We start from the raw sequence: 55,373 nt of genomic DNA, 5'->3' as shown, positions 1-55,373 counted from the left end.
ACTTCACCCGCCCTGGGAGATGGCACTGCGTCACCAACTTCAGCCCCGAACCAGTGGCGCTGCCCGAGGGAACCGTCATCCTGGCTAGCGCGGAACCGGTCGACGGCCGACTGAAACCCGACGCCACGGCCTGGATCCTGACTGGCCGAGGAGCGACCGCCTGACCGACCTCCGAACAGCGTGTCCCTGAGGAGGGCCCCACTATTCCGCACCGCTTGCCACGGCACTCCAGACAAGGGGACGACCAAGGGCAGGGTCGGGCCGCCGGAGGGTCTGGGGCGACGAGGCTGCATTTTGGGCCGAATTTGACGTAGTGAGTCGACGATTCAGTACGTCGACACCGCACGATGAACCTGCGGCTATCGACTTCTCTGTTCGACCGGGTTTCTAATGTGCACGGACATCGGCTGAGCGTGCAGTTCATACGGACCGAGTAGCGGTTCAGGCGTAGAACACCTCCCGGACGACGACATCGTTGATGAGCGGGGGGTCGGCCCGCTCATGTGTGGATTCCCCGAGCCGCCCGGGGCGAGTGGGTCTAGGGTGGTTGCTCCACCAGTAGATGGTGGCTCCCCGCTCTCGCACGTGTGACACGCAAGCGGCCAGGTCCGAAATGGACGACGCTCGCCCTCTTTGCCGCTGCCGACCTCAACCTCGTGTCATATCGGTGTCGCAGACCGGGTCGAGGCCGTCTCTCATGCAGGCCAGCCCGCGACGTACGCCGGACTGTAAATCCGTCGGCTTTGCCTTCGAAGGTTCGAATCCTTCACCTGCCACATCAGGGAGAACGAGCCCCTGACCAGCGGACACGTTGGTCAGGGGCTCGTTCGCTCTGGCCGACGATGTCCGGCCAGAACCGGCGCTCTACGGCCATCCTCGTCAACGCCGTCGCGATGTGCGGGGGATCCTGATCACGTCGCAGGCGTGGCCGCTCGGGAAGTGCCCGCCGTCTGGACTCCACGGGCCTGGATGTATACGGTTCCTCGCAGTCACGGGCGACTCGGCGCCGACTACAACCGAAAACCCGCCCCGGGTACGCCGAGTCCTGCCCGCCCGGGACGTCCTTCGAAGATGATTTGGGCAGGAGTGGGGGAACCACAGGTTCCACCGCCGGGGTCGCTCAGGACGGCACTGTTCCGACGACCCGGCTCGGGGTGAAGCCACCGCACGGTGGCGGAGCACTTTCCAGCTCTAACCCGACAGCTCACCTCACAGGCGTGGGAAAGGAACACATCCATGCCTGCGATTTGTCGCACGGCGCGCTCCTGCGCGCTCTCCTCCGACACCCCCGGTGTCCTCCTCACCCCCGCGACCGGCGAGAGGTGGGGCCTGTGACCAGGCGTCTCTCGCTCGTGGTTGCGATGCTCATAGCCCTCGTCGCCGCCTGCGCGACCATGACGCCGATGGTCAGCGCGAGTGTCGGCTTCTGCGAGGCCAAGCCGCGGCACCCCAAGTGCCAGCAGCCGACGCGGGAGCCGACGCCGACCTCTTCGTCGACGCCGACGCCGACGCCGACCCCTTCGTCGACGCCGACCCCGACGCCGACCCCGACGGAGGCGACATCACCCACGGGGGCACCACCGGCAGCACAGCCCGGGTTCGTCCGCGTGTTCACCGACGAGTTCAACGGCAGCGCCGTCGACACCCTCAAGTGGAGCACCTACACCGGCCCCCTCAGCTCGTCATCGGGATGCAACGAGTCCGACAACCTCAAGGTCGGCGGCGGCGTGCTCACGATGCTGTTCGCCCACCAGTCCTCGGGGGTCTGCGGGGCCAATTGGTACCACGGATCGATGATGATCAAGCGGGCGTACGGGGGCAACAACCAGTCCGTCACCGTCCGGTTCCGGGTGGTCAACAACGACCCGCTCAACACGCGCGCCCACCGGATCATCCCCATGCGTTGGCCCTCCAGTGACGGCTCCTCCCCCGAGCCGCCCTGGTACAACGGCGAGTCTGACTACTGCGAGGGCAGCTCGCTCGACGGGTGCACCTCCTTCCTGCACCACTCGTCCTCGTCGCAGCAGGTCGCATCACCGAAGCACCTCGTCGACCTGACGCAGTGGCACACCCTCCGCGCCACGCAGAGCGCGGGCAATGACGTCCAGATCTTCGTCGACGACATGGCCAAGCCCATCTGGTCGTACGACGGCACCACCGTCACCGTTCCGGACGTTTTCAAGCGAACCGTGCTCCAGCAGGAGTGCCGCTCCTCGTGCCCGACCGACGTCACGGACTGGGAACGCATCGAGGTCGACTTCGTGACCGTGGACAACCAGGAGGCCACGCCTACTGGTGCGCGCTGATGCGTAGCCACTCCTGATCCACGACTACTGCCGCAGGGCCCTCCACCAGGGGAAACGCACGGTGGGGGGCCCTTCGCATGCCAGCCCTGGCCCCTAGGGTGCGTCCATGGTCGTCACCGGACTCGTGCTCGCGTGCGCTGCTGCGCTCCTCCACGTCTACATCTGGGTGATGGAGTCGCTCACCTGGACCAGCGCGCGGACGCGGGCCACGTTCGGCACCACGCGCGAGCAGGCGGAGGCGACCAAGGAGCTGGCCTTCAACCAGGGCTTCTACAACCTCTTCCTCGCGATTGCGGTCGCTCTCGGCACGCTCATGTACGCCGCGGGGCGCACCGAGGCGGGCGCGACGCTCGTCTTCACGGGTGCCGGGTCGATGGTCGCCGCGGGCGTCGTGCTGCTGACCTCTTCGCCCTCCAAGGCGCGGGCCGCGCTCGTCCAGCTGGTGCCGCCGTTGCTGGGCGTGCTCGCGCTGGGCGTCGGTCTGGTCCTCTGAGCGTCGTCCCGGACGCCGGGACGTCAGCGCCCGACTCGTGTGACCGTCAGGCTGTGCAGGTTGGCTGTGCCGCCCTCGGCGAAGAGCGCGATCCCGTCACTGGTGGGGGAGGGGAAGACCTGGTCGGTGATCACGACGCGCCCGCCGTCGGCATAGACCTCCACCGACGTCGTGTCGATGTGGATCTCGAGCACCAAGGGTTCTCCCTCGTCGAGGCCGAGCGGAGCCGAGTGCACGGCGCCGAAGTCGGGGTGGAAGCAGGTGTCGCCGGACGAGGTCCGGTCGACGTACAGCGCGCGCTTGGCGGCGTCGTACCCGACGACGGTGCACTCGCCGGTGCCGACCCGGACCAGTAGGCCGCATCGGGATGCGGTGCCGGGATCCAGCTCCGCAGTGAGCACGGCGCTGGTGACCCGCCAGCTGTCCGGCAACGGGTGTACGCCGTCGGGCAGGTCCCGCGCCGTGACCGTGTGGACCGGGGCGGGCAGGCCCTCGACCACCGGCCTCTGCACCAGGACCTGCCGGCCTCGGTGGGTGCGCAGCTCGTAGGTGCGCGGCGCCGACATCGAGCCACGGTACGGGCGGGTGGGCACGTCCTTGGCGTAGTCCCAGTTGCTCATCCAGGCGATGAGCAGCCGCCGCGCGTGCGGGTCGTCGTTGAACGACACCGCGGCGTAGTAGTCGGCGCCGTAGTCGACCCACGTGCCCGAGCCTGGGGCCGGATCGGCGGTGAAGGTGGTGCCGTCGAAGTCGCCGACGAAGTACTGCATGCCCGACCCGCCTGCCGGGGCGCCCTCCTGGACGCTGACCACCAGCAGCCAGCGCGTGCGGTCCGTGTCTCCGTCGACGGCCACCGGGAAGAGGTCCGGGCACTCCCAGATGCCGGCCGTGGAACCGGCCGGCCCGAAGTCGCTGAGGTGGGTCCAGGCGAGCAGGTCGTCGGACCGGTACAGGCGTACGACGTGCTCGGTCGAGAGCGCCACGGCCATGACCCAGTAGCCGCCCCCGGCGTACCAGGACACCTTGGGGTCCCGAAAGTCGGTGGAGCCGATCTCGAGCACCGGGTTCTTCGGATGACGGGTCCAGGTCCGACCGTTGTCGGTGCTCCACGCGACCGACTGTCCCTGGTGTCCGGTGAGGAGGTCGTGGCTGGTGTAGACCGCCACCATGGCGGGGGTTTCGCTGGTGCCGAGCCCGGAGGTGTTGGCACGGTCGACGACGACGCTGCCGGAGAAGACCGCCTCAGTAGGCGTGTGCTCCAGCGCGACCGGGAGCTCCTCCCAGGTGGTCAGGTCGTGGCTGACGGCGTGCCCCCAGGACATGTTGCCCCAGTCATCGCCGAGCGGGTTGTACTGGAAGAACAGGTGGTACTCGCCGTCGTACCAGACGAGCCCGTTGGGGTCGTTGATCCAGTTGCGCGCGGGCGTGAAGTGGAAGGTGGGCCGCATGGGCTCGCCGGACAAGGAGGACTCCTGGCGGGTGAGGGGAGAGGACGGTGGGACAAGCTGGTCAGGGGGTCAGCCCTTCACCCCGGAGGAGGCGATCGAGGACACGAAGGCCCGCTGGAAGCACAGGAACACGACGATCACCGGGATCGTGATCATCGTCGTGTAGGCCATGATCTGACCCCACGGCGTGCCCTCGGCCGTGCCGGTGGCGAAGAAGTAGCGCATGCCCACCTGCACCGGCCGCAGCTCCTCGTCCTGGATGACCAGCAGCGGCCACAGGTAGGAGTTCCACTGCGGCAGGAAGGTCAGGATGGCCGACGTCGCGAACGCTGGTCCCGCGAGCGGCGAGACCACCGAGCGATAGATCCGCCACCACCCCGCCCCGTCGATCAGGGCGGCCTCGTCCAGCGACTTCGGGATCGACTTGTAGTACTGCGCGAACAGGAAGATCGAGAACGCGTTGGCGATGAACGGGATGATCAGCACCTGGTAGGAGTTGTTCCACCCCTGCTCGATCGCGAACCCGTCGCTGTAGAGCGCGACCCGGGGCAGGTTCGAGACCCAGTAGACCATCGGGATCGCGAAGGTCTCGAAGGGCACGATGAGGGTGGCGATGATGCCCGCGAACAGGACGTTCTTGCCGCGGAACTGCAGCCGGGCCAGGGCGAAGCCGGCCATCGAATTCACCAGCAGGCCGAGCAGCACGATCATCGCCGTCACGAACAGCGAGTTCACGAAGAACCGGCCGACCGGCACTCGGTCGAACACGTCGACGTAGTTGGTCATCGACAGGTCGCCGACGGGCACGAACGCCCGCCATGAGGTCAGGTCGCCGAGGATCTGCTCGCGCGGCTTGAAGCTCGAGGCGATCATGAAGAGCAGTGGGAGGGCGAAGCTGAGCGCCAGGATCACCAGGGGCAGGTAGCTCAGCACGCCGCCCCGGCCGCGGGGCCGGACCCTGACGGGCTTGCCGAGAGGCTTGGTGGTCGCCGCCACCGGCGCGGGATTCTGCAGCTGTGTCATCAGTCTTCATCCTTCGTCAGCGCCCGCTGGATGAGCGTCACGGTCAGCACGATCATGAAGAAGATCAGGGAGAGGGCGGAGGCGTAGCCGACATCGCCACGGCCGGAGCCCATCTGGATGATGTGGTAGACGAGTGTCGTCGTCGCGTTGCTCGGTCCGCCGCTGGTCATCACGTCGATCTGGGTGAACAGGGAGAACGCCGAGATCGTGATCGTGATGAAGATGAACACGAACGTCGGCCGCAGCCCGGGCAGGGTGACTTCGCGGAACTGCTGCCAGCGATTCGCGCCGTCGATCGACGCCGCTTCGTAGAGCTCCTGTCCGATGGTCTGCAAGCCCGCCAGCCAGATGATCATGTGGAAGCCGACCCCCTGCCACACGGACATCACGATCACCGACGGCAGGGCGGTTGACGGGTCGTTGAGCCAGTCGACGTCGAAGCCGAACAGGGAGTTGATGAGGCCCTCGCGCTGATACATGAACTTCCAGAGCATCGCGACCACCACCATCGAGGTGACGACGGGCATGAAGAACAGCACCCGGAAGGCCGTGATCCCTCGCAGCTTCTGGTTGATCAGGAGGGCGAGCACGAGGGCGAGCCCGCCCTGCAGCGGCACCACGACGAGCACGAACACCATGATGTTGCGCAGGGCGTCCCAGAACGTCGGGTCGTCGCGCAGCGCCCGCAGGAAGTTCGTGAACCCGACGAACTCGGGCGACGTAGCGGCCCCCAACCGGGCGTTGGTGAAGCCGAGCGTGAAGGACATCAGGACCGGGATCACCAGGAACATCACCATGAGGATCAGCGCCGGCAGGATGAAGAGGTAGGCCCCCCGGGCCTCCGAGCGGGTAGCCGGAGTGCCCCTCCGACGCTTCGTCGTGGTGTTCGTGGTGGTCGTCTTCGACATGAGGGTGGCAGACACGGACTGACCTTTCCGAGGGACGGGGAGTGGGGCGCGGCCGTGGCCGCGCCCCACTCGCGCGTCAGCTGTCGTAGCCGGCGGACGCGAGGTCCGCGTCGATCTCGGACACCATCTGGTCCAGACCCTCCTTCGGGTCCTTGCCGTTCATGATGTCTTGCAGCTGCTTCTCGAAGACCTGGCTGATCACCGGGTAGGCCGGGGTCTCGGGACGCACGTTCGCGTACTTCTCCGCGATCTCGGTGACGACCTCGAGCGGCTCACCGGGCCCGTAGTAGCCCTTGGTGGTCTGCTCAGCCGCGGTGCTGGTCGCGGGGATGAGCGACGTGGCGTCCGAGTACATCGCGATGTACTTGTCGTCCAGGGAGAACTTGAGGTACTCCAACCCGCCGGCCAGCTGCTCCTCCGAGCAGCTCTTCGTGAGGCCGTACTGCCAGGAGCCGGCGCCGCTGACCGAGCCGTGGCCGAAGTCAGGCGCCGGAGCGATGATCAGGTCCTTGCCATACTTCTCGAAGTTCTTGGCGTACTCCCAGTTGCCGTTGAACTGGATGGCGACCTTGCCGTCGAGGAACTCGGTGCGGTCCTGGGAGTTGGACTTGGGGGCGTAGCCCTTGGCGAACTGGTCCTGGAACCACGTCGCGAACTCCAGCGACTCAGGGCCGTTGAGCACACCATCGGCGCTCTCGAACCCGTCGCGGTCGACCTGGTCGCCACCAAAGCTCATCAGGAACGTGCCGAACGCGTAGGACCACCACTCGCCGGTCCAGCCGGGGCCGTAGTCCACGACGTACTTGAAGTCGCCGGAGTCGGCGATCTTCTCCTGCAGGGCGGCGTACTCGTCGGCAGTCCACGGCTCATCGACAGTGGGCACGCGGATCCCGTACTTGTCCAGGATGGACTTGCGGGTGAACATCACCGTGGTCGCGTCCCAGTAGCCGACGGAGTAGATCTCGTCGTTGTAGCGGCCCACCGTCGAGGGCAGGAAGTCCTTGACGTCGGCGTCGGTGAGACCGGTGGGCACCATCCATCCGTTCCACGCCCAGTTCGGCATGATCGGGCCGTCCACGTCCAGGACGCACGGCAGGTCGTTCGCCGCGGCGGCACCCTGGACGGAGTCGTTGTAGGCCTCCTGGGGGAACTCCTGCTGCTGCACCTCGTACGTGTCCTGCGAGGAGTTGAAGTCGTCGATGATCTGGTTCAGCACCGTCATCTCTGCCTCATTGCCAGCCGAGTGGGTCCAGAGCGGGATGGCGACCTTGCCATCCTCGGTGGTCTCGCCTGCGCTGCCCTGGCTGCTGCAGCCGGCGGCCAATGCCATGGGGACGAGTGCGGCGAGCGCGGCGGTCACGGCTGCGCGCCGGCGGGACCGGGACGTTGATCGGTGGGACATGGGGGCGTTCCTCTCATGATGGTGCGGGCGGGTGCGGGCGCAACTGCCCGGCCCGGGGGATGACCGGGCTGCATGCTGGCTGTGTGTCGAGCTGTCGAGCGGCGTACGTCGTCAGCCGCTGGGTCTCGCGCCGGGCGGGGTGACCGAGCCCCGCTCGATGACGGGACATCGAAGCAGCACCTGCTCCGATGGGGTGCCAGGGTCCTCGATGCGGCGGATCAGGGTCTCCACCGCCCAGGCGCCCATCTCGTAGTGCGGCAGGGCAACGGTGGTGAGCCCTGGACGCAGCCCGTCAGCGATCAGCTCCTGGTTGTCGAAGCCGACGACGGACAAGTCCTCCGGGATGCGGAGGCCCCGCTCGGCTGCGGCCTGGTAGAGGCCCATCGCCATGCGGTCGTTGAAGCAGAAGATCGCCGTGGGGCGAGGGTAGTGGTCGAGCATTGCCAGGCCTGCGCGGTATCCGCCCACGGCGTCGCTGCGCTCGCGCATCACGAGGCCGTCGTCCGGTTGGATGCCCGCCTGGCGGAGGGCGCGGTGGTATCCCTCGAGGCGACCCTCGGTCGCGGGGATGTCGTGGAAGTTGTTGATCAGGCCGATCCGGCGGTGGCCCCGGTCGAGGAGCAGCTGGGTGGCCGCCTGCCCACCCTGGACCTCGTCGGGTGCGGCCGACGGGATCCGCGGGTCGTCGCTGCGCGCGTCGAGCAGCGTGACGGGCGAGTCGGCGAGCTCGGCCGGGACCTCGACGACCTGGTGGTACATCGTCGCGTAGAGGAACCCGTCGACCTGCCGCTGCTGGAGTGCCCGGATCTCGGCGCGCTCGGTCTCGCGGTCACCGCCGCTGTTGACGAGCATCAGCAGCCAGCCGCGCTTCGAGGCGGCCTCCTGTGCGCCGAGGATGATCTGCCCGGCGTGGGGGGTGGTGGCGATCTCGTCGCTGACCAGCGCCAGGATCTGGGAGCGCTGGAGGCGCAGGCTGCGGGCCACGCTGTTAGGCCGGTAGCTCAGCTCGTCGGCGACCTGGCGGACCCGGGCCCGGGTCTCGTCGCTGATCCGCTTGCCCGGGGTGTCGTTGAGGACGTGCGACACGGTGGTGACCGAGACGCCGGCGCGGAGCGCCACGTCCCTGATCGAGATCCGCTTCGTCATGTCTGCCCAATCGTTTTGTCAGCCGGACGCTCAGAATCATGTGTGACGGCGGACACCCGTGTCAAGGGTGTGTGCCAAATCGTTTGTTCACGGGGCGGCGCGACGGAAACCGAGTTGCGGGAAGTGGCTGGGCTCGATGAGGTGGGCGCTGGCAGGAACGTGGGGTGGAGGAGGTCAGCGGTGACGAGCGGGCGCGGGACCGTCTTGCTGACAGGCGTCGGACGCCCGTTCGATCGGTGCCGGGCTCGCGTTGGGACTGGCCGAGGACGGGTGGGACCTGGCGCTCAGCCACTGGTCGCCGTACGACGAACGCGTCGGTCTCGAGCGCGGAAGCAACGACCCCGACGAGATCGCGGATGAATGCCGCGCCCTGGGGCGACGCGTCGAGCTGCTGCCCGGAGATCTGGCGTCCCAGGATGAACCTGCGCGCCTGGTGGGGGCAGCCTCGTCGAGGGGCGACCTCAGGGGTCTGGTGATGGCTCATTGCGAGAGCGTCAGCAGTTCGATCCTCGACACCTCGATCGACAGCTGGGAACGACACTTCGCGGTCAACGCTCGCGCCTCCTGGTTGCTCATCAAGGCCTTCGCGGAGCGCATCCCCGACCGGCAGACGACGGAGGTCACCGGAAGAATCGTTGCGCTCACGAGCGACCACACTGTGCACAACCTCCCGTACGGAGCGAGCAAGGGCGCCCTTGACCGTCTCGTGGTCGCGGCGGCAGTTGAGCTGGGCGCGCGTGGCGTCCGCGCCATCGTGGTCAATCCCGGACCGATCGACACCGGGTGGATGTCACCGGAGATCCGGGAGTTGGGGACCAGACAGACTCCGGCCGGGCGTCTGGGCACACCGCGAGACACTGCTGATCTCGTCCGCTTCCTGCTCTCCGACGCCGGCGGTTGGGTCACTGGACAGATCCTGCTCAGCAACGGTGGCTTCAAGACAAGCTGCTAGCCGTGCGCGCGCCGGAGGGTCGTGGCCGGGGCCATGCGCGCTGGGGCGACAGCCCTAGCTGGCGGGTGGGGGGATCTCGCCACTGCCTCGGACGACGAGCTGGGTCGGGACGACGTGGCACTCGGCCGGCGAGTCGTCGCCGGCCAGCCTCGCGAACACGATCTCGCCAGCGAGACGTCCGATGGCGCTGGGATCCTGGGCCATGACCGTCACGCCTGGCCGCACGAGGTCCGCCAGCGGGAAGTCGTCGAAGCCCACGAGTGCCACCTCGTGCTCGAGCCCCAGGCGTTGGAGGCAGCGGACCGTCGCAACGGTGATGTTGTTCTGTGCGGCGAACAGAGCGGTCGGGGCATCGTCTCCCGTGAGTATGCGCTGCACGGCGTTCTCGGTGTCCAGCTCCGTGTGCAGGTCGTGGGCGACGTGGTCGCTGCGCACCGGCAGCCCACGCTCGGTCATCGCCTGCATGAATCCGGTGTGTCGCTCGCGCTCCGTCGTGATGGTCCGGAGATCACCCAGGAAGGCGATCCGCTGGTGGCCATGGGTGACGAGGTGGGCGACCGCCCGCCCGGCACCCGCAGCGTTGTCGGTGACAACGGAGTCGGCGGCGAACCCGACCGGTGTTCGGTCCACGAACACGACGGGTGTTCCGTCGCTGACCTCACGCTCCAGGTAGCCCTGGTTCTCCGTCGCTGAAGCGATTACGAGCGCGTCCACTCGACGCGCGGTGAAGGCGCGCACCAGTGCGCGCTCAGTCTCGGGGCTCTCCTCCACGCTGCCGGCGAGGATCAGCACGCCACGCTGCCGGGCCACATCCTCGAGTGCTCGGTGAATCTCGGCGGAGAACGGGTTGGCGATGTCCTCGAGCAGAGCGGCGATGGTGGCGGTTCGTCCGTCGGCCCGGCGCAGGCTGCTGGCAGCCAGGTTCGGGCGGTAGTCGAGCATGCGCATGGCGCGCTCCACCGCGACCACCTTGTCGGGCATGACTCCTGGCTCGTGGTTGACCACGCGGGACACCGTCTTGATGCTGACTCCGGCCAGGGCGGCCACGTCACGAAGGGTCGCGTGCCCGCTCGGACGGCGGGTGGTCTCGGTCATCGGTTTTCCTCTGTGCTGTGGCACCTCAGGGTCGTCTCGGCTGAGAGTGGGCCCGCTTGACATCGATGTCAAGACCCGGCGCCGGTGGCTTCGTCCGCCGAGCGGGTTTGGCACCGTTTGGCAGTTTGGCAGCGTTTTGGCAGTTGACGTGTGACGTCGCTCACGACTAAGAAGGGGCCTCGACAACGTTGTCGAGCACACCGACCTAGTTCGAAGGAAACGATCATGCAGCTCTCAAACCCCGCCCGGCGGAGGCTCAGCCTTGCGGCGGCCGGCGCCCTCACCGCCGCTGCACTGGCGGGCTGTGGTGGCGACTCCAGCGCCTCGGATTCCGACGAGATCGCGGTCTCGCTGATCACCAAGGACTCCCTCAACCCGTTCTTCGTCTCCATGCAGGAGGGCGCGAAGAAGGCCGGTGAAGCCGAGGGCGTCGACATCACGATCGCCGCCGGCGCCGAGGACGGGGACGAGGAGGGCCAGATCCAGGCGATCGAGAACGCCGTGGCCCAGGGGCAGGACGGCATCCTGATCACGCCCAACGGCCCCGGCGTCAACCCCGCGATCGAGAAGGCCCGCGACAACGGGCTCTACGTCATCGCCCTCGACACACCGCCCGAGCCGGCGGAAACCGTGGACATCACGTTCGCGACCGACAACTTCGCGGCCGGCGAGCTCATCGGTGAGTGGACCGCCGCCCAGCTGGATGGGGAGAAGGCCACCATCGCCCTCCTCGACCTCTTCAACGACAAGATCGTCTCCGTCGACTACAACCGCGACCAGGGCTTCCTGACCGGCATGGGCATCGACACCGCTGACCCGGAGAAGAACGGGGACGAGGCCTCGTCCGGCAGCTACTCCGGCGGCGACTACGAGATCGTCTGCAACGAGCCGACCAACGGCGCCGAGGACGGTGGCCGCACTGCCATGGAGACATGCCTGAGCACCAGCGACGACATCAACGTCGTCTACACCATCAACGAGCCCGCGGCGTACGGCGCCGAGGCGGCGCTGAAGGCGGCCGGGATCGACCCCAAGGACGTCCTCATCGTCTCGGTGGACGGCGGCTGCCAGGGCGTGCAGGCGGTGGCGGACGGCATCATCGACGCGACGTCGCAGCAGTACCCGGTCCGGATGGCCGAGGAGGGCGTCACGGCCATCAAGGAGATCGCAACCGGCGGCGAGGCACCCGAGCCCACCGACGGCAAGGACTTCTTCGACACCGGCGTCGAGCTGGTCACCGACACGCCTGCCGACGGAGTGGAGAGCATCGACACCGCGGCTGCCTCCGAGATCTGCTGGGGTTGATCGTCTCCATGACCGACACACGCACGAGCATCAGCGGGGGGTCCGGTCCTGCCCGGACCGGGCCCCCCGCCCGCCCGGGGCCGTCCGCGGCCGACGAACTGGCACGCCGGCGGAGCTCGCCGGCCCAGCGCGTGCAGCACCTGCTGCACGGGCATCCGGCGATCAGCCCGGCGCTGATCCTGGTCCTCACCGTCGTCGTCTTCGCCTCGCTCAACCCCCGGTTCGGTGAGCCGCAGACGATCTCCCTGATGGTCCAGCAGACCGCCGTCGTGGCGGCGCTTGCCGTGGGCCAGACGCTGATCATCCTGACCGCCGGCATCGACCTGTCGGTCGGGGCCGTCGCCATCCTCTCGATGATGCTGATGGCCAAGACGGCCTCCGAGAACGGCCTGTCCGGGCCCGTGGCGCTGCTGCTCGGCCTGGTTGCGGGGATCGCGGCCGGTGCCCTCAACGGGTTCCTGGTCACGCGCCTGAAGCTGCCGCCGTTCATCGTGACCCTGGGCACGCTGAGCGTGTTCACGGCCATGGCGCTGCTCTACACGGGTGGCCGCTCTGTCCAGCAGGTCGCCATGCCCGACCTGCTCAACTGGACCGGCGAGATCATCCGGGTCGGTGACTTCCGCATCACGACCGGTGTGCTCATCACCGCCGCCATCTACCTCGTGGCCGGGTTCGCCCTGAGCCAGACGGCCTGGGGCCGGCACGTGTACGCCGTCGGTGACGACGCCGAGGCGTCCCGACTCGCCGGCATCCGGGTCAACCGGGTCCTCTTCAGCGTCTACGTCGCGGCGGGGTTGATCTACGCCCTGGCGGCCTGGGTGCTGATCGGTCGTGCCGGGGCGGCGAGTCCCAACGCCATCGCCGGCGCCAACCTCGACTCCATCACCGCCGTGGTCATCGGGGGCACCAGCCTCTTCGGTGGCCGTGGCGCCGTCCTCGGGACCCTGCTGGGCGCCCTCATCGTCCAGGCGTTCACCACCGGCCTCTCGCTGGCCGGTGTCGACGACCAGTACCGGCTGCTCGCGGTCGGAGTCCTCGTCATCCTCGCCGTCAGCGTGGACCAGTGGATCAGGAAGGTGCGCGCATGACCACCCCCGTTCTCTCCGCCAGGGGCCTGGTGAAGACCTTCGGCCGTGTCGTCGGCCTCGACGGCGTCGACCTCGACCTGCACCGCGGCGAGGTGCTGGCCGTCATCGGCGACAACGGCGCCGGCAAGTCGACGCTCATCAAGACGCTGACGGGCGCACTGGCGCCGGACGCCGGCGAGATCCGGCTCGACGGCGAGCTGGTGTCCTTCAAGCGTCCGCAGGACGCCCGGGAGGCCGGCATCGAGACGGTCTACCAGACGCTCGCGGTCGCACCCGCCCTGGACATCGCGAGCAACCTCTACCTCGCGCGCGAGGAGCGGCGCCCCGGCGTGCTCGGTTCGGTCCTGCGGATGCTCGACAAGAAGGGCATGCGTGACCGGGCCCAGCAGTCGGTGCAGGAGCTCGGCATCTCGACGATCCAGAACATGGCGGTCCCGGTGGAGTCGCTGTCCGGAGGGCAGCGCCAGGCGGTCGCCGTCGCTCGCGCGGCGGCGTTCGGCAGCAAGGTGGTCGTCCTCGACGAGCCCACCGCAGCACTCGGCGTGAAGGAGTCCGGCCAGGTGCTGCGGCTCGTCGAGCAGCTGCGCGAGCGCAACCTCGGGGTGATCCTGATCAGCCACAACATGCCGCACGTCTGGGAAGTGGCGGACCGGATCCACGTCCAGCGCCTCGGTCGCTGCGCCGGGGTGATCACGCCGGAGTCGCACTCGATGACCGACGGCGTCGCGATCATGACCGGCGCGATGGCGCTACCCGCATGATCACCGGTCGGCTCATCCGTGGGGGATGAGCCGACCCGACCGCGCGGCGTGGGTCGTCTCGGGGCCGGTCCACGCATGGGGGGTTACACGGAAACCGAGGGAATCCCCTCATCGATTGGAGAAGCAATGAAGCGTCACGTACCCATCACGATCGCCGCTGGTGCCCTGGCCGTCAGCACCGCTCTCACGGGGTCCGCCATCTCGGCGTCTGCCGAGCCCTCGGCCCCGGCGAGCTTCGCGGAGCCGTACCGCCCGCAGTTCCACTACACCCCGGCCAGGAACTGGATGAACGACCCCAACGGGTTGGTCTACTACAAGGGCGAGTACCACCTCTTCTACCAGCACAACCCGGACGGCAACTCCTGGGGGAACATGTCGTGGGGGCACGCGGTGAGCTCCGACCTGGTCCACTGGAAGGAGCTGCCTCTGGCCATCTCGCACGACGAGAACGAGATGATCTTCTCCGGCTCGGTGGTCGTGGACCACCAGAACACGACCGGCTTCGGCACGCGGGCCAACCCGGCGATGGTGGCCGTCTACACCAGCAACCCGAAGGCCGGATCGGACCAGAACCAGGCGCTCGCCTACAGCCTCGACCGCGGCCGGACCTGGACCAAGTACGACGGCAACCCGGTGCTCGACATCGACAACAACGAGTTCCGGGACCCGAAGGTGCAGTGGTACGCGCCGACCCAGAGCTGGCTGATGACGATCGTGAAGGCCACCGAGCGGAAGGTCGCCTTCTACTCCTCCAAGGATCTGAAGTCGTGGACGCACCTGAGCGACTTCGGGCCCCAGGGCGCCGTCGGAGGCGTCTGGGAGTGCCCCGACCTGTTCCCCCTGCCCGTCGACGGGGACAGCAAGAAGCAGAAGTGGGTGCTCCTCGTCAGCCTCAACCCCGGTCACCTCTACGGCGGCTCGGGCACGCAGTACTTCGTGGGTGAGTTCGACGGCACGAGGTTCACGCCCGACGACGACGGGTCCTACGAGCCGCCGGCCGAGCTCTCCGTCTTCGAGGACTTCGAGAGCGAGTCCTTCGACGACTGGACCGCGACGGGCACCGCCTTCGGCCCCGGTCCGGCTCCGGGCGCGGCTGCCGGGACCGATCAGGGTGGGGTCAGCAACTACCTGGGCGAGCGGCTGGCCAACAGCTTCCACGGCTTCGACGGCAGCACCGGCACGCTGACCTCGCCGACGTTCACGGTGCAGGAGGACTTCCTCAACTTCCGCATCGGCGGGGGCAACCACCCGCACAACCCCGACGAGATCCTCGACCCTCCGGCCCCAGTGGCAGCGTCGATGATCGCGGACTTCGAGGGTGGCAGCTACGGAGAAGGCTGGATCAGCGAGGGCAACGCGTTCGGCACCGCACCCTCGACCGGCACCATCGGCGACCAGCAGGAGGTCACCGGATTCGAGGGCAGCGGGCTCGTCAACACCTTCATCGACCACGACCGCGCGGTCGGCACCCTGACCTCACCCGAGTTCGAGATCACCAACGACTACATCAACTTCCTGATCGGAGGCGGACGCCACCCCATGTCGGAAGCCGACCCCACCGCGGTGAACCTCATCGTGGACGGAGAAGTGGTCCGCACGGCGACCGGCAAGGATGCGGAGCGGCTCACCTGGTCCGCCTGGGACGTCTCCGAGCTCCGCGGGCAGACCGCGCGGCTCGAGGTCGTCGACCAGAACACTGGTGGCTGGGGACACATCAACCTCGACTCGGTGATGCTCTCCGACGAGCCGGCGCAACCTGCGTCCATCGAGACGACGGTGAACCTCGTCGTGGACGGGCAGATCGTGGAGAGCGAGACGGGGCCCAACAGCGAGCGACTCGACTCGGCCTCCTTCGACCTGCGGCGCTACCAGGGTCAGCAGGCACAGGTGAAGCTCATCGACGCCAACAGCGGCGGCTGGGGCCACATCCTGGCCGACCACTTCACCTTCTCCGACGAGCCAGCGCTGTCGGTGGTGGAACGCGCCGACTGGGTCGACTTCGGCAAGGACAACTACGCCGGGATCACCTGGGACAACGTGCCGACGGGTGAGCGGTTCACGATCGGATGGATGAGCAACTGGGAGTACGCCGGCAGCACGCCGACGTCGCCATGGCGGAGCTCGATGACCGTGCCGCGCAGGCTGTCGCTGCGCACGATCGACGGCGAGGTGCGACTCACCCAGGAGCCGGTCACCTCGCTCCGGTCCCTCCGCGAGGGTGACGCGATCACTGCGAACAAGCTCACGATCCCTGAGGGCTCCACGCCGCTCGCCGGTGGGAGCGGCGACGGGAAGACGCTCGAGATCGACGCGACCTTCGATGTGGCGGACGCCGACCGGTTCGGGCTCAAGCTGGCCACCGGACCCGGCCAGGAGACCGTGGTGGGTTACGACACCGTGACCGAGGAGCTGTACGTCGACCGGACCCAGTCGGGCAGGGACGACTTCAGCCCCGGCTTCCCGGGCGTCCACCGGGCGCCGCTGGAGCCCCGCAGCGGCAAGGTCCGGATCAAGGTCCTGCTCGACTGGTCCTCGGTGGAGGTCTTCGGCGGTGACGGCGATGCTGTGATCACGGACCTGATCTTCCCCGACCCCGACAGCGACGGAGTGGAGCTCTTCGCCGAGGGCGGGTCGGCCCGACTCGACCAGCTGACGCTGCGGCACCTGGGGTCCTTCCGGGACTGACAGCGTCGCAGAGCTCCGGCCCTCGCGACGTCGCAAGGCGACGCCGCGAGGGCCGGACACCACCTGCCGGCCCGGGGCGGTCCCTCCACCCTGGGCCGCACGGCTGTCCGCCGTCCTAGTGACTCGTCCCGCCTCCCGCATCGACGAGGTCGCGGGCAGTGCGCTCCTCCGCTGTGGCCATCAGGCCGGACGGAGCCACGATCTGTGACGACACGTACGCCGCCTCGGTGGTCGGCAGGTTTCCCACACGGAGCGCCTTGACCCAGATCCGTGCCGCGTCGAGCAGCACCACGACCACCAGCAGCCCGAAGAACGCAGCCAGCACACCGTCGACCGTCGAGTTCGTCACCACGGCGTGCATGTCGTCGAGGTTCTTGGCTGGCGCCAACACCTCGCCGGCGTCCAGGGACGTCGCGTACTTGTCGCGCTGCGCGAAGAACCCGATCCGCGGGTCGCTGCTGAACACCTTCTGCCAGCTGGCGGTCATGGTGACCGCGACGTCCCAGACGAGCGGGATCCCGGTGACCCATGCCCACTTCGCGCGCCCGCTCTTGATCAGGAGCGTGGTCGCCACGGTGAGCGCAATAGCAGCGAGCAGCTGGTTGGCGATGCCGAACAGCGGGAACAGCTGGTTGATGCCGCCGAGCGGGTTGGTCACGCCGGTGTAGAGGAAGTAGCCCCAGGCGAGGACGACCGCAGCGCTGGTCGCCCACAGCCCGGGCTTCCAGGACACCCGGCCGAGCGGCTTCCACAGGTTGCCGAGGGTGTCCTGGAGCATGAACCGGCCGACCCGGGTGCCGGCATCGACCGTCGTCAGGATGAACAGCGCCTCGAACATGAGCGCGAAGTGGTACCAGAAGGCCTTCATCCCTGCGCCGCCGAGCACTCCGGCGAAGATCTCCGACATCCCCACGGCCAGCGTCGGCGCCCCTCCGGTACGGGAGACGAGGGTCTCCTCCTCGACCGCGGCGGCAGCAGCCGTGAGCTGGTCCGGGGTGATCGTGAAGCCCATGGCCGCGACGGCATCTGCCGCGGACTGGGCGGTGGACCCGACCACGCCGGCCGGCGAGTTCATCGCGAAGTACAGACCCGGGTCGAGCGCGCAGGCGGCGATGAGGGCCATCACCGCGACGAACGACTCGCACAGCATCGCGCCGTACCCGATGAGCCGGATCTGGGACTCCTTCTGGATCATCTTGGGCGTGGTGCCCGAGGCGATCAGCGCGTGGAAGCCGGACAGCGCGCCGCAGGCGATCGTGATGAACACGAACGGGAAGAGCGAGCCGGCGAACACCGGGCCGGCGCCGTTGAACGCGAAGTCGGTGAACGCCTCGGTGCGCAGCACCGGCGTCGTCGCGAATACGCCGACGGCGAGCATCGCGATGGTGCCGATCTTCATGAACGTCGAGAGGTAGTCCCGCGGCGCGAGCAGCATCCACACCGGAAGCACCGACGCGAAGAAGCCGTATCCGACCAACCAGAGGACCAGGGTCGTGGGCTCGAGGGTGAACGTGTCTGCCCAGCTGGACTCGGCCACCAAGCCACCGCCGACGATCGACGCGAGCAGAAGGCCCACCCCGATCACGGAGGTCTCCACGACACGACCGGGCCGGAGCACCCGCAGGTAGAAGCCCATCAGCAGCGCGATCGGGATCGTCATCGCAATGGAGAAGGTCCCCCACGGCGACTTCGCCAGGGCGTTCACCACGACGAGCGCGAGCACGGCGAGCAGGATGATCATGATCGAGAACACCGCGACCAGCGCCGCGGCGCCGCCCACCGGACCGATCTCGTCACGAGCCATCTGACCGAGGCTCTTGCCGTCCCGGCGCATGGAGAAGAACAGCGTCACCATGTCCTGCACGGCCCCGGCGAAGATCACGCCGACGATGATCCAGATCGTGCCCGGCAGGTAGCCCATCTGCGCCGCGAGGACCGGGCCGACGAGCGGGCCGGCCCCGGCGATGGCGGCGAAGTGGTGCCCGAAGAGGACCCGCCGGTCGGTGGGCTGGAAGTCGACGCCGTTGTCGAGCCGCTCGGCGGGCGTCGCCCGGCTGTCGTCGACCCGCAGCACCTTGTCGGCGATGAAGCGTGAATAGAAGCGGTAGGCGATGGCGTAGCTGCCGAGGGCGGCGGCGACGATCCAGATCGCTGAGACGGACTCGCCCCTGGAGAGGGCGAGCACCGTCCAGGCGACGGCTCCGATCAGTGAGACTGCACTCCAGACGAGCACAGTGCGCGGACGGAGACGATTCATGTGGGTCCTCCGGTGGGGGTTGGGTTGTTTCCGGGCAGGGCGAAGCGCGCGTGGGGACACGCGTTCATCAGGGGGTTGGTCAGGCGTCGTACGGCCGGGACTGGCTGGTCCCCGGCGTGGCCGCTGGGGTGGTCTCTGGGATGGGGGTCAGCTGTCTGGTGGAGCGGTGGAGTCGGCCAGTCGGCCGAGGCAGGCGCGCAGGCCGGCGTCAGTCGGGAGGTCGGTGACGAAGCGGCGCCAGCGGCCGATCCGGCGGCAGTCCACGGTCACGTCCCGGTTGGTGAGGTGCGCCCAGCCGACCGGATGCGCGAACACACTCCCCGGCGGCGAGTCGTGCACCGGCTGCATGCGCCGCGGCAGCTTCGCCGCCTGCACCGCGCGCACCGAGAACTCGCCGGCATCGGCGCAGCACAGGCCGGTGACGTGCCAGTCCAGGAAGACGACCTCACCGGGGCGCAGCGCCTCCTGGGCCCTGCCGGTCAGCCTGATCACCACCGCGCCTCCTCCCGGCCGGGCCGCTCGCCGTCGCCCGACAGCACGAGCGCGGTGCCGAGGCAGACGGCTGCCAGCAGCACGCATCCCGCCTGGAACCAGTAGAAGAAGTGCACGCCGGCCAGTCGTGGCGTGGCCCTCGAGTAGACCGGTACGGCGAGCGCGGCCACCACCGGGATGAGCAGCAGCACCAGGGTGAGCAGTGCTCGTCGATGTCTGCGCCCCTCACCTGTGGTGCCCTGCTCCAACTGGGGCTCTGGGTCCATGGCACACGTCCTTGTCGACTGGTCGGGCTGTGACCCCCGTCACGGCTAAGTTGCCCGGGGCAGGGCGTGGGTTTACACGCCGGCAGAACTTTTTTGGCGGATTGGCGGTGGCGGCCCTCGAGGCTGGGCAGGGTGTAACCTCGGCGCGCTGTGACGGGCAGCTAGCAACCGGAGGGCATGTGAGCGACCTGGACCCGGCCGCGCTCGCGGCGTTCGTCGCGGTCCTCGCCGGCACCTCGCTGGTGGCGCTAGGCGCCCGGCGGTTCCACCGTGCCCCTCCCACGCCGACACCGGCCGACTGGGCGCTGGGCGGTCGACGGTTCGGGTCGGTGACGACCTGGTTCCTCCTGGGCGGCACCATCTACACGGCGTACACCTTCTCCGCGGTGCCGGCGTTGGTCTACTCGACCGGCGCGCTGGGGTTCTTCGCGCTGCCGTACACGATCATCGTCTGGCCGCTGGCGTTCTGGCTGCTGCCCCGGCTGTGGCGCGAGGCCCGCGAGGTCGGCGCAGTCACGGTGGCCGACCTGGTGCGCGTCCGGTACGACGCACCGGGCCTGGCCCTGGCGGTCGCGCTGACCGGCATCCTGTCCACGATGCCGTACGTCGCTCTCCAGCTTCTCGGCATCCGCACCGTCCTGGTCGCCCTGGACGCCTATCCCGAGGGCCTGGCCGGTGACGCCATCCTGGCCGCGGTGTTCGCCGTCCTCGCCCTGGCGACGTACCGCAACGGAATCCGCGCTCCGGCGGTGATCGCGTTCGTCAAGGGCGTCCTGGTGTTCTGTGCCATCACCCTGGTCACCGCCCTGGTCCTCCATCGTCTCGGTGGGGCCGGCAACCTCTTCCTGGAGCTGGAGCAGCGGCTGTCGAGCCCGGCGGACACCTCGACCGGCGCGGCTCCCTCGCTCGCCCTGCACCCGTCGCTGTACCTGGCCTACGGGAGCCTGGCGCTCGGCTCCGCACTTGCTCTGCTGATGTACCCCCACGTGCTGACGGCGGCGTTCGCCGCGCGAAGTGAACGGGTGCTGCGGGTCAACTCCGTGGCCCTGCTGGCCTGGACCGGCCTGCTCGGACTCGTCGCCCTGCTGGGCCTGGCGGCGCACGCCGCCGACATCGCCGTCGATCCCGGCCGCCCCGACCTGGCGGTCCCGGCGCTGGTGGAGTGGCTCACCCCGGGCTGGGTGACCGGCCTGATCCTCGGGTCGTTGGCAATCGGTGCCCTCGTGCCCGCAGCCGTGATGAGCGTGGCCGCCGCGATGCTGTTCACCCGCAACATCTACGCGGAGTACGTCAACCCGCAGACTACGCCGGAGCAGCAGACGGGGGTGGCCCGCTTCGTCTCGCTGCTGGTGAAGGTCGGTGCGCTCGGCTTCGTGATGTTCATGGCCGAGCAGGACGCCATCAACCTGCAACTGCTCGGCGGCGTCTGGATCCTGCAGATCTTCCCGGCCGTCGTCCTCGGTCTGCTCACCGGGCGCCTGCATCCGGCGGGTCTCTTCGCAGGCTGGGCCGTCGGCATGCTGGCCGGCACCTTCCTCGTCACGACCGGGGGGTTCTCCTCCGTCGTCAGCGTCGCCGGCCTGCCGCTGTACGCCGCGCTGGTCGCCCTCGGCGCGAACCTGCTCGTCGTCGTCCTGCTCAGCGCGTTCCTCCCTCGGGCGACGCCATGGTCGCGGGCGGTACGGCTCCGGCGGCTGCGTTGACCGAGCAGGTCCCCGGACCTGTCGGTCCGACCCAGCCGGCCGACGAGCCCGACACCGTCGCCGCACTTGCGGCACGCGACCGCGAACGAGAGGACGCACTGGCCGAGCTGTTCCACACCCACCACGTGGGTCTCGTGCGGCTGGCGTCCCTCCTGGGCGCCGAGGCCGACGCCGAGGACGTGGTCGCCGAGGGCTTCTACGAGCTGCACCGGCGATGGGGACGGCTTCGGTCCCGCGACGCGGCCCTGCCGTACCTGAGAGCGGTGATCGTGAACCTCGTCCGGATGCGCACCAGACATCTGATGGTCACCCGCCGCCACGTGGAGGTCGGGCCCCTCGACGTCGGCTCGGCCGAGTCCGAGGTCCTGGTGAAGGACGACCAGCGGGCCGTCGTACGGGCGTTGGCGAAGCTGCCGGATCGGCAACGCGAGGCGCTAGTGTTGAGGTACTGGGGCAACCTGCGAGAGGCGGAGATCGCCGAGGCGATGGGCATCAGCACCGGAGCGGTCAAGTCGCACGTCTCCCGTGGCATGGCCTCGCTCACCAAGGAACTCGGAGCGGACACGTGAAGGCCGAGCAGCGACTGTCAGAGGCGCTTCAGCTGCTGGCTGAGCAGGTCGATGCGTCACCGGACGCGTATCCCCGGGTGCAGACCGAGTGGCGGCGCCGGGAACGCCGCCGCCGGCTGGTGGCGGCGGTGCTGGCCGTCACCGTGATCGCGGCGGCCGACGGCGCCGCGCTGTGGGCGCTGAGCAGCGGCTCTCCCGACAGCCACATCGTCGACTACGCCCCCGGCGACGAAGCACACCTTCCGGGGCAGCCCTAGCCTCGGCTGACGCAGATCACCGACCACCTGGGTGACGGACGTCCCCGACGGTTGCGACACCGTCGACGATCTGGGAGGGCGAGGCCGCGGCGTACCCGAGCACGAGACCGGGCGCGCCGTCCGCCGAGCGGTGCCAGCTCAGCGGATGGAGCTTGACTCCGCGCTCCAGGGCTGCCGCCGCGACCTCGACGTCACTGCCTGGATCACCGTCGTAGGTGACGGTGAGATGCAGTCCGGCGGCGGCCCCGTGAATGGTCGCGTCGGGGAGATGTGTCCTGAGCGCGGCGACCATCGCGTCCCGGCGACGCCGGTGGCGCGACCGGACCGAGCGCAGGTGCCGCTCCAGGTCACCGCTGTCCATGAGCCTGGCGAGCACCAGCTGGGGGAGGGTCGGGTTGCCGAGGTCGAGGTCGCGCTTGGCGGCTACCACCGTCGTCCGTAGCCGCGGCGGCACCACCAGCCAGCCCACCCGCAGGGCCGGGGCGAGGGTCTTGGAGAGGCTGCCGGCGTAGCAGATCCGGTCGGTCATGGTGGCGCGCAAGGCGGTGGCCGGCGCGCGGTCATAGCGGTGCTCGGCGTCGTAGTCGTCCTCGAGGATCCACCCGCCGCTGTCGGCCCACCGCGCGAGGTCCCGGCGGCGTGTTCCGTCGAGCAGTACGCCGGTGGGGAACTGGTGCGCGGGGGTGACCAGCACCGCCGGGGCGCCGTCGGCGGCGAGGGCGGCGACGTCGAGGCCGAGGGCGTCGACGGGGACCGGCGAGGTCGGCATCCCCCACGCCTCCAGCTGGCGCCGTGCACCGAACGAGCCGGGATCCTCCACGGCCACCCTGTCGACGCCGATGGCGGGGAGCACCCTGGCCAGGATCGCCAGGGCCTGGGCGACACCTGCGACCACGACGATCTCCTCTGCGGCGACCGTGATCCCGCGGTAGCGCGCGAGCCAGGCCGCGACGGCGGCCCGGAAGACGGGTACGCCGGCGGGGTCGGAGTATCCGAGCCCGCCCGGAGGGAGGTCGTGCAGCACCGCGCGCTCGGACCGGAGCCACGCCGATCGCGGGAACGCCGCCAGGTCGGGGACTCCGGGGGTGAGGTCGATCGGTGCCTCGGCGGCGCGGAGCGCGCCGAACACGCCGAGGTCGGGCTCGGCGAACCGCACGGGCGGCGGCGGGGTGTCGGGGCCGGGCGAGGTGAGCGGCGGAGCGTGTGCGACCACGGTCCCGGCGCGGCCGCGACCCACGACGTGTCCACCTTCGGCGAGCCGGCGGTAGGCCTCGGTCACGACTCCACGCGAGACGCCCAGCTCGGCAGCGAGGTCACGACTGGTGGGGAGCCGCCCGCCCACGGGGAGTGCCCCGCTGGCGATGGCGTCAGTGACTCGAGCGGCCAGCCACGCGGACACGCCGCCTCGAGGTGCCTCCGCGACGTCCAGCTGGAGGAACTCACTGCCAGTTATGGTACGGTCGACCGGCTCTCGATTGGATCTGTCCATCGGGCCATACTGCTGGCAGCGTCGCAGCATGACAAACGGCTCCCACGTCCTACGCGGCGCTGTCGGGATGTGCTTCGTCGGCAGCAGCGTCGGCGTCTCCCACGCACTGGTCGGCGCTCCACTGTTCACCGCGCAGGCGCTGCGGTACGGAGTCGCGACCATGCTCCTGTTCGCCGTGGCCCGGATGGTGGGCGTGCGGGTGGCCCGTCCGTGCGGCGTGGAGTGGCTCTGGCTGGGCGGGCTCGCCGCGACCGGACTGGTGCTCTTCAACGTCGCCGTCGTCCGCGGCGTCGAGCACGCCGAGCCCGCCGTGATCGCGGTCGCGGTCGCTGGCGCCCCGGTCCTGATCGGCCTGGCCGGACCCTTGCTGGAGCGCCGCGTCCCGCATCCCCGGGCGGTCGCCGCCGCGGTCGTCGTGGCCGCCGGCAGCGTGCTCGTGGTGGGGACCGGATCCACCGACGCGACCGGCGTTGCCTGGGCCGCAGTCGCCCTGGGCTGCGAGGCCGCGTTCACCCTGCTGGCGATACCCGTGCTGGGTCGCCACACCGCGTGGGGGGTTTCGCTGCACACCGTCTGGATCGCGACCGTGATGCTCGTCGGACTCGCGCTCGTGAGCGAGGGCTCTGGCGGTGTTCCGGCTCGGCACTGCCGAGCTCGCCGCCGCAGGCTACCTCGCCGTGATCGTCACCACCGTGGCGTTCGTGCTCTGGTATTCCGCCGTCGCCGGCATCGGCTCCGGCCGGGCGGCGCTGCTCTGCGGCGTGGCGCCCGTGGCCGCCGCAGTCGTCGGCATCGCGACCACCGGTCACGTCCCGACGCCCCCCGTGTGGGCCGGCATCGCCGTAGTCATGGCCGGTCTCGTCGTCGGTCTCCGCACACCGGCCCCCAGCACAGACACGCCGACCACACCGACACTCGGCGTCGACGCTCATGCCGCTGCCTCACTTGCTGCGCCACGGCGAGCGCCCGCGTAGCTGCGGCGAGGTGAGCTCACGCACCCGCGAGACGACCACCACGCATGGAGAAGTGGCGTCCACATCCCAGGGGCCGTTGGCTAGGGACGCAGCGTGGCCAACTGGCGTAGGTCGTGCTCGTCCTGGGGTCGCAGCTCGTAGCCGGAGTGGAAGAGTTGTTGCTGGTCTGCTGACAGGCAGGGCACGGTTCGGCCACCGAGTCGACCGGTGGCGAACGCTGTCGGGGGATAGAGGAAGTGTGTCCCCTCGGGGTCGCCCTGAAGCCCATGGCCTCGTGCATCGAACCTGACTGGGTGGACGTCAACCCAACGATCACCGGGTGCGGCGACCTCGACGCGAACTGGAAGCCAGTCCGTCTCAACGGTGTAGCCGAGCTCTGCGAGGGTCGCCATGCAGACGTCGTGGTCGTCGGCGTCCACGGCCAGGTCCAGGTCGCGGTGAGGCCGCGTCTCGATCCCGACAAGCGCGTCGACGCCCCAGCCGCCGCCCACCCAGTGCCTGACTCCGGTTCTGTCCAGCGCGTCGAGAACCTCGACCACCTCGTCCCACAACACATGGGGCAGGCTATCGAGCAGGTCAGTGCGGGGCCTGTTGTTTCCGGGTCCATGAGAGTGCGGTGCGGCGGCCAGGCCGCGTCCAGGTCGTCAGTGCCGGGGGCCATCCGGCATCTCCGGGCAGTGCGGAAGACTCGGCCCCATGAGCCGGGAGCAGGTCCACGACATCGGCCGTCGTCGTGCGTGGATGATCTGGCTGGTCGCCCTGGCCGTCTACGTGCTGGCCGTCTTCCACCGCTCCTCCCTCGGCGTGGCCGGCCTGCTCGCCTCCGAGCGGTTCGGGATCTCGGCGAGCCAGCTCGCCATGTTCACCGTCCTGCAGCTGCTGGTGTACGCCGGGATGCAGGTGCCCGTGGGCCTGCTGCTCGACCGCTTCGGCTCCCGCAGGCTGCTGCTGGTCGGCCTGGTCATCATGACGGCGGGGCAGCTCGGGTTCGCCTTCGCCTCGTCCTTCCCCGTCGCCGTACTCGCCCGTGCCCTGCTGGGCGCCGGGGACGCGATGGTCTTCGTCAGCGTGATCCGGCTCGTGGCCGTCTGGTTCCTGGTCCGGCAGGCGCCGATGGTCACCCAGCTCACCGGGATGCTCGGCCAGCTCGGGGCCGTCGCGGCGGCCGCGCCGCTGTCGCTGGCCCTCGACGCACTGGGCTGGACGGGCGCCTTCGGCCTCGCGTCCAGCATCGGCGTCGTCCTGATGGTGGCCGTCGTCGCGCTGGTCAAGGACTCGCCCTACCGCCACGACGGCGTGGTGCAGGTCAAGCTGCGAGCGCTTGCCCAGTCGCTGCGCCTGGTGTGGGGCAACCCCGGCACCCGGCTCGGGATGTGGTCGCACTTCGTCTCGCAGTTCTCCCTCACGGTCTTCACGCTGCTGTGGGGCTTCCCGTTCCTGGTCCGCGGCCAGGGCTGGAGCGAGGCGGCCGCCGGCACCCTGCTGATGGCCCTCACCGGCTGGGTCGTGGTGAGCGGCCTGGTCATCGGTGCCCTGGTGGCGCGGTTCCCGCTCTACCGCTCCTGGATCGTGCTCGCCATCGTCGGCGTGATGGCCGTGCTCTGGGGCGTCGTGCTGCTCCACGACGAGCCCGCACCGCCGTGGCTGGTCGTCGCCATGGCCTGCGCGATGGCCTCGGGCGGGCCGGCGTCGATGGTGGGCTTCGACCTGGCGCGCTCCTTCACGCCCGTGCACGTGATGGGCCGGGCCAACGGCATCGTCAACATCGGCGGCTTCCTGGCCTCGCTGCTCACCATGGCCGGCATCGGGGTGGTGCTCGACCTGGTCCACGACGGTCCACCGGGCGCCTACGACCTCGCAGACTTCCGGGTGGCGATGTGCGTCCAGTACGCCTTCTGGGGCCTCGGAGTCGTGCAGGTGCTGCGCTACCGGCGCCGTGGCCTGGCCCACCTCGCCCGCGTGCACCCCGGAGCGATCGAGCAGATGCGGACCGGGAAGGCGTGGGTGCATCCGGGCCTCGGCGACGAGGGCGTCTAGGCCTGCTCGGGCTCGCCGGTCGGGTCGGGAGCGGACTCGTCCTCGAGGAACGCGCCGCCGATCGGCTCGCCGTGCCACGACACCAGGTCCCACCCCGTCTTCGGGTGGCCCTCGAGCACGATCAACGCGGTGTTGTGCAACGACTCGGTGGCTGCCGGCGCGCCCTCGTCGGAGGAGATCCGCGAGGAGACCCAGCAGCGGATCGCGGCGCCGTGGCTCACGACCATCGCCGCGTCGTGGCCGGCGTCGACGATCGACGCGACCGCGGCGTCGTACCGCTCGAGGAACTCGTGGCCGGTCTCGCCGCCCGGCATCCGCACGTGCAGGCTGCCCCGGATCCACTCGGCGACGGTGTGGATGTAGCCGTGCACGGAGTCGTGGTCCGTGGCCATCTCGTAGTCGCCGGCGGCGATCTCCTCGAGGCCTTCGAGCTGCACCGGCTCGAGAGAGCGGGCCCGTGCCAGGGGCGCCGCCGTCTGGTGGGTGCGCACCCGGCTGGAGACGTAGATCTGGTCGAGGTGCTCGTCGGTCAGCGCCTGCACGGCCGTGGTCGCCTGCGTGTGTCCCAGCTCGGTCAGCTCCAGCCCCGGCTCGGCGGTGTCGAGCGCGCCCATCACGTTGCCGTGGGTCTGGCCGTGACGGAGCAGCAGCAGCCTCATCTGGGCTGGCCCTGCGTGTAGAACGGCGAGGCCTTCGACGAGGCCAGCTCGCGCGCCTCCTCCACCGTCAGCTTCTCCAGCTCGACCAGGATGTCGGTGCCCAGGCCGTTGACCTCGGTCCCCGCCTCGAGCGGCACGATCGTGTGCACGAGCCGGTCGTCGTAGGCGTGCACCATGGTGAACGACTGCCCGGCGTCCACCCCGGACACGAAGCGCTCCCGGGGCGCGGGGTCGCTGGTGTAGCAGCTCGCGCTCGCCACCGAGACCGGGACGCCTGCGAAGGTCGAGTACGTCGAGAAGTGCAGGTGGCCGGCGAGCACACCGCGGACGTCGCTGCCCTCGACCACCGCCGCGAGGCGGTCCTGGTCGAGCAGCTCGATCAGCTCGGCCGCCCGCAGCATGGGCAGCGGCACGGGCGGGTGGTGCATCGCGAGCAGGGTCCCGTGCGGGGCGGGCGTGGCGAGCTGCTCGGCCAGCCAGGCGAGCTGCTCGTCGTCGAAGGCGCCGTGGTGGTAGCCCGGCACGGAGGAGTCGAGCGCGATGATGCGCAGCCCGGCCACGTCGTAGACGCGGTCCTGCGGGCCGGTGTCGTCGGTGTCGAAGAGCCCCCGGGCGTAGGGCTCGCGCTCGTCGTGGTTGCCCATCGTCCACACCACCACCGCGCCGATCGCGTCAGCGGCCGGCTCGACGATCTCGCGGAGGCGCCGGTAGGCGTCGGGCTCGCCCTTGTCGGCGAGGTCGCCGGTGAAGACGAGGGCCTGCGGCGCGGGGTCGACGGCGGCGAGCCGCTCGAGGGCGCGAGCCAGCCCGGCCTCGGTGTCGATCACGCCGTACTGCCGGGCACCTCCGGCGAGGACGTGGGGATCCGAGAGGTGGGCAACGACGTGCCGGGGCGACGGGTGCTGGCCGAGCTGCATAGCCGCAGGTTATCCGCCGGATGGTGGTGATGACCCGGCGCGGTGACGAGCGGCAAGGCGGCGTTGGGGTGGCGTTCACGTGGGCGTGAGGTGCCGGTCGAGCAGGCTCCCTACGGTGCGCTCGTGCTGACTCGGGGATTCGCGGGCGGAGTGCTGGTCCTCCTCGGGGGGCTGGTCATCTCGACGCTCCCCGAGTCCACCGCGCTCATGCAGATCCAGCTGTTGCGCGAGCTGCGTGGCGCCGAGGCCGGCCGGATGGCCGGGTTGGCGCTCGTGGTCACCGGGCTGGGGCTCTACGCCGCCGCGTGGCTGTCGCTGTGCCGCCACGTCGCCCGCGCCGAGGGAGCGGCCCGCGAGGACGCGCTCGCGCTGGTCCGCCACGCCACCGTGGTGTGGTCGGCGCCGCTCGTCCTGGCGCCGCCCCTCTTCTCCCGCGACGGCTGGTCCTACGCCGCGCAGGGGGTGCTGGCCCACTTCCAGGTCAGCCCCTACGAGCACGGACCCGGCGTCCTCGTCGGCCCGGTCGTCCAGGGCGTCGACCCGCGCTGGATGGAGACGCCGGCGCCCTACGGCCCGCTGCCGCTGATCTTCGGCGACGTCGCGGCCGGCTTCACGGGCAACCCGTGGCTGCTCGCCGTCGGCCACCGCCTCCTCGCGCTCGTCGGCCTGGCGCTGCTCGCCTGGTCGCTGCCGAGGCTCGCGCAGTGGTGCGGTGCCAACCCGGCGCTGTCCTCGGCGATCGTGCTGTGCTCGCCGTTCATGCTCGCCAACGGCGTGGGCGGCCTCCACAACGACCTGCTGATGGTGGGCCTGATGGCCGCGGCCCTGGTCGTCACGGCGGAGCGCGGCTGGGCCTGGGGCGCCGCCCTCGGCGGCCTCGCCGCGGCCGTCAAGCTCCCCGGCGGGCTGGTCTGCATCGGCGTCGCGCTGATGGTGCTCCCCGCGGGCGCCGACCTGATGACCCGGCTGAGGCGGTACGCCGCGGTCGGCGGCGTCTCCGTGGTGGCGCTCGTCCTCCCGGGCTTCGCGGCCGGGCTGGGCGTCGGCTGGGTGCACGCCCTCGGCGTGCCCGGCTCGGTCAACGTGCCGCTGTCGCTGCCGACCGTGCTCGGCGGCTTCCTCGACCTGCTGGCCCGCTGGCTCGGCACCGGGCTGGCGCCGGCGACGTTCCTCGAGCTGGTGCGCGCGGTGGCCCAGGTGGCGGCGGTCGCCTTCGCCGCCCGGGTCGCGCTGACCTGGCGCGCCGGCTCGCGCGCCGAAGCGGTGCGCGCGGTCGCGGCCGTGATGGGCGCCCTGCTGCTCCTCAGCCCAGTGGTGCACCTGTGGTACTTCCTCTGGGTGGTGCCGTTCCTGGCCGCCCTGCGGCTGCCCAGGCTGGCCGCCACCGCGCTGCTCGCGGGGTCGGTCGTCGCCGGTCTCGTGGCGCCCCTCGACTCCTCGCTGCACGGCGCCTACCTCGCGATCGTCATCGGCTCGATGCTCGTCGCCGGGGCGGTGCTGCTGCTCCTGGTCACCCGGGCCGCCCGGGAGCGGCTCGAGAAGATCGCCACCGCCGAGTGGCTGCCGGGCCCACGACTCGCGGGCTCCGACGAGGCTCAGGCCTCGGGCAGGTCCGCCGGGAGGATGCGCCCGGTCACCTCGCCGAGCGTGATGCGGCCGCCGAGCACTCCCGGCGCGGCGTAGCGCAGGGTCACCTCGTCACCGTCCTCGAGGAACGTGCGCTCGAGCCCACCGGCGACGAACGGCTCGCGGCCTCCCCAGCTCAGCTCGAGGAACGAGCCACGCTGCCCGCGCTCCGGCCCGGAGATCGTGCCCGAGGCCCACAGGTCGCCGGTGCGCACGCTGGCCCCGTTCACCGTCAGGTGGGCGAGCATCTGGGCAGGGGCCCAGTACATGGAGGAGTACGGCGGGCGCGCGACGACCTCGCCGTTGAGCACCACCTCCACGTCGACCTCGAGGCCGGCGGGTCCGGTCACCTGCAGGTAGTCGAGCGGCTCCGGGTCCTGGCCGGGCAGGTCGACCCACGCCGCCGCCAGGGCGGCCAGCGGGGTGACCCAATGGCTGATGGACGTGGCGAAGGACTTTCCCAGGAACGGCCCGAGGGGGACGTACTCCCACGCCTGGATGTCGCGGGCGGACCAGTCGTTGAGCCCGACGACGCCGAACGTGTGGTCGGCGAAGGCCGCGGTCGAGACCCTGCTGCCCAGCCGGCTCGGCGTACCGACCACGAAGCCGAGCTCGGCCTCGATGTCGAGGCGACGGGTGGGGCCGAAGGTGGGGGCCTCGTCGTTCGGGGCCTTCCGCTGGCCGCAGGGCCGGACGATGCCGGTGCTCGAGGGCACCACGGTGCCGGCACGTCCGTGGTAGCCGACGGGCAGGTGCTTCCAGTTCGGCAGCAGGGGCGCCTGGTCGGGGCGGAAGATGCGGCCGACGTTGGAGGCGTGGTGCTCGGAGGCGTAGAAGTCGACGTAGTCGCCGACCTCGATCGGCAGGTGCAGCTCGACGCCGGCCAGCTCGTGGCGCGGCAGCCGGTCGACCTCGACGGCGGCGGTGATCTCGGCGCGCACCTCCTCCCACACCGCGCGGCCGAGCGCCATGAACGGGTTCAGCGTGGCGGCGCCGAGCTCGGGCCGGATGCCGGAGACGTCGACCACGTCGTCCTCGACCCGCACCCCCACCCGCGGGGGGCCGCCCGGGGGCGAGAACACGCCGTACGGCAGGTGGTCGAGCCCGAAGCCGGAGGTCACGCCGGCGCCTCGAGCAGGCCGAGGGCGACGAGGTCCTCCAGCGGCTCGTCCACGGAGCAGGAGCCGAACGAGGTGAACCACCGGCGGGCGCCGGCCAGGTCGGCGGTCGCTGCTGCCTCCGCCACGGCGGAGGCGTCGCGCTGCTCGAGAGTGGCGACGACCTTGTCGAGGGGAGCGCCGTCGAAGGCCTGGCGGGTGGCGAGGAGGACATTGAGGAAGCCGTGGTGCTCGAACCCGGTGGCGTCGTCCCGGTGGCGCACCGCGTGGTGCAGCCCCGCGGTGCACTTGAAGGGCGTCTCGCGGTCGAGGGCCGCGTCGACCCAGCCGGCCAGCTCGCCCGCGGTGGGGAAGAGGTGGGCCTCGACGCCGCCGGTGCGGAACTTCAGCCGCAGCTCGGCGGCCGCGACCTCGTCGGCGGCAGCCTGCCACCCGTAGGTCGGCTCGCCCTGGGGCAGCTCGACGAAGACCGGGACGTCGTCGTCGAGATGGCCCTCGGCGCGGGCGGCGTCGACCGCTGCGACCACCCGGCGGGCGTTGCCCGGGAGGTCGTCGAGGTCGCGCAGTGCGGTCTCGATCCCGGCGAGCCGGGCGTCCCTGCGCGCCGCGAGCCGGCAGGCCGCGCCGATGCCACCGGCGCCGGTGCTCACGACGACCGAGACAGGCACGGGCTCGCCGACGCTGCCGACGTCGGTGTCACGGCAGACCAGCGGGCCGACGAGCCCGGCCTCCCAGCTGCCCAGCCGGGCGGCGTACGACGCGACCGCCTGGTCGAGCGGTGCGTCACCGGGCGGGAACACCGCGGCGTCGTCGACGAGAGCGCTGAAGGCCGCGGGGAACGACGTGGTTGACACGTCCCGCAACGTAGCACAGACTGCAGATACCGGACAGGCTCAGATTATTGCGTCCCCTTATCGGACGCTCGGGAGCGACCATGCCGCACTACCGCACACTCGGCGAGATCCCGCGCCAGCGCCACACCCAGCACCGGGACGACACCGGCCAGCTGCTCTTCGAGGAGTTGGTGGGGGAGGAGGGCTTCTCCTCCGACTCCGCGCTGCTCTACCACCGAGGCGTGCCGTCGGCGCTCGTCGACAGCCAGGTCTGGGAGCCGGGCGACCAGACGCTGGCCCCCAACCACCCGCTCAAAGCGCGCCACCTGCGCCTGCACACGCTCTTCGTGGGCGGTGAGTACGGCGATCCCGTCGAGGGCCGCCGGCTGGTGCTCGGCAACAACGACGTCCGGATCTCCTACGTCGTGACCGGCACCGATCCGTCCTCGCTCTACCGCAACGCCATCGGCGACGAGTGCGTCTTCGTCGAGTCCGGCGGCGGCACGGTCGAGACCGTCTTCGGCCCCCTGCCCTACCGGTCCGGCGACTATGTCCTGATCCCGCGGTCCACCACCCACCGGTGGGTGCCCAACCAGAGCAGCCGCCTCTACGCCATCGAGGCCAACAGCCACATCCACCCGCCGAAGCGCTACCTGTCGCGGTTCGGCCAGTTCCTCGAGCACGCGCCCTACTGCGAGCGCGACCTCCACGGCCCGACCCAGCTGATGCCGCCGGTCGACGAGGCGGAGAGCGACGTCGACGTGCTCGTCAAGCACCGGGTCGGCGGCCAGGTCGTCGGCACCCGGATGACCTACGCGACCCACCCCTTCGACGTCGTCGGCTGGGACGGCTGCCTCTACCCCTACACGTTCAACATCGACGACTTCATGCCGATCACCGGCAAGGTCCACCAGCCGCCCCCGGTCCACCAGGTCTTCGAGGGCTGGAACTTCGTGATCTGCAACTTCCTGCCCCGCAAGGTCGACTACCACGAGCTCGCCGTCCCGGTGCCCTACTACCACTCCAACGTCGACAGCGACGAGGTGATGTTCTACGTCGGCGGCGACTACGAGGCCCGCAAGGGCTCCGGTATCGCCATCGGCTCGGTGTCGCTGCATCCGGGCGGCTACGCCCACGGGCCGCAGCCCAGCGCCATCGAGGCGTCCCTGGGCGCCGAGCGCTTCGAGGAGTCGGCCGTCATGGTCGACACCTTCGCCCCGCTCGGGATCGGAGAGGGCGGGCTCGCGGTCGAGGACCCGGCGTACGCCTGGAGCTGGGCGGGCCGCACCACCGGCGAGGACGGCGGGCCCGCGGTCTTCTCCAACAGCTGACGGCTGCGAGACTCGCCGGCATGACCGCTCCGTCGCCAAGCACCGCGTCCTGGAAGGTCGCAGTGGCCGTGCCGGTCGTGCTGGCGATGCTGTCGATGATCGGCCCGTTCAGCATCGACACCCCGTTCCCGGCGTTCCCGGAGATGGCGAGCGACTTCGGGGTCGCATCCGGCGAGATGCAGCTGGTCGTGACGGCCTACCTCGCCTCCTTCGCGGTGATGAGCGTCTTCCACGGGCCGCTGTCCGACGCCATCGGCCGGCGCCCCGTCATCCTCTGGTCCGTCGCGGTGTACGTCGTCGCGTCGGTCGCCGCGATGTTCGCCCCCTCACTCGCCCTGCTGCTCGCGACGCGGGTCCTGCAGGGACTCAGTGCCGGCGGCGCGACGATCGTGAGCCGGACGGTGATCCGCGACCTCTTCGAGGGCGAGACCGCCCAGCGGCTGATGAGCCGGGTGGCGCTGATCTTCGGGCTCGCGCCGGCGATCGCCCCGGTGATCGGTGGCGCCCTGCTGCAGGTCGGGCCGTGGCCACTGGTGTTCGGCTTCCAGGCCGGGCTGGGCCTGCTGCTGATCGCCATGGTGCTGCTCGTGCTGCCGGAGACCCACCCGCCGTCGGCCCGGGTGCCGCTGCGCGTCGGCGAGGTGCTGCGGGGGCTGACCGAGGTCGCACGGCATGCGGCGTTCCACCGGGTCGCGTGGGCGGCGACCCTGGCGTTCGGCGCCCAGTTCCTCTACATCGGCGGCGCGGCCATCTTCGTCGTCGACCTGCTCGGCCAGGGCGAGCTCGACTTCTGGAAGTTCTTCGTGCCGATGATCGGCGCGATGATGGTGGGCTCCTGGATCAGCGGTCGCTCCGCGGGCCGGATCACCGCCCGGCTGCTCGTCTCCATCGGCTTCGTCACGACCGTGGTCGCCGGCGTGGTCGGCGTGGCGATCGCCGCGTCGCCGGTCGCCGGCGTCATCTGGTGGGCCGTGGCCGGTCCCAGCCTGATCGCGCTCGGCAACGGCATGGCCTACCCCGCGCTGCAGCTCATGCTGCTCGACCTCTTCCCCGCTCGTCGTGGGGCGGTGGTCTCGTCGGCCACCTTCATCACCCTCGTCTTCAACGCGGTGGCGGCCGTGGCCCTGACGCCGCTCGTGGCGACGTCCACGCTCGGGCTGGCGGTCGCCGCCCTCGTCATCGTGGTGCTCGGAGCCGCCCTGTGGTGGTGGCACGCGACGATCGAGCGCCGCGCCCCCGTCGTACCTCCCTGCCCGGAGGAGCTGGAGCCCACCGCGTCCCTGTGAGGCGGTGTCGGTGCCTCGCGGCATGATCGGTGCCATGGCCGAGCACGAGTTCGAGGCGCAGCTGTGGCGCTGGGACGAGGCGCTGGACGGCTGGTTCTTCGTCACGGTCCCCGCCGAGGCGAGCGACGGGATCCGCGTCGCATCGGGCCCGCCTCGCGGCTTCGGCTCGGTGCGCGTCGAGGTGACCGTCGGGTCGACGACGTGGCGCACGTCGGTCTTCCCGGACAAGAAGTCGGGCTGCTTCGTGCTGCCGGTCAAGCAGGCTGTCCGCCGCGCCGAGGGCCTCGACGCCGGTGACCCCGTCGCCGTGGCCCTCGACGTCGTCGAGTGACGGGGCGTCAGCTGTCCTCGGGGTCCTCGGAGTACGCCGGGTAGTCGGTGTAGCCCTCCGCGCCGCCGCCGTAGAAGGTGGACGCGTCCGGCTCGTTGAGCGGCAGGCCATCGCGCAGCCTCGCCGGGAGGTCGGGGTTGGCGATGAACGTCCGGCCGAAGGCGGCCGCGTCGATCAGGCCGGCCTCGAGCAGGCGCTCGGCCTTCGAGGCGTCGTAGCTGCCGGCGCCCACGATCACGCCGGGGAACGCCTCGCGCAGCGCCTTCCGGAAGTCGTCGTCCAGCACCGGGCCCCCGGCCCAGTCGGGCTCGGAGAGGTGCAGGAAGGCGATGCCGCGCTCGGCGAGCGCGCGGGCGACGTAGAGCCCGGTGGTCGCACCGTCCGGGTCCTCGAGGCCGTTGAAGCGGCCGATGGGGGAGATCCGTACGCCGACGCGGTCGGCCGACCACGCGTCGACCGTGGCGTCCACCACCTCGAGCAGCAGGCGGGCGCGCGACTCCAGCGACCCGCCGTACTCGTCGTCGCGGTGGTTGCTGTCGGGGGAGAGGAACTGGTGGAGGAGGTAGCCGTGGGCGGCGTGGATCTCCGCCATGTCGAAGCCGGCCTCGCGGGCGTTGACCGTGGCCCGGCGGTAGTCGTCCACGACGCGCGGGAGCTCGTCGAGCCCGAGCGCGCGCGGCGTCGGGCAGTCGACGCGGGTCGGGCTGCCGTCCTCACCGCGGACCGTGGTGCGATTGCGGTAGGGCACGGCGCTGGCGGAGACCGGGAGCTCGCCGTCGTGGAGCGACTCGTGCGAGACGCGTCCGGTGTGCCAGAGCTGGGCGGCGATCCGGCCGCCGGCGTCGTGGACCGCGTCGGTGACCGTCCGCCAGCCGGCCACCTGCTCGGGGCTGTGGATGCCCGGCGTGTCCATGTAGCCCTTGCCCTCGGGCGAGACCTGGGTGCCCTCGCTGATCAGCAGGCCGGCGCTCGCGCGCTGCACGTAGTAGTCGCGCATCAGCTCGTTGGGCACGTCGCCGGGAGGCGTCGCGCGCATCCGGGTGAGCGGCGCCATCAGGACGCGGTTCGGGAGGCTCAGCGAGCCGAGGTCGAGGGGGTCGAAGAGGGTGGCCACGACGTCGCCAACCGGCAGGTCGGGCCGTCTGTTCCCTGTAACGCCGGGTTAGCGCTTGTTCCACCTATGAGATTTCATGGGGTCTACAGCAGGTGACCCGGCGTTACAGCGGCGCTCAGGCGACCCGGGCGGTGCGCCGCACCCGCTCGTGCACCCCGAGCATCGACTCGACCGTGGCGCTCCACGGGAACTGCTCGGCACGGGTCCGGGCGGCCGCCCGCCGGGCCCCCACCGAGCGGGCCGCGACGTGCAGGACGGCGTCGGCCAGCGCCGCCGGGTGGGGGCTGCCCCAGGCGCCCGAGGCCTCGTCGACCAGCTCGCGGGCGCCGCCCCGGTCGGCTGTGACGACCGGGGTGCCCGACGCGAGCGCCTCCAGCACGGCGAGCCCGAACGTCTCGCCCGGGCACACGCTCAGCGAGACGTCGGCCGCCGCGACCCGGCGGTTGAGGTCCTCGCGCCCGTCGACGAAGCCGTGGAAGGTGACCGGGGCGCTGCCGGCGAGCTCCACGAGCTCGTGCAGGTGCGGGCCCTCGCCGTAGACGTCGAGCTGGACCGGAACCCCGCGCCGGTGCAGCTCGACAGCCGCGGCGACGGCGAGGTGCGGGCTCTTCTCTCGCGAGAGCCGCCCGAAGTGGGTCAGCCGGAGCACGTCCGACGGCGTCGTCGGGTGCGGGCGGAACGTCTCGAGGTCGACCCCGAGTGGCACCCGCACCATCGGGCAGCCGGCGCTGTCGGCGACCTTCTGGAACTCGCGCTGCGCATAGCGCGAGGTGACCACGACCGTGTCGAAGCTGCGGACCAGGATCCGGTTGAGCAGCGCGATCGAGACCTTGGGCATCGTCTCGAGGCCGGTGCGCATGGTGAACATGTCGTCGAGCCGCTCGTGGGAGAACAGCACCGAGCCGACCCCGTTGCGGCGGGCCCAGCGGGCCACGGGCAGCAGGGTCAGCTTGTCGCTGAGCTCGACCGAGGTCGGCCGCCAGTCCTCGAGCACCTCGATCACCCGCCAGGGCTCCACGATCAGGCGATAGCCCCCGCCCACACGCGGTGCGCGGAGCTGGACGACGTCGCCCATCGGCGTGCTCGTGCGCGCGTCGTTCGGACCGGGGATCACCAGCAGCCGCTCGCAGCCGGCGCCGGCGTAGCCCTCTCCGAGCGCGTGCACGGCGGTCTTCATGCCCCCCGACGCGGGGCCGATGAAGTTGGCGAGCTGGGCGATGCGCATGGAGGCACGCTGCCGCAGCCCGGTGAACGAACGGCGAGGCTGAGGTGGATGCGACACGACGGGTGGTGGTGGTGCGGCCGGGGCCACCGGCCGCACCACCTCCGCGTCAGGGCAGCAGGAGCCAGCGGCCGCGCTGGCCACCGCCGGCGACCTTCTCGTAGACCGCCGAGGCCTCGGCCAGGGGCGCCGTGCCGGCGACCCGGACCTCCAGCTCGCCGGCCGCGCTGCGGGCGAGCAGCTCGCCCAGCCGCTGGCCGTCCGCCTGGACCTGGACCGCCTGCACCCGGATGCCGCGCTCCGAGGCCGGAGGTGCGGGCGGGAGCACGCTCACGTGCTCGCCGCCGTCACGCACGGCCGCCATGGCCACGGCGTCCAGCACCGCGGTGTCCAGCACGGCGTCGTACGACGCGGGCTCCGGCTCGTTGACGACCTCGCCGCCGGCGCGGCGCACGAACACCGCGTCGGCCGGCCGCGCCAGGCCGGCGACGCGCCACCCGGAGGCGGCGGCCAGGGCGACGGCGTGGCCGCCCACCGCGCCGGCGGCACCGGTGACCAGGAGGCTGCGGCCGCCGGCGGGACCGAGCAGGTCGAGGGCCTGGGCGGCGGTGAGTGCGTTGAGCGGGATGCTGGCGGCCTCCGTCAGGTCGAGGCCGTCGGGGACCCGGGCGAGGGCAGCGGCGGGCAGCACCGTGAACGCCGCGTGGGCGCGGACCGGCGACGCCAGGTCGTCGTGCAGGCCGGCGACGGCCTCGCCGACCTCGAAGCCGTCGACGCCGGGGCCGAGCGCGGCCACGCGGCCGGCGACGTCCCAGCCGAGGCCGACCTCCTCGGGAAGGCCGAAGACCTCGTGGCCGGAGCCCGACGCGACGAACGCGTCGACGGGATTGACGGCGGCCGCGACCACCTCGACCAGGACCTCGCCCGGGCCCGGGACGGGGACGCCGACGTCGGCGGTCGTGGGGGAGGGCTGGCCGGTGCGGGAGACAAGGGCGTGCATCGTGATGTCCTCTCGTGAAGGGGCTGACGCGCATACCATCGGGGAGTTAGTCTCTGATGGGAAGTAGGTACGAGAAAGTCGGGTAGTCACCTGGCGGGAAGTGAGGCACCGTGCCGACACTCACGGCGGCGCAACGCAGGCAGCAGGACAAGATGGCGTTCGACGCCTACCTGGCGGAGTGTCCGAGCCGCAAGCTGCTGGACCGCATCTCAGACAAGTGGGTCGTGCTCGTGATCACCGCCCTCGCCGACGGCCCCCAGCGCTTCTCCGAGATCTCACGCCACCTGGCGGGCGTGAGCCAGAAGATGCTCACCCAGACCCTGCGCACGCTCGAGCGCGACGGGCTCGTGGCTCGCCACGTGACACCGTCGGTGCCGGTGCGCGTCGACTATGAGCTGACCCCGCTCGGCCGCTCGATCCTCGGCCCGATCCGCCAGCTCAAGGCCTGGGCGGAGGCACACATGCCCGAGGTCGCCGAGGCGCAGGAGACCTACGACCGCCGGCAGGAGGCGCGATGACCGACCTGGACGCCCGGCCCAGTGCGCCGGCGTCCAGGTCGGTGTGGTCTCGCTCAGGCGACGGGTGCCAGGTCGTCCTCCAGGTCCTCCTCGAGGACGGTGCGGGTGCTGCGCCGGGGGACGACCCCGAGCACCGCGACCAGAGCCCCGACCAGCGCGATCGCAGCCGCGAGCACCAGGCCGGGCCGGTAGGCGTCGAGCATCGCGGCTGGTGACGTTCCGCCGCCGGACCCCGACGCGATCAGCGCGGTCGTGACGGCGAGCACGATGGCGGCGCCCACCTGCATCGAGGTCTGCAGCACTCCGGCGGCCAGTCCTTGCTCGTCGTCGTGGATGCCCGAGGTGGCCTGGATGTTGATGGCGGGGAACCCGATCCATCCGACGCCGATCAGGAGCAGGGCGGGCAGGATCATGGTCGGGTACGACGGCGCCGTGTCCAGGCGGAGGAACAGCAGGTAGCCGACGGCCATCACGGACATCGTGACCGCGATGACCGGTCCGGTGCCGAAGCGATCGACCAGCCTGTTCGACACGAGCGCTGACAGCGTCACCATCAGCCCGACCGGCAGCAGGGCCAGCGCCAGCTGCAGCGGAGACCAGCCCAGGTCGTTCTGGAGGTAGAGGGTCACGATGAACTGCCAGGCGAAGTAGGACCCGGCCACGGCCACGATGGCGAGGCTGGCCCGGACGAGTGTCGCCTTGCGCAGGATGCCGAGGCGGATGAGCGGGTGCCTGACCCGGCTCTCGACGAGGGCGAACGTGGTGAAGAGCGCCGCCGCCGCCACGAAGGAGCCGACCGTGCGGGCCGAGCCCCAGCCGGCGTCGGGCGCGGTGACGATCGTGTAGACCAGCAGCAGCATCCCTGCCGTGGAGAGCACCCCTCCGAGGAGGTCATGCCCGCCCTCCTCGGCCTGCTCGTCGTGCGGCAGCAGGACGTAGGCGGCCGCGAGCGCGGCCAGGGCGATCGGCACCGGCAGCAGGAACGTCCAGCGCCAGCCGACCCCCGTCATCAGGCCGCCGAAGAGGAGGCCCGAGGAGTAGCCGCCTGCCCCGAACACCGTGTAGATGGACAGCGCCTTGGTGCGCGCGGGCCCCTCTTCGAAGTTCGTGGTGATGATCGAGAGGCCGGTCGGCGCGGTGAACGCGGCGGCCATGCCCTTGATCAGCCGCGTCAGGATGAGGAGCGGCCCCGAGTCGACCAGGCCGCCGGCCAGGGAGGCGAGGGCGAAGACGGCCAGCGCGATCAGGAACACCTTGCGCCGCCCGAGCAGGTCCGCCGTGCGTCCACCCAGCAGCAGGAGGCCGCCGTAGCCGAGGATGTAGCCGCTGACCAGCCACTGCAGGGACGACGTGGACAGGTCGAGCTCCGCACCGATCGACGGCAGTGCGACCCCGATCATCGACACGTCGAGGCCGTCCAGGAACAGCACGATGCACAGGGTGACCAACATGGCCCACAGACGAGGGGTCCACTGAGTGGCACCCGTCGTCGTCTCGGTCGCTGGTGACGTTGCTGAAGATGTCATGGCCGGAACGATACATGCGTGCGCATTAATTGCGCCAACATAAATTGTCCTTGCATTGAAGGGGCCCCGCGGCTAGGATTCGCCCATGCCCAGGGAGTCGACGGCCGAGCGTGGCGCAGGGCTCGTGAGCGAGTGGCGTGAGCTGCTCGACCGGCACGCTGCCGTCAGCTGCGCCCTGGAGAAGGCCCTCCAGGAGGGCCACCAGATCGGCCTCAGCGAGTTCGAGACGCTGGACCGCCTGGCCGACGCCGACTGCGAGCACTGCCGGATGACCGAACTCGCGCGCGACATCCACCTGAGCCAGAGCGCCCTGTCCCGGGCGGTGGCCCGGCTGGAGGCCGAGGGGCTCGTGGAGCGCAGCATGTGCGCTGACGACCGACGGGCGATCTTCGTCGGCCTCACCGAGCGGGGTCGCCAGGTGCACCATGAGGCGCTGCCGACCCATCGTGCGGTCCTGGACAGCACCTGGGACCGGCGCGGCGAGGATGACACGGGCTAGATGGGCGGTTCCCAGGCGAGGAGGCGGCCGTGACCAACCCGGAGCGTGATCCCGACGAGCTGACCCTGACGCCCGGCCGCACCGACTGCGGCGTCGAGGTGATGGTGCCGCGCGAGGTGCCACTGGGCGGGCCGCGCGCGATGACCGTGCGCCGGACGCTGCCGCAGCGCGAGCGGTCGCTGATCGGGGCCTGGTGCTTCGTCGACCACTACGGCCCGGACCGGGTCACCGACACCGGCGGCATGAAGGTGGCGCCCCACCCGCACACCGGCCTGCAGACGGTCAGCTGGCTGTTCACCGGCGTGATCGAGCACCGTGACTCCGCCGACAACCACGCCCTGGTGCGGCCGGGCGAGGTGAACCTGATGACCGCCGGTCGCGGCATCAGCCACTCCGAGGTGTCGACGCCGGCCGCGACCGAGCTGCACGGCGCCCAGCTGTGGGTCGCGCTGCCCGACTCGGCCAGGCACGTCGATCCCGGGTTCCAGCACTACCAGCCGCCGCCCGTCGGCGGCGAAGGGTGGGAGGGCCGCGTCTTCCTCGGCTCGCTGCTCGGCTCGACCTCACCCGTCGCCACCCACACCCCGCTGCTCGGAGCCGAGCTGGTCCTCGCGGCAGGCACCATCCTCGACATCGACGTCGACACTTCCTTCGAGCACGGCGTCCTCGTCGACACCGGGGTCGTGCGGGTGGACGGCGACGAGGTCAAGCAGCACGAGCTCGCGTACGTCGCCCCCGGCCGTGGGTCGCTGCACGTCGAGGCCGGCGCCGACGCCCGGCTCCTCCTCCTCGGCGGCCCACCCTTCGGCGAGTCGATCGTGATGTGGTGGAACTTCGTCGGCCGCACCCACGAGGAGATCGTGGGCTACCGCGAGGAGTGGCAGGCCCAGATCACCCGTGACGGGGTGGTGGTCGGCGACAGCCAGGACGTCGCCGACGGCCGCTTCGGCGTCGTACTCGACGACCACCTGCCGCCGATCCCCGCCCCCGCCCTGCCCAACGCTCGCCTCAAGGAGCGCCGCTGACCTGACGGCTCGCCGCCGGGCGGTGGGAGATCACCCGTCCGCGGCCGGGATCCGGTTGCCGACGCACCGCCCGCGGGGAGGTCACCTCTTCTTCTTGGGCGGCAGCGTCGAGATGTGCGCGTGCGCCCGGGCGAACCACTCGGCGGCGTCGGCCGACTCGGGGATCGTGAGGAAGCCGCCCATCGGCCGCTCCTCGGGCCCGAAGGGCGTGCCGCCCGCGGCGCGCAGCTCCTCGAGGTCGTCCGGGGAGAGCTTCACGCCGACCTGCTCACCGAACAGGCCGGCGTACATGTTCCCGTTCACGAACGCCCCGAGCTGGCCGAACATCGGCTTCACGACGCTGTCGGGCTGGGCCGAGCCGAGCTCGGTGAACCTCTCGCGCACCTCGTCGGAGGGCTTGGGCATCTTCATGGGAGTGATCCTTCCGCGGCCGGTGGCTGGTGGCGAGCCTCAGGCAGCGACGCTCGCGCGGCCGGCGTAGGCCGCGAGGCGGGACAGGGCGTCGGCGTCCTCCGGTGCCTCGACCTCGGGGGCGAACGCACCGCCGCGGCCGCCGTCGATGAGGGGGGTCGCGTGGTCCCGCACCCAGGAGACGACCTCGTCGGAGACGCGCACCTGCTGCCCGCTGGCCTCGGCCAGGTCCCACGCGTGGACGAGCAGCTCGACCGACAAGATGACGGCGGCGAGCGCGGCCGGCATCTCGCCTCCGCGCGGCGAGGGGATCGTGCCGTCCAGGCCGCGGGCTCGCCATGCCTCGATCGCCTGGGCGGCGAGGTCGGAGAGCCGCTCCTCGACGGATCCCGTGCTGATGTCGGTGACCGTGCCGCCGGACATGCCGCCGACGCCGACCATCGAGCCGGCCAGGTGCTCGACCAGGGCCCGGACGTCGAAGTCCGCACACGGCGTGGGCTTGGCCAGGTGCTCCTCGGTGAGCCGCCGGAGCACCGGCTGCAGCACCGCCAGCGCCGCCTCCGCAGCGGTGAGCGCGTCCAGGCTCTCCGGCGCCCACGCCCACTCGTCCTGGCCGGCGTCGCCGGTGGTCGCCAGCTGCTCCAGCCGGCCCAGGAAGTGCGCCCAGCCCTCCTCGTGGCCCACGGCCTGCTCCGGGCTCAGGCCCTCGTGGACGAGGGTGACCTCGGTGCCGCCCTCGACCGGAGTGACTGTCACGGTGACGATGCTGCTGTCCAGGGGCAGGTCGTCGCTGCCCTCCCAGCCCCAGCCGAGCACGATGCGCTTCCCGGGCTCGAGCTCCTTGACGGTGCCGGCGACGATGTGGCCGGGGGTGACGGTCCAGCGGTAGTCGCCGCCGACGCGCAGGTCGACGCGGGCGGTGACGGCCTGCCAGCGCCGCAGCCGCTCGGGCTGGGTGACGAGGGCGAAGGCCTCGTCGACGGTGCAGGGCAGGACGGCGGTCTTGGTCAGGGTGGTCATGTGTCTTCTCTCCTGAGGGCGTGGGCGTCGGCGACGAGCTCGTCGAGCTCGTGGGTCCAGAAGCGGTCGATCTCGGCCTGCAGGTCCTGCAGGCCGCTGGACAGCACGCGGTAGATCCGCTGCCGCCCCACCTTCTCCGCCTCGACCAGTCCGGCCGAGGCCAGCACCAGCAGGTGCTGCGAGATGGCCGACCGGGTGACGGGGAAGTCGGCGGCGATCTCGGAGACGGTGCGGGGCCGCGCCGCCAGGAGCTGCAGGATGCGGCGCCGCGTCGGCTCCGCTGCAGCACTGAAGGCATCGGTCATTCCAAATAGGTTAGTGACGACTAACGCATTGTGTCAAGCATGCGCACTTCGGCAGGGGTACGCACGGCAGCCTCGTGAGGGGCAGCGCGGCGCCGGCGGGCAGTCGGTAGCGGGCCGAGAGCCGACCCCGGCGGATGTCGGTGCGGTGGTGGAGGATGCCTCGCGTGAGAGCAGTCATCGGTGACGACGGGCTCGCCCGCTGTCCGTGGGCGACGGGCGACCCCCTCAACCTCGCCTACCACGACGCCGAGTGGGGGGTGCGGGTGCACGGTGAGGCGGCCTACCTCGAGCGGCTCACCCTGGAGGCCTTCCAGTCCGGCCTCTCCTGGCTGACGATCCTGCGCAAGCGGCCGGCCTTCCGTGCGGCGTTCGCCGGCTTCGACGCCGACACGATCGCGGCGTACGACGAGCACGACGTCGCCCGCCTGATGGCCGACACCGGCATCGTGCGCAACCGGCTGAAGGTGGAGGCCGCGATCACCAACGCCCGGGCGACCGTCGGGCTCCGCTCCGCGGGCGGCCTCGAGGACTTCGTCCTCTCCTACGCGCCGGCCCGGGAGGTCGTGCCGTACGCCGAGACGACGTCGCCCGAGTCGACCGCGCTGTCGAAGGCGCTCAAGAAGCAGGGCTTCGCCTTCGTCGGGCCGACCACGATGCACGCGCTGATGGAGGCGATCGGCCTCTTCGACCCGCACCTGCCCGACTGCCACCGCAGAGGGGTCGCGAGCGGGGGCTAGATTCCCGCCATGACGCGCGTGCACGCCTTCGCCGACGACGCCCTCTCCGACCTCGATGCCGTGGGTCTCGTCGAGGCGCTGCACGACGGGCTGTCGATCGCCGACGTCATCGAGGCGGCCATCGCGCGGGCCGAGGTCGTCGACGGGCAGGTCGGCGCGATCGCCCATCGCGCCTGGGACCGCGCCCGCGCCGAGGCCCGTGACCCCCGACCGGGCTTCTTCGCGGGGGTCCCCACGTTCGTCAAGGACAACGTCGACGTCGCGGGCATGCCGACACAGCACGGCACCGACGCCTTCGTCTCCCGGCCACGACCCGAGGACGGCGAGTTCGCCCGGATGTTCCTGGCCACCGGCCTGGTCCCTCTCGGGAAGACCCGGCTCTCGGAGTTCGGGTTCAGCGGCGCGGTCGACCACCCGCGGCTCGGGCCGGTCCGCACGCCCTGGCACCTCGACCACTACGCCGGCGCGTCGAGCGCCGGTGCCGCCGCACTCGTCGCGGCCGGCGTGGTGCCGCTCGCCCACGCCAACGACGGCGGTGGCTCGATCCGGATCCCTGCCTCGGTCAACGGCCTGGTCGGCCTCAAGCCGACCCGGGGCCGGCTCGCCCAGGACACGATGTTCCGCGACATGCCGGTGCGCATCGTCGCCGACGGAGTGGTCACGCGCAGCGTCCGGGACACCGCGGCGTTCTACCGCGAGGCAGAGAAGGTCTTCCGCAACCCGAGCCTCGCTCCCGTCGGCGACATCACCCGCCCCGGCGTCAAGCGCCTGCGGATCGCTATGACCACGAAGAGCGTCGGCCGCGAGGCGACTCCGGAAGTGCGGGAGCTGACGCTGCGCACGGCTGCGCTGCTGGAGTCGCTCGGCCACACCGTGGAGGAGATCGAGCCGCCGGTGCCGGAGTCCTTCCCCGACCTGTTCCTCCTCTACTGGTCGATGCTCGCGATGGTGCTCGTCCGCACGGGCCGCAGGTCCTACGGCCCGACCTGGGACCCGTCCCGGCTCGACAACCTCACCCTCGGGCTCGCCCGCCACTGCCGGCGCAACCTCCACAGGCTGCCGCTGGCGATCGCCGCGATCGGGGCGAGCGGGCGGCTCGCGGCGCGCCACCACGCGGCGTACGACGCGACGCTGACCCCGACGCTGGCGACCGCGACCCCCGCCGTCGGCGACCTCGACCCGATGGGCGACTACGACGACCTGATGGACCGGCTCCGCGACTGGGTCGCCTTCACGCCGCTGCAGAACGCGACGGGGGAGCCGGCCCTCAGCCTGCCGCTCGCGACGACGTCGACCGGCCTGCCGCAGGGGATGATGTTCGCCTCGGGCCGGGGCCGCGAAGCGCTGCTCCTCCAGCTCGCCTTGGAGCTCGAGCAGGCGGCCCCGTGGGCCCTGATCCAGGCGGGATCCGCGCCCGGCCAGGCATCGTAGACCACGATTTCTCACTGCGCCGGGGCCTGTGTATTCTTCTCCGTCGTTGCCCCTTTAGCTCAGTCGGCAGAGCGACTCCATGGTAAGGAGTAGGTCTACGGTTCGATTCCGTAAAGGGGCTCTGGGTTCCAGCGCTCCCGCACCGTAGGGTGAGGGGTGCTGCTCCCGGCGGCGGGGTAGCTCAGGTGGTTAGAGCACACGGCTCATAATCGTGGTGTCGCGGGTTCGAGTCCCGCCCCCGCTACCAGCACCACCGCACCAGCCAGACATCGACGAAGGACTTCCCGTGGCCAGCAAGAGCTCTGACGTTCGCCCCAAGATCACGCTTGCGTGCGTCGACTGCAAGGAGCGGAACTACATCACCAAGAAGAACCGCCGCAACGACCCCGACCGCATCGAGCTGAAGAAGTTCTGCCCGCGTTGCCGCACCCACACCGCTCACCGCGAGACCCGCTGAGCGCAGCTGAATCCCTGACCGACCCGCTGGAGCGATCTGGCGGGTCGGTCGCATTTCAGCCGCCTCTTCCTGGATGGCCGCCTCGCGCGCTCCCGCATCGCCTCCTCTAGTCTCGGACCCATGCCTGTAGACGACACCCTGGTGGGGCGCGAGTTCCCCCCGACCCCTGCCCGTGAGGTGACCGAGGAGTCCGTCCGAGACTTCGCGGAGGCCATCGGAGGCGCGTACGACGGCAGCGTGCCGCCGACGTGGCCGATCGTGCTGGCCTTCGACGCCATGCAGACCTTCCTCGATGCCGAGCAGCTCGATCTCTTCCGGATCATCCACGGCGAGCAGCGCTTCAGCTACGAGCGCCCCGTCCGGGTCGGCGACGTGCTGTCCGCCACGCTCACCGTGGCCTCGCTCCGCCAGATCGGCGGCGCGGACATCATCGGCACGACGAGCGCGATCCACGACGCCGCCGGCGAGCTGGTGTGCTCGGCCAAGGCCACCCTGGTCCACTCCGGAGGTGCCGCATGACCGCGCTCCAGCAGGGCGACGTCCTCGAGGTGCAGACGTTCCCGGTGACCCGGGCCGACCTGGTCGCCTACGCCGCGGCCAGCGGCGACCCCAACCCGATCCACCAGGACGAGGAGGTCGCCCGCAGCGTCGGTCTGCCGGGCGTGATCGCCCACGGGATGCTGACGCTCGCCCTGGCCGGCCGCGCCGTCGCGGCCTGGACCGACGGTGCCGAGGTCGTCGAGCTCGGCGCCAAGTTCACCTCGCCCGTCGTCGTACCAGCCGACGGCTCCGTCGAGGTCCTCGTCGCCGGCACGGTGAAGTCGGTCGCCGACGGCCTCGCGACGATCGCCCTCGAGGTCACCTGCGAGGGCCAGAAGGTGCTCGGGATGCCGAAGGCCGTGGTCCGTGCCTGACGCTCCCCCCGAGCTGCGCGACCGCACCACCCTGCGCCTCGGTGGCCCGGCCCGCGAGTGGGTCGTCGCCACCACCGAGCGTGAGCTCATCGACGCCGTCTCCGAGGCCGACGCGGCCGGCACGCCCGTGCTCGTCCTGGCCGGCGGGTCCAACCTCGTGGTTGCCGACGAGGGCTTCGACGGTCGCGTCGTCGAGGTGGCCACCCGCGGGGTCGAGGCGGACGCCGACTGCCCCGACGACCTGGCCTGCCTCGGTGCCGTGACCGTCAAGGCCGCCGCGGGGGAGGTCTGGGACGACCTCGTCGCCACGGCGGTGGACAAGGGCTGGGTCGGCGTCGAGGCGCTGTCCGGCATCCCGGGGTCCGTCGGCGCCACCCCGATCCAGAACGTCGGCGCCTACGGCCAGGAGGTCGCCCACACGGTCGCCTCGGTGCGCACCTGGGACCGCGTCCTGAGGGGCGTGCGCACCTTCGCGGCGGCCGACTGCGGCTTCTCCTACCGGCACAGCCGCTTCAAGGCTGATCCCTCCCGTCACGTCGTCCTCGACGTCACCTTCCTGCTCCGCCAGGGCACGCTCGGCGCGCCGGTCGCCTACGCCGAGCTGGCCCGCACGCTCGGGGTGGAGCTGGGCCAGCGCGCGCCGATGGCAGACGTACGTCGTGCGGTGCTGGCGCTGCGCGCCGGCAAGGGGATGGTGCTGGACCCGGCCGACCACGACACCTGGAGCGCCGGCTCCTTCTTCACCAACCCGCTCCTGACGGCCGAGCAGGCCGCTGCCCTCCCGGCCGGCGCGCCGCGGTGGGAGCAGGAGGACGGCCGGGTGAAGACCAGCGCCGCCTGGCTGATCGAGAGGGCCGGCTACGACAAGGGCCACGCCCTCGCCGGCCGGCCGGTGTCCCTCTCGACCAAGCACACCCTGGCGCTGACCAACCGTGGTGGCGCGACGACCGCTGACCTGCTGGCCCTGGCCCGCGAGGTCCGCGACGGGGTGCGGGCCGCCTTCGGCGTCGAGCTGGTCAACGAGCCCGTGCTGGTGGGCTGCTCCCTCTGAGCCGACTCGCCGCACACCCGATGGGCAGATCCACCCACGGGCGTCGACGAGCAGATGCGTCGTCTGGCCGATGAGGACGGGGGCCCGCCGTCCCTAGCGTCGTGGTCATGGACACCACCGAGATCGAGACGGTCATCATCGGCGCCGGCCAGGCCGGCCTCACGACCGGATATCACCTGCAACGTCGAGGACGCCCGTTCGTGATCCTCGACGCGAGCTCCCGCATCGGCGACAACTGGCGCCGGCAGTGGGACACCCTCAAGCTCTACTCGCCCGCGCAGTACGACGGCCTCCCGGGACTGCCCTTCCCCGCCCGGCGGTGGTCGTTCCCCGGCAAGGACCAGGTGGGCGACTACCTCGAGACCTACGCCCGGACGTTCGCGCTGCCGGTCCGCCTGGAGACCCGGGTGGAGCGCCTCGAGGCGGCCGGCGACGGCTACGCCGTGGTCACCGACCGTGGCCGATACCTGTGCCGCAACGTCGTGGTCGCCACCGGCACGTTCGGCCGGACACCGCGCATCCCCGGGCTCGCGAGCGAGCTCGACCCGGCGATCCTCCAGCTGCACTCCAGCGAGTACCGCCGCACCGGCCAGCTGCGCGACGGTCCGGTCCTGGTGGTCGGTGCCAGCCACTCCGGCACCGACATCGCCTACGAGGTCGCGGAGACCCACCCGACGATCCTGGCGGGGCGCGACTGCGGGCAGATTCCTCCGCGCCTCGATTCCTGGCAGATGCGCCTCGTCTTCCCGGTGCTGATCTTCGCCTGGAAGCACGTGCTGACCCGGCGCACCCCGATCGGCCGCAGGGAGATGGGCAACATCCGCTGCCACGGCCTTCCGATGCTCCGGGTCAAGCGCTCCGACCTCGCCGAGCGCGGCGTCGAGCGGGTCACCTCACGCGTGGAGGAGGCGCGGGACGGCCTGCCGGTCATCGACGGCGAGCCGCGCCAGGTCGCGAACGTCGTCTGGGCCACCGGCTTCCGCCAGGTGTTCGACTGGATCCACCTGCCGATCCTCGGCGAGGACGGCTGGCCGCGGGAGATGCGCGGCGTCGTCGCGGACGCGCCCGGGCTGTTCTTCTGCGGGCTGAGCTTCCAGTACTCGTTCAGCTCGATGGTGCTGCCCGGTGTCGGTCGCGACGCGTCCTTCGTGGCGGACCACATCGTGGCTCGGCAGAAGCGGGCGGCGAAGCTGCCCGCGGCCGCCTGAACCGTCGTACGCTCGCACGTGGAGGAACACGGAATGGGCGCGGTCGATGACCTGGAGCAGGCGCGCACGGCCTTCGGGCGCGGCGACTGGGTCACCGCGTTCGACACGTGGTCGGCGGCCGACCCCGACGCGCTGTCGACCGGCGAGCTCGACAGGTTCGCGACCGCGGCCGAGCTGCTGGGCCGCCACGACGACGCCGTCGGTGCGCTGCAGCGTGCGTTCGTCCGCCTCGAGGAGCAGGGCGACCTGCGACTGGCGGTGCGCTGCGCGTTCCGGCTGGCGATGACGACCGCGACCCACGGCGAGCCCGCGCTCTCGGCCGGGTGGGCCTCCCGGGCCGTGGGCCTGGTGGAGCAGGTCGGCGAGGATGTCCCGGAGCGTGGGTGGGTCGCGTTCCTGCGAATGTTCCGCGCCCTCGGCATGGGGGCGTACGCCGAGGCTGCGGCGTGTGCCGACGAGGCGACCGCCGCCGGCCGGCGGCACAAGGACGCCGACCTGCTCACGTTGGGCATGTGCTCCCAGGGTCGTCTCGCGCTGTACGCCGGGCGGGTCGCCGAGGGCCTCGCCCTGCTCGACGAGGCGATGGTGCGCGTGATCGCCGGCGAGGCCTCGCCGGTCATCGCCGGCCACGTCTACTGCACCGCCATCGAGGGTGTCCAGGAGATCAGCGACTTCGCCCGGATGGCCGAGTGGACGTCGGCTCTGGAGAGGTGGTGCGAGGCGCAGCCCGGGCTGCTCACGTTCACCGGCCAGTGCGCCGTCCACCGTGGCCAGCTCATGAAGCTGCGCGGTGAGTGGGGCTCGGCGCTCGACGAGCTCGAGCATGCCTCCCGCCGCTACCTCGAGGTCGGCGCCCCCGACGCCGTCGGTCTCGCGGCCTGCGAGGCCGGCGACGTCCTGCGGCTGCGAGGCGAATGGGACCTCGCCGACGCCGCCTACCAGCGAGCGGCCGACCACGGCTTCGATCCCCAGCCGGGACTCGCGCTGCTGTGGGTGGCCCGCGGCCAGGGGAAGGCGGCGGCCGCCGCCGTCGACCGGCTCCTGGGCGAGCCCTCCGGGCCCGTCCAGCGCTGCCGGCGGCTGCCCGGCGCGGTGGAGGTCCTGGTCGCGAACGCGGACCTGGAGCGTGCCCGCGGCGCCACGCTCGAGCTCGCGTCCCTGGCGACGATGTTCGGCTCGGCGTCGCTGGAGGCGATGGCCGCGCAGGCGTCCGGCCTGGTCGAGCTCGCGTCGGGTGACGCCGCCGGTGCGCTGCCCTACCTCCGCAAGGCCGAGCAGCTGTGGGCGCGGGCGGGGTCGCCCTACGGACGCGCGCGCGTGCGGATGCTGGGCGGACGTGCGCTGGCGCTCCTCGGCGACGCGGAGTCCGCACGACGGGAGCTCGAAGCGGCCCGCGCCGTCTTCCGCCAGCTCGGCGCCACGCCTGACGCGGACGAGGCCTCGCGGCTGCTCGCTCCGGCGGACCTTCCTGCCGGCCTCAGCCCGCGCGAGGTCGAGGTGCTCCGGCTCGTCGCCACCGGCCGGAGCAACTCGCAGATCGCCGCCGACCTGGTGCTCAGTGAGAAGACGGTGGCGCGGCACCTCTCCAACATCTTCAGCAAGCTCGACGTCGGGTCGCGCACCGCCGCGACGGCCTACGCGTTCGAGCACGGGCTCGTCTGAGGGGCAGGAGCCGGGCCAGCCGCGCATCCCGGGCGCGTCGGGGTCACTCAGGCCGGCTTGAGCCAGGCGTCGACGGCGGCCAGCCCCTCGGCCTTGGCGTCCTCGGGCGCGCGGGACGCCTGGAACGACATCCGCGCGAGCTCGGCGAGCTGGTCGTCGGTGAGGTCGTGGGCCGCGCGCATGGTGGCGTACTGCCCCGCCAGCCGCGAGCCGAAGAGCAGCGGGTCGTCGGCGCCCAGCGCCACGGCCGCGCCGGCCGCCAGCAGCTCGGGCAACGGCACCGAGGTGAGGTCGGAGTAGACGCCCAGCGCGACGTTGGAGATCGGGCACACCTCGAGCGCGACGCCGGCCTGCACGATCCGGTCGAGCAGCTCGAGGTCCTCCGCCGCGCGCACCCCGTGGCCCAGGCGCTGCGCCCCGAGGTCGTCCAGGCAGACCCGGATGTGCTCGGGGCCGCGCAGCTCGCCGCCGTGGGGAGCCAGCAGCAGCCCGGCGCGCTCCGCGATCCGGAAGGCGGGCGCGAAGTCCTCCGTCCGGCCGCGCCGCTCGTCGTTGGACAGCCCGAAGCCGACCACGCCGCGACCGGCGTACTGCGCCGCGAGGCGGGCCAGCGTGCGCGCGTCGAGCGGGTGCCGGGTGCGGTTGGCCGCGACCACGACGGCCATGCCGAGGCCGGTGCGGGCCGACGCGTCGCGCACGCAGTCGAGCACGAGGTCGGTGAACGCGGTGATGCCGCCGAACCGGGCGGCGTACCCGCTCGGGTCGACCTGGATCTCGAGCCACCGGCCGCCGTCGGCCACGTCGTCCTCGGCGGCCTCGACCACCAGGCGCCGCACGTCGTCCGGCGTGCGCAGCACCGAGCGGGCGACGTCGTAGAGCCGCTGGAAGCGGAACCAGCCCTTCTCGTCGGCCGCCGAGAGGCGGGGCGGCCAGTCCTCGACGAGCGCGTCGGGCAGCGTGATCCCGTCCCGTTCGGCCAGCTCGATCAGCGTGGCGTGCCGCATCGACCCGGTGAAGTGCAGGTGCAGGTGGGCCTTCGGCAGGGCCCGTACGTCGCGGGGCGCGCGCGCTGCGCCCCCGTCACCCATGCCGCCATCGTAGGGCTCGGGGGTCGCCGGCCTCGGTTCGACTCGGCGCCCACCGAGCCCGTATGCTCTCGTGTTGGTGGTTCTGCCACATGCTTCAGCCTGCCCGTCGCCGGGCGGACGAAGCCTGGGAGCCACCGGAGGGCACTAGCTCAACTGGCAGAGCATCGGTCTCCAAAACCGAAGGTTGGGGGTTCAAGTCCCTCGTGCCCTGCAGATGACCATGCACGACGAGTAGGTGGGAAAGGTGGACGACGTGTCGGACAGCAGCGCCGCATCCAGCACGCGGGAGGACTCCCGTGGCGCCGGCAAGCGCCCCGGTCCCGTCACGTTCTACCGCCAGGTCGTGGCAGAGCTCCGCAAGGTGGTCTGGCCGACCCAGCAGCAGCTGGTCACCTACTTCCTCGTGGTGATGGTCTTCGTGATCGTGATGATGGCGATCGTGTCGGCGCTCGACCTGGCGTTCGGCAAGCTCGTCTTCGCGCTGTTCACCAACGACGGCGCGCAGTAGCGCACCCTCGCCACCTGACCGCGCACCGGCTGCTGCCGGTGCGGACCCGCAAGACGAAGTGACGGAGCAACACGTGTCGGACACCCACGACCCGGTCGAGTCGGCCGAGGACGTCCAGGAAGCCGCAGAGGCGCCGGCCGAGCAGGCCGGTGACGTGCAGGCCGCCGCGGAGACCCTGGAAGCCGTCGAGACCGACGAGAACGTCGAGACCGACGGTGCCGAGGAGTCCGCCGACTCCGAGACGGCCGAGGAGGTCGACGACGTCGAGCCGGCCGAGGCCGAGGAGCCCGGAGCGGAGGACCCGCTCGAGGCGTTCCGTCGCGAGCTGTGGGCCAAGCCGGGTGACTGGTTCGTCATCCACACCTACTCCGGCATGGAGAAGCGGGTGAAGGCCAACCTCGAGAACCGCATCATCTCCCTCAACATGGAGGACTACATCCACGAGATCGTGGTCCCCACCGAGGAGGTCGCGGAGATCAAGAACGGCCAACGCAAGATGGTCACCCGCACCGTCCTGCCCGGCTACGTCCTGGTCCGCATGGACCTCACCGACGAGTCCTGGTCGGCCGTCCGCCACACGCCGTCGGTGACCGGCTTCGTGGGCCACAGCCACCAGCCCGTGCCGCTGAGCCTCAGCGAGGTCGAGGACATGCTGGCCCCGACTGCCGTCGCCGCCGCCGAGTCCGAGGCCGCTGCCGCCGGCGAGTCCCGCGGGGTTGCCGCGCCGGCCGCCAAGAAGCCCGTCGAGGTCGCCGACTTCGACGTGTCCGACTCCGTCATGGTCGTGGACGGCCCGTTCGCCACGCTGCACGCGACGATCACCGAGATCAACGCGGAGTCCCAGAGGGTCAAGGCCCTCGTCGAGATCTTCGGCCGGGAGACCCCGGTCGAGCTGAGCTTCAGCCAGATCCAGAAGGTCTGAGCAGGCTCGCAAGTCAGGTGGCAGAGGCGCACCGCTGAGCGATCAGGGCGCCTCGTCATGACCACGAGAGGAAAGAAGAAGGAATGCCTCCCAAGAAGAAGATCGCTGCGCTGGTCAAGGTGCAGCTGCAGGCCGGCGCAGCGACGCCGGCCCCGCCCGTCGGCACCGCCCTCGGTCCGCACGGTGTCAACATCATGGACTTCTGCAAGGCGTACAACGCCCAGACGGAGTCGATGCGCGGCAACGTCATCCCGGTCGAGATCACGATCTACGAGGACCGGTCCTTCACCTTCATCACGAAGACGCCGCCGGCCGCCGAGCTCATCAAGAAGGCCGCCGGCCTCAGCAAGGGCTCGTCCGTCCCGCACAAGGACAAGGTCGGCAAGCTGACCAAGGACCAGGTCCGCGAGATCGCGCAGACCAAGCTGCCCGACCTCAACGCCAACGACATCGACGCCGCGATGAAGATCGTCGAGGGCACCGCCCGCTCGATGGGCGTCACCACCGACTGAAAACGTGGGAGAGCCGCGCTGGCTCGCTAACCACACACTTTCCGACAGAGAAGAGAAAGCATCATGCAGCGCAGCAAGACCTACCGCGCCGCGGCCGAGCAGTTCGACAAGAACGAGCTCTACGCCCCGCTGACCGCGATCAAGATCGCCAAGCAGTCCTCGAAGAAGAAGTTCGACGAGACCGTCGACGTCGTCATGCGCCTCGGTGTCGACCCCCGCAAGGCCGACCAGATGGTGCGCGGCACCGTCAACCTTCCCCACGGCACGGGCAAGACCGCCCGTGTCCTCGTGTTCGCCAACGCCGAGAAGGCCGAGGCGGCGCGTGAGGCCGGTGCCGACATCGTCGGTGGCGACGAGCTCATCGAGAAGGTGAACGGCGGCTGGATCGACTTCGACGCCGTCGTCGCCACCCCGGACATGATGGGCAAGGTCGGTCGTCTCGGCCGCGTCCTCGGTCCCCGTGGCCTGATGCCGAACCCGAAGACCGGCACCGTCACCCCCGACGTGGCCAAGGCCGTCTCGGACATCAAGGGCGGCAAGATCGAGTTCCGCGTCGACCGCCACGCCAACCTCCACTTCATCATCGGCAAGGCGTCCTTCTCGGAGGCCCAGCTCGCGGAGAACTACGCCGCGGCGCTCGAGGAGGTCCTCCGCCTGAAGCCGGCCAGCTCGAAGGGCCGCTACATCAAGAAGGTCACCGTCTCCACCACGATGGGCCCCGGCATCCAGGTCGACCCCAACCGCACCAAGAACGTCGCGGTCGAGGACGAGGCCGCGCAGGCCTGATCCACCGCACGTCCGGACCCGCCCCGGCCGCCCGTAGGGTGGCCGGGGCGAGTTCATTTCCGGAAGTGGGGAGCGCAGTGGTGGCGGGGAGTACGGCGAGTCGGCTGGGCCGGCGCCTCGCGACCGCCGTCGCGGTCGTCGCGGTCGGCCTGTCCGGTGACGCCTGTGACGGCCCCGTCGGGCAGCCTCCTGGTGCGGCCGACTCTCCGGCACCCCTCCAGCAGCTGTCGGCCGAGCAGCTGCTGCCGGCCGTGGCCACCGCTCTGGCGAAGGCCCGCACGGCGTCGTTCACCGTCACCGTCACCACGACGGGCAGCGACCCGGCCGTCGCCGCCGGGACGCTCGCGCTCGAGGGCGTCCTGCGCCTGGACGGCCGCGGCGTCGACCTCGCGGCCTCGGCGACAGGCGACCACGCGCTCGAGGTGGTGCTGCTGAACCGGGCGCTCTACGTCCGCGACGAGGCCGGAGGCCCCGAGTGGCTTGCCCTCGACCTGGCCGACCAGTCCCACCCGCTCTCGCTGCTGGGCCGGACCGTGGATCCGCGCCGGCTGTTCGCGGCGATGGGGACGCCGCCGGTCACCTTCGTGGGCGAGGAGGAGGTGGGCGGGGTGCCGACCCACCACTACACGGTGGCCCTCGACCCCGCGGCGTACGTCGCGGCGCTCGACCTGCCCGAGGGCTTCGTGCGCTACCTGCCCGC

General features: G+C 71.0%; 57 protein-coding genes, 3 tRNA genes, 1 pseudogene and 1 riboswitch (2 of these 62 only partly in view). Of the genes and pseudogenes, 37 read left to right on the top strand and 24 right to left on the bottom strand.

The window, feature by feature from the left end; translation table 11 throughout:
- On the top strand, positions 1-164 hold the end of the coding sequence (locus tag DDE18_RS19375) for a glycoside hydrolase family 13 protein (RefSeq protein ID WP_116573913.1). The gene continues 1,546 nt to the left of window position 1, outside the view; only the last 164 of its 1,710 coding nucleotides appear in the window; the start codon falls outside the window, past its left edge; it ends in the stop codon at positions 162-164.
- A gap of 898 nt (positions 165-1,062) precedes the next feature.
- Positions 1,063-1,231, top strand: a riboswitch (cyclic di-AMP (ydaO/yuaA leader).
- Positions 1,232-1,300: 69 nt separating this feature from the next.
- Here the strand turns inward: DDE18_RS19375 and DDE18_RS23120 are convergent.
- Positions 1,301-1,570 carry a hypothetical protein gene (locus tag DDE18_RS23120; protein WP_165821245.1) on the bottom strand — a complete coding sequence of 90 codons (270 nt, stop codon included), beginning with the start codon at positions 1,568-1,570 and terminating at the stop codon, positions 1,301-1,303.
- A 37-nt stretch (positions 1,571-1,607) separates the two neighbouring features.
- Here DDE18_RS23120 and DDE18_RS19370 point away from each other — a divergent pair, with 37 nt between their 5' ends.
- The gene (locus DDE18_RS19370) at positions 1,608-2,306 is read left to right on the top strand and encodes a hypothetical protein (protein WP_165821244.1); all 699 of its coding nucleotides are present in this window, start codon (positions 1,608-1,610) and stop codon (positions 2,304-2,306) included.
- Positions 2,307-2,412: 106 nt separating this feature from the next.
- On the top strand, positions 2,413-2,799 hold the full coding sequence (locus DDE18_RS19365; protein ID WP_116573911.1) for a DUF1304 domain-containing protein: 387 nt from the start codon (positions 2,413-2,415) through the stop codon (positions 2,797-2,799).
- Positions 2,800-2,822: 23 nt separating this feature from the next.
- Here DDE18_RS19365 and DDE18_RS19360 read toward each other — a convergent pair whose 3' ends face one another.
- From DDE18_RS19360 to DDE18_RS19340, 5 genes are all read right to left on the bottom strand, one after another.
- Positions 2,823-4,262, bottom strand: a complete 1,440-nt coding sequence (locus DDE18_RS19360; RefSeq protein ID WP_211754646.1) for a glycoside hydrolase family 32 protein — start codon at positions 4,260-4,262, stop codon at positions 2,823-2,825.
- A gap of 54 nt (positions 4,263-4,316) precedes the next feature.
- Complete coding sequence (locus tag DDE18_RS19355; RefSeq protein WP_116573909.1) at positions 4,317-5,270, bottom strand: carbohydrate ABC transporter permease; 954 nt, start codon at positions 5,268-5,270, stop codon at positions 4,317-4,319.
- Positions 5,270-6,193: a carbohydrate ABC transporter permease gene (locus DDE18_RS19350; protein WP_211754645.1), complete on the bottom strand. Its 924-nt coding sequence runs from the start codon at positions 6,191-6,193 to the stop codon at positions 5,270-5,272. The genes DDE18_RS19355 and DDE18_RS19350 overlap by 1 nt, the downstream gene beginning before the upstream one ends.
- A gap of 61 nt (positions 6,194-6,254) precedes the next feature.
- Positions 6,255-7,580: a sugar ABC transporter substrate-binding protein gene (locus DDE18_RS19345; protein WP_211754644.1), complete on the bottom strand. Its 1,326-nt coding sequence runs from the start codon at positions 7,578-7,580 to the stop codon at positions 6,255-6,257.
- Positions 7,581-7,691: 111 nt separating this feature from the next.
- Positions 7,692-8,726, bottom strand: a complete 1,035-nt coding sequence (locus DDE18_RS19340) for a LacI family DNA-binding transcriptional regulator (RefSeq protein WP_116573907.1) — start codon at positions 8,724-8,726, stop codon at positions 7,692-7,694.
- Positions 8,727-8,976: 250 nt separating this feature from the next.
- On the opposite strand from DDE18_RS19340, the gene DDE18_RS19335 reads away from it, so the two are divergent.
- Positions 8,977-9,678: an SDR family oxidoreductase gene (locus tag DDE18_RS19335; RefSeq protein WP_245916880.1), complete on the top strand. Its 702-nt coding sequence runs from the start codon at positions 8,977-8,979 to the stop codon at positions 9,676-9,678.
- A gap of 54 nt (positions 9,679-9,732) precedes the next feature.
- Here the strand turns inward: DDE18_RS19335 and DDE18_RS19330 are convergent, their stop codons facing one another.
- Complete coding sequence (locus DDE18_RS19330; RefSeq protein WP_116573906.1) at positions 9,733-10,773, bottom strand: LacI family DNA-binding transcriptional regulator; 1,041 nt, start codon at positions 10,771-10,773, stop codon at positions 9,733-9,735.
- 225 nt (positions 10,774-10,998) lie between these two features.
- Here DDE18_RS19330 and DDE18_RS19325 point away from each other — a divergent pair, with 225 nt between their 5' ends.
- The 4 genes from DDE18_RS19325 (at position 10,999) to DDE18_RS19310 (ending at position 16,612) form a co-directional block, all read left to right on the top strand.
- Positions 10,999-12,078 carry a substrate-binding domain-containing protein gene (locus DDE18_RS19325; protein ID WP_116573905.1) on the top strand — a complete coding sequence of 360 codons (1,080 nt, stop codon included), beginning with the start codon at positions 10,999-11,001 and terminating at the stop codon, positions 12,076-12,078.
- 8 nt (positions 12,079-12,086) lie between these two features.
- Positions 12,087-13,166 (top strand): ABC transporter permease, encoded by a 1,080-nt coding sequence (locus tag DDE18_RS19320; RefSeq protein WP_116573904.1) that lies wholly within the window; start codon positions 12,087-12,089, stop codon positions 13,164-13,166.
- Positions 13,163-13,927 (top strand): ATP-binding cassette domain-containing protein, encoded by a 765-nt coding sequence (locus DDE18_RS19315; protein ID WP_116573903.1) that lies wholly within the window; start codon positions 13,163-13,165, stop codon positions 13,925-13,927. Before DDE18_RS19320 ends, DDE18_RS19315 begins: the two co-directional genes overlap by 4 nt.
- Before the next feature lie 126 nt (positions 13,928-14,053).
- Positions 14,054-16,612, top strand: coding sequence for a glycoside hydrolase family 32 protein (locus tag DDE18_RS19310; RefSeq protein ID WP_116573902.1), 2,559 nt, complete (start codon positions 14,054-14,056; stop codon positions 16,610-16,612).
- Positions 16,613-16,727: 115 nt separating this feature from the next.
- Here the strand turns inward: DDE18_RS19310 and DDE18_RS19305 are convergent, their stop codons facing one another.
- The 3 genes from DDE18_RS19305 to DDE18_RS19295 form a co-directional block, all read right to left on the bottom strand.
- Entirely contained in the window at positions 16,728-18,869 is a 2,142-nt protein-coding gene (locus DDE18_RS19305) for a carbon starvation CstA family protein (RefSeq protein ID WP_116573901.1), read from the bottom strand.
- A 147-nt stretch (positions 18,870-19,016) separates the two neighbouring features.
- Positions 19,017-19,364 (bottom strand): hypothetical protein, encoded by a 348-nt coding sequence (locus DDE18_RS19300; RefSeq protein WP_211754643.1) that lies wholly within the window; start codon positions 19,362-19,364, stop codon positions 19,017-19,019.
- A complete protein-coding gene (locus DDE18_RS19295; RefSeq protein ID WP_116573900.1) occupies positions 19,358-19,627 on the bottom strand; it encodes a DUF3311 domain-containing protein in 270 nt (89 codons plus the stop codon). Before DDE18_RS19295 ends, DDE18_RS19300 begins: the two co-directional genes overlap by 7 nt.
- Before the next feature lie 179 nt (positions 19,628-19,806).
- Between DDE18_RS19295 and DDE18_RS19290 the strand changes: the two genes are divergently transcribed.
- Genes DDE18_RS19290 through DDE18_RS19280 form a run of 3 tightly spaced genes read left to right on the top strand, consistent with a single transcriptional unit; the run spans position 19,807 to position 22,156 of the window.
- Positions 19,807-21,330 (top strand): sodium:solute symporter family protein, encoded by a 1,524-nt coding sequence (locus DDE18_RS19290; RefSeq protein WP_245916879.1) that lies wholly within the window; start codon positions 19,807-19,809, stop codon positions 21,328-21,330.
- Positions 21,327-21,899, top strand: coding sequence for an RNA polymerase sigma factor (locus DDE18_RS19285; RefSeq protein WP_245916878.1), 573 nt, complete (start codon positions 21,327-21,329; stop codon positions 21,897-21,899). Before DDE18_RS19290 ends, DDE18_RS19285 begins: the two co-directional genes overlap by 4 nt.
- Entirely contained in the window at positions 21,896-22,156 is a 261-nt protein-coding gene (locus tag DDE18_RS19280; RefSeq protein ID WP_116573898.1) for a hypothetical protein, read from the top strand. Before DDE18_RS19285 ends, DDE18_RS19280 begins: the two co-directional genes overlap by 4 nt.
- 16 nt (positions 22,157-22,172) lie before the next feature.
- On the opposite strand, the gene pdxR is transcribed toward DDE18_RS19280, so the two are convergent.
- On the bottom strand, positions 22,173-23,555 hold the full coding sequence (pdxR, locus tag DDE18_RS19275) for a MocR-like pyridoxine biosynthesis transcription factor PdxR (RefSeq protein WP_245916877.1): 1,383 nt from the start codon (positions 23,553-23,555) through the stop codon (positions 22,173-22,175).
- On the opposite strand from pdxR, the pseudogene DDE18_RS24290 reads away from it, so the two are divergent.
- Both DDE18_RS24290 and DDE18_RS23455 read left to right on the top strand, forming a co-directional pair.
- Positions 23,518-24,027 (top strand): annotated as a pseudogene (locus tag DDE18_RS24290) (hypothetical protein); the annotation flags it as partial. The gene pdxR and the pseudogene DDE18_RS24290 sit on opposite strands and share 38 nt — an antisense overlap.
- Positions 24,028-24,274: 247 nt before the next feature.
- Positions 24,275-24,619, top strand: a complete 345-nt coding sequence (locus tag DDE18_RS23455) for an EamA family transporter (RefSeq protein ID WP_211754642.1) — start codon at positions 24,275-24,277, stop codon at positions 24,617-24,619.
- Positions 24,620-24,699: 80 nt separating this feature from the next.
- Here the strand turns inward: DDE18_RS23455 and DDE18_RS19265 are convergent, their stop codons facing one another.
- Positions 24,700-25,173: a nucleotidyltransferase domain-containing protein gene (locus DDE18_RS19265; RefSeq protein ID WP_211754641.1), complete on the bottom strand. Its 474-nt coding sequence runs from the start codon at positions 25,171-25,173 to the stop codon at positions 24,700-24,702.
- Positions 25,174-25,315: 142 nt separating this feature from the next.
- Here DDE18_RS19265 and DDE18_RS19260 point away from each other — a divergent pair, with 142 nt between their 5' ends.
- On the top strand, positions 25,316-26,656 hold the full coding sequence (locus tag DDE18_RS19260) for an MFS transporter (protein WP_116573897.1): 1,341 nt from the start codon (positions 25,316-25,318) through the stop codon (positions 26,654-26,656).
- Here the strand turns inward: DDE18_RS19260 and DDE18_RS19255 are convergent.
- Together DDE18_RS19255 and DDE18_RS19250 are read right to left on the bottom strand one after the other, a co-directional pair.
- On the bottom strand, positions 26,653-27,315 hold the full coding sequence (locus tag DDE18_RS19255; RefSeq protein ID WP_116573896.1) for a histidine phosphatase family protein: 663 nt from the start codon (positions 27,313-27,315) through the stop codon (positions 26,653-26,655). The genes DDE18_RS19260 and DDE18_RS19255 overlap by 4 nt on opposite strands.
- On the bottom strand, positions 27,312-28,232 hold the full coding sequence (locus tag DDE18_RS19250) for a phosphodiesterase (protein ID WP_116573895.1): 921 nt from the start codon (positions 28,230-28,232) through the stop codon (positions 27,312-27,314). The genes DDE18_RS19255 and DDE18_RS19250 overlap by 4 nt, the downstream gene beginning before the upstream one ends.
- A 123-nt stretch (positions 28,233-28,355) precedes the next feature.
- On the opposite strand from DDE18_RS19250, the gene mptB reads away from it, so the two are divergent.
- Positions 28,356-29,915 (top strand): polyprenol phosphomannose-dependent alpha 1,6 mannosyltransferase MptB, encoded by a 1,560-nt coding sequence (mptB, locus tag DDE18_RS19245; protein WP_133241276.1) that lies wholly within the window; start codon positions 28,356-28,358, stop codon positions 29,913-29,915.
- Here the strand turns inward: mptB and fahA are convergent.
- A complete protein-coding gene (fahA, locus tag DDE18_RS19240) occupies positions 29,828-30,979 on the bottom strand; it encodes a fumarylacetoacetase (RefSeq protein WP_116573893.1) in 1,152 nt (383 codons plus the stop codon). The two genes, mptB and fahA, sit on opposite strands and share 88 nt — an antisense overlap.
- Positions 30,976-31,830 carry a hypothetical protein gene (locus DDE18_RS19235; RefSeq protein WP_116573892.1) on the bottom strand — a complete coding sequence of 285 codons (855 nt, stop codon included), beginning with the start codon at positions 31,828-31,830 and terminating at the stop codon, positions 30,976-30,978. Before DDE18_RS19235 ends, fahA begins: the two co-directional genes overlap by 4 nt.
- Positions 31,831-31,910: 80 nt before the next feature.
- Between DDE18_RS19235 and DDE18_RS19230 the strand changes: the two genes are divergently transcribed.
- Genes DDE18_RS19230 through DDE18_RS19220 form a run of 3 tightly spaced genes read left to right on the top strand, consistent with a single transcriptional unit; the run spans position 31,911 to position 34,757 of the window.
- A complete protein-coding gene (locus DDE18_RS19230) occupies positions 31,911-33,140 on the top strand; it encodes a homogentisate 1,2-dioxygenase (protein ID WP_116573891.1) in 1,230 nt (409 codons plus the stop codon).
- A 20-nt stretch (positions 33,141-33,160) separates the two neighbouring features.
- A complete protein-coding gene (locus tag DDE18_RS19225) occupies positions 33,161-34,426 on the top strand; it encodes a multidrug effflux MFS transporter (RefSeq protein ID WP_116573890.1) in 1,266 nt (421 codons plus the stop codon).
- A gap of 34 nt (positions 34,427-34,460) precedes the next feature.
- Positions 34,461-34,757, top strand: a complete 297-nt coding sequence (locus DDE18_RS19220) for a DUF1905 domain-containing protein (RefSeq protein WP_211754640.1) — start codon at positions 34,461-34,463, stop codon at positions 34,755-34,757.
- 7 nt (positions 34,758-34,764) lie between these two features.
- Here the strand turns inward: DDE18_RS19220 and nemA are convergent, their stop codons facing one another.
- The 3 genes from nemA to DDE18_RS19205 all read right to left on the bottom strand — a co-directional run bounded on the left by nemA (position 34,765) and on the right by DDE18_RS19205 (position 38,093).
- A complete protein-coding gene (gene nemA / locus DDE18_RS19215) occupies positions 34,765-35,871 on the bottom strand; it encodes an N-ethylmaleimide reductase (protein ID WP_133241275.1) in 1,107 nt (368 codons plus the stop codon).
- Positions 35,872-35,986: 115 nt separating this feature from the next.
- The gene (locus tag DDE18_RS19210; protein ID WP_116573888.1) at positions 35,987-37,096 is read right to left on the bottom strand and encodes a glycosyltransferase; all 1,110 of its coding nucleotides are present in this window, start codon (positions 37,094-37,096) and stop codon (positions 35,987-35,989) included.
- A gap of 106 nt (positions 37,097-37,202) precedes the next feature.
- Positions 37,203-38,093, bottom strand: a complete 891-nt coding sequence (locus tag DDE18_RS19205; RefSeq protein ID WP_211754639.1) for an alcohol dehydrogenase catalytic domain-containing protein — start codon at positions 38,091-38,093, stop codon at positions 37,203-37,205.
- 110 nt (positions 38,094-38,203) lie between these two features.
- Here DDE18_RS19205 and DDE18_RS19200 point away from each other — a divergent pair, with 110 nt between their 5' ends.
- Positions 38,204-38,611, top strand: coding sequence for a winged helix-turn-helix transcriptional regulator (locus DDE18_RS19200; protein ID WP_116573886.1), 408 nt, complete (start codon positions 38,204-38,206; stop codon positions 38,609-38,611).
- Positions 38,612-38,664: 53 nt separating this feature from the next.
- Here the strand turns inward: DDE18_RS19200 and DDE18_RS19195 are convergent, their stop codons facing one another.
- Entirely contained in the window at positions 38,665-40,062 is a 1,398-nt protein-coding gene (locus DDE18_RS19195; protein ID WP_211754638.1) for an MFS transporter, read from the bottom strand.
- 160 nt (positions 40,063-40,222) lie between these two features.
- On the opposite strand from DDE18_RS19195, the gene DDE18_RS19190 reads away from it, so the two are divergent.
- Together DDE18_RS19190 and DDE18_RS19185 are read left to right on the top strand one after the other, a co-directional pair.
- Positions 40,223-40,636, top strand: a complete 414-nt coding sequence (locus DDE18_RS19190; protein ID WP_116573884.1) for a MarR family winged helix-turn-helix transcriptional regulator — start codon at positions 40,223-40,225, stop codon at positions 40,634-40,636.
- A 29-nt stretch (positions 40,637-40,665) separates the two neighbouring features.
- Complete coding sequence (locus DDE18_RS19185) at positions 40,666-41,661, top strand: pirin family protein (RefSeq protein WP_165821243.1); 996 nt, start codon at positions 40,666-40,668, stop codon at positions 41,659-41,661.
- Positions 41,662-41,742: 81 nt separating this feature from the next.
- On the opposite strand, the gene DDE18_RS19180 is transcribed toward DDE18_RS19185, so the two are convergent.
- Genes DDE18_RS19180 through DDE18_RS19170 form a run of 3 tightly spaced genes read right to left on the bottom strand, consistent with a single transcriptional unit; the run spans position 41,743 to position 43,397 of the window.
- The gene (locus DDE18_RS19180) at positions 41,743-42,072 is read right to left on the bottom strand and encodes a TfoX/Sxy family protein (protein ID WP_116573883.1); all 330 of its coding nucleotides are present in this window, start codon (positions 42,070-42,072) and stop codon (positions 41,743-41,745) included.
- A gap of 39 nt (positions 42,073-42,111) precedes the next feature.
- The gene (locus DDE18_RS19175; protein ID WP_116573882.1) at positions 42,112-43,092 is read right to left on the bottom strand and encodes a TIGR03086 family metal-binding protein; all 981 of its coding nucleotides are present in this window, start codon (positions 43,090-43,092) and stop codon (positions 42,112-42,114) included.
- On the bottom strand, positions 43,089-43,397 hold the full coding sequence (locus tag DDE18_RS19170; RefSeq protein ID WP_116573881.1) for an ArsR/SmtB family transcription factor: 309 nt from the start codon (positions 43,395-43,397) through the stop codon (positions 43,089-43,091). Before DDE18_RS19170 ends, DDE18_RS19175 begins: the two co-directional genes overlap by 4 nt.
- A gap of 164 nt (positions 43,398-43,561) precedes the next feature.
- Here DDE18_RS19170 and DDE18_RS19165 point away from each other — a divergent pair, with 164 nt between their 5' ends.
- The 10 genes from DDE18_RS19165 to DDE18_RS19120 all read left to right on the top strand — a co-directional run bounded on the left by DDE18_RS19165 (position 43,562) and on the right by DDE18_RS19120 (position 50,857).
- On the top strand, positions 43,562-44,134 hold the full coding sequence (locus tag DDE18_RS19165) for a DNA-3-methyladenine glycosylase I (RefSeq protein ID WP_425437583.1): 573 nt from the start codon (positions 43,562-43,564) through the stop codon (positions 44,132-44,134).
- Positions 44,135-44,143: 9 nt separating this feature from the next.
- Positions 44,144-45,565 carry an amidase gene (locus DDE18_RS19160; protein WP_116573879.1) on the top strand — a complete coding sequence of 474 codons (1,422 nt, stop codon included), beginning with the start codon at positions 44,144-44,146 and terminating at the stop codon, positions 45,563-45,565.
- Between the two features lie 48 nt (positions 45,566-45,613).
- Positions 45,614-45,686, top strand: a tRNA-Thr gene (locus DDE18_RS19155).
- Between the two features lie 49 nt (positions 45,687-45,735).
- Positions 45,736-45,812, top strand: a tRNA-Met gene (locus DDE18_RS19150).
- 39 nt (positions 45,813-45,851) lie between these two features.
- Positions 45,852-46,022 carry a 50S ribosomal protein L33 gene (rpmG, locus tag DDE18_RS19145; protein WP_056887613.1) on the top strand — a complete coding sequence of 57 codons (171 nt, stop codon included), beginning with the start codon at positions 45,852-45,854 and terminating at the stop codon, positions 46,020-46,022.
- A gap of 120 nt (positions 46,023-46,142) precedes the next feature.
- The gene (locus DDE18_RS19140) at positions 46,143-46,541 is read left to right on the top strand and encodes an FAS1-like dehydratase domain-containing protein (protein WP_116573878.1); all 399 of its coding nucleotides are present in this window, start codon (positions 46,143-46,145) and stop codon (positions 46,539-46,541) included.
- Positions 46,538-46,936 (top strand): MaoC/PaaZ C-terminal domain-containing protein, encoded by a 399-nt coding sequence (locus DDE18_RS19135; RefSeq protein WP_116573877.1) that lies wholly within the window; start codon positions 46,538-46,540, stop codon positions 46,934-46,936. The genes DDE18_RS19140 and DDE18_RS19135 overlap by 4 nt, the downstream gene beginning before the upstream one ends.
- Positions 46,929-47,987 (top strand): UDP-N-acetylmuramate dehydrogenase, encoded by a 1,059-nt coding sequence (locus DDE18_RS19130; RefSeq protein ID WP_116573876.1) that lies wholly within the window; start codon positions 46,929-46,931, stop codon positions 47,985-47,987. The genes DDE18_RS19135 and DDE18_RS19130 overlap by 8 nt, the downstream gene beginning before the upstream one ends.
- A gap of 107 nt (positions 47,988-48,094) precedes the next feature.
- Positions 48,095-49,195 (top strand): flavin-containing monooxygenase, encoded by a 1,101-nt coding sequence (locus DDE18_RS19125; RefSeq protein ID WP_116573875.1) that lies wholly within the window; start codon positions 48,095-48,097, stop codon positions 49,193-49,195.
- A 33-nt stretch (positions 49,196-49,228) separates the two neighbouring features.
- Positions 49,229-50,857, top strand: a complete 1,629-nt coding sequence (locus tag DDE18_RS19120; RefSeq protein ID WP_116573874.1) for a helix-turn-helix transcriptional regulator — start codon at positions 49,229-49,231, stop codon at positions 50,855-50,857.
- Between the two features lie 47 nt (positions 50,858-50,904).
- Here DDE18_RS19120 and DDE18_RS19115 read toward each other — a convergent pair whose 3' ends face one another.
- Positions 50,905-51,945 (bottom strand): adenosine deaminase, encoded by a 1,041-nt coding sequence (locus DDE18_RS19115; RefSeq protein WP_116573873.1) that lies wholly within the window; start codon positions 51,943-51,945, stop codon positions 50,905-50,907.
- A gap of 138 nt (positions 51,946-52,083) precedes the next feature.
- Between DDE18_RS19115 and DDE18_RS19110 the strand changes: the two genes are divergently transcribed.
- From DDE18_RS19110 to DDE18_RS19085, 6 genes are all read left to right on the top strand, one after another.
- Positions 52,084-52,156, top strand: a tRNA-Trp gene (locus tag DDE18_RS19110).
- Between the two features lie 42 nt (positions 52,157-52,198).
- Positions 52,199-52,453, top strand: a complete 255-nt coding sequence (secE, locus tag DDE18_RS19105; protein WP_116573924.1) for a preprotein translocase subunit SecE — start codon at positions 52,199-52,201, stop codon at positions 52,451-52,453.
- A 58-nt stretch (positions 52,454-52,511) separates the two neighbouring features.
- On the top strand, positions 52,512-53,375 hold the full coding sequence (nusG, locus tag DDE18_RS19100) for a transcription termination/antitermination protein NusG (protein ID WP_116573872.1): 864 nt from the start codon (positions 52,512-52,514) through the stop codon (positions 53,373-53,375).
- A gap of 83 nt (positions 53,376-53,458) precedes the next feature.
- Positions 53,459-53,887 (top strand): 50S ribosomal protein L11, encoded by a 429-nt coding sequence (gene rplK, locus DDE18_RS19095; RefSeq protein WP_116573871.1) that lies wholly within the window; start codon positions 53,459-53,461, stop codon positions 53,885-53,887.
- Between the two features lie 63 nt (positions 53,888-53,950).
- Positions 53,951-54,673, top strand: coding sequence for a 50S ribosomal protein L1 (gene rplA / locus DDE18_RS19090; protein ID WP_116573870.1), 723 nt, complete (start codon positions 53,951-53,953; stop codon positions 54,671-54,673).
- 80 nt (positions 54,674-54,753) lie between these two features.
- Positions 54,754-55,373, top strand: partial view of an SCO4651 family lipoprotein gene (locus tag DDE18_RS19085; protein ID WP_133241274.1) — the 5' portion only. It continues 196 nt past the right edge of the window; only the first 620 of its 816 coding nucleotides appear in the window; its start codon is at positions 54,754-54,756; its stop codon lies off the right edge, out of view.

The organism is Nocardioides gansuensis (assembly GCF_003076135.1).
Classification (GTDB): domain Bacteria; phylum Actinomycetota; class Actinomycetes; order Propionibacteriales; family Nocardioidaceae; genus Nocardioides; species Nocardioides gansuensis.
Note: the sequence above shows the minus strand (reverse complement) of the source record. Positions and strands in the feature narration are given on the sequence as shown.

Coding starts and splice junctions, on each gene's coding strand:
- DDE18_RS19310 (WP_116573902.1), top strand. CDS start 14,054: ATGAAGCGTCACGTACCCATCACGATCGCCGCTGGTGCCCTGGCCGTC.
- DDE18_RS19190 (WP_116573884.1), top strand. CDS start 40,223: ATGCCCAGGGAGTCGACGGCCGAGCGTGGCGCAGGGCTCGTGAGCGAG.
- DDE18_RS19315 (WP_116573903.1), top strand. CDS start 13,163: ATGACCACCCCCGTTCTCTCCGCCAGGGGCCTGGTGAAGACCTTCGGC.
- DDE18_RS19180 (WP_116573883.1), bottom strand. CDS start 42,072: ATGAAGATGCCCAAGCCCTCCGACGAGGTGCGCGAGAGGTTCACCGAG.
- rplK (WP_116573871.1), top strand. CDS start 53,459: ATGCCTCCCAAGAAGAAGATCGCTGCGCTGGTCAAGGTGCAGCTGCAG.
- DDE18_RS19320 (WP_116573904.1), top strand. CDS start 12,087: ATGACCGACACACGCACGAGCATCAGCGGGGGGTCCGGTCCTGCCCGG.
- DDE18_RS19210 (WP_116573888.1), bottom strand. CDS start 37,096: ATGCGCATCGCCCAGCTCGCCAACTTCATCGGCCCCGCGTCGGGGGGC.
- DDE18_RS19195 (WP_211754638.1), bottom strand. CDS start 40,062: ATGTTGGTCACCCTGTGCATCGTGCTGTTCCTGGACGGCCTCGACGTG.
- DDE18_RS19325 (WP_116573905.1), top strand. CDS start 10,999: ATGCAGCTCTCAAACCCCGCCCGGCGGAGGCTCAGCCTTGCGGCGGCC.
- DDE18_RS19160 (WP_116573879.1), top strand. CDS start 44,144: ATGACGCGCGTGCACGCCTTCGCCGACGACGCCCTCTCCGACCTCGAT.
- DDE18_RS19225 (WP_116573890.1), top strand. CDS start 33,161: ATGACCGCTCCGTCGCCAAGCACCGCGTCCTGGAAGGTCGCAGTGGCC.
- DDE18_RS19230 (WP_116573891.1), top strand. CDS start 31,911: ATGCCGCACTACCGCACACTCGGCGAGATCCCGCGCCAGCGCCACACC.
- DDE18_RS19220 (WP_211754640.1), top strand. CDS start 34,461: ATGGCCGAGCACGAGTTCGAGGCGCAGCTGTGGCGCTGGGACGAGGCG.
- DDE18_RS19135 (WP_116573877.1), top strand. CDS start 46,538: ATGACCGCGCTCCAGCAGGGCGACGTCCTCGAGGTGCAGACGTTCCCG.
- DDE18_RS19170 (WP_116573881.1), bottom strand. CDS start 43,397: ATGACCGATGCCTTCAGTGCTGCAGCGGAGCCGACGCGGCGCCGCATC.
- DDE18_RS19365 (WP_116573911.1), top strand. CDS start 2,413: ATGGTCGTCACCGGACTCGTGCTCGCGTGCGCTGCTGCGCTCCTCCAC.
- DDE18_RS19140 (WP_116573878.1), top strand. CDS start 46,143: ATGCCTGTAGACGACACCCTGGTGGGGCGCGAGTTCCCCCCGACCCCT.
- DDE18_RS19250 (WP_116573895.1), bottom strand. CDS start 28,232: ATGCAGCTCGGCCAGCACCCGTCGCCCCGGCACGTCGTTGCCCACCTC.
- DDE18_RS19175 (WP_116573882.1), bottom strand. CDS start 43,092: ATGACCACCCTGACCAAGACCGCCGTCCTGCCCTGCACCGTCGACGAG.
- DDE18_RS19115 (WP_116573873.1), bottom strand. CDS start 51,945: ATGGGTGACGGGGGCGCAGCGCGCGCGCCCCGCGACGTACGGGCCCTG.
- DDE18_RS19305 (WP_116573901.1), bottom strand. CDS start 18,869: ATGAATCGTCTCCGTCCGCGCACTGTGCTCGTCTGGAGTGCAGTCTCA.
- DDE18_RS19120 (WP_116573874.1), top strand. CDS start 49,229: ATGGGCGCGGTCGATGACCTGGAGCAGGCGCGCACGGCCTTCGGGCGC.
- DDE18_RS19330 (WP_116573906.1), bottom strand. CDS start 10,773: ATGACCGAGACCACCCGCCGTCCGAGCGGGCACGCGACCCTTCGTGAC.
- rplA (WP_116573870.1), top strand. CDS start 53,951: ATGCAGCGCAGCAAGACCTACCGCGCCGCGGCCGAGCAGTTCGACAAG.
- DDE18_RS19295 (WP_116573900.1), bottom strand. CDS start 19,627: ATGGACCCAGAGCCCCAGTTGGAGCAGGGCACCACAGGTGAGGGGCGC.
- DDE18_RS19205 (WP_211754639.1), bottom strand. CDS start 38,093: ATGCACGCCCTTGTCTCCCGCACCGGCCAGCCCTCCCCCACGACCGCC.
- DDE18_RS19125 (WP_116573875.1), top strand. CDS start 48,095: ATGGACACCACCGAGATCGAGACGGTCATCATCGGCGCCGGCCAGGCC.
- DDE18_RS19260 (WP_116573897.1), top strand. CDS start 25,316: ATGAGCCGGGAGCAGGTCCACGACATCGGCCGTCGTCGTGCGTGGATG.
- DDE18_RS19345 (WP_211754644.1), bottom strand. CDS start 7,580: ATGTCCCACCGATCAACGTCCCGGTCCCGCCGGCGCGCAGCCGTGACC.
- DDE18_RS19355 (WP_116573909.1), bottom strand. CDS start 5,270: ATGACACAGCTGCAGAATCCCGCGCCGGTGGCGGCGACCACCAAGCCT.
- DDE18_RS19340 (WP_116573907.1), bottom strand. CDS start 8,726: ATGACGAAGCGGATCTCGATCAGGGACGTGGCGCTCCGCGCCGGCGTC.
- DDE18_RS19255 (WP_116573896.1), bottom strand. CDS start 27,315: ATGAGGCTGCTGCTGCTCCGTCACGGCCAGACCCACGGCAACGTGATG.